At 72.2% G+C, this 57,671-nt stretch carries 45 protein-coding genes and 2 tRNA genes (2 of these 47 cut by a window edge); 23 read left to right on the top strand and 24 right to left on the bottom strand.

Annotation, left to right across the window (positions count from 1 at the left end; translation table 11 throughout):
• The 7 genes from ML340_RS06760 to yeiP all read left to right on the top strand — a co-directional run.
• Nucleotides 1-1,169 carry the 3' portion of an acetyl/propionyl/methylcrotonyl-CoA carboxylase subunit alpha gene (locus tag ML340_RS06760; RefSeq protein ID WP_240098000.1) on the top strand. The gene continues 826 nt to the left of window position 1, outside the view, so 1,169 of the gene's 1,995 nt are visible here — the last part of the coding sequence; its start codon lies beyond the left edge, outside the window; the stop codon is at nt 1,167-1,169.
• Between the two features lie 4 nt (nt 1,170-1,173).
• On the top strand, nt 1,174-2,070 hold the full coding sequence (locus tag ML340_RS06755; protein WP_425608291.1) for a hydroxymethylglutaryl-CoA lyase: 897 nt from the start codon (nt 1,174-1,176) through the stop codon (nt 2,068-2,070).
• On the top strand, nt 2,067-4,622 hold the full coding sequence (locus ML340_RS06750; protein ID WP_240097998.1) for a sensor domain-containing protein: 2,556 nt from the start codon (nt 2,067-2,069) through the stop codon (nt 4,620-4,622). Before ML340_RS06755 ends, ML340_RS06750 begins: the two co-directional genes overlap by 4 nt.
• Nucleotides 4,623-4,634: 12 nt before the next feature.
• Complete coding sequence (locus ML340_RS06745; protein ID WP_240097996.1) at nt 4,635-5,132, top strand: GNAT family N-acetyltransferase; 498 nt, start codon at nt 4,635-4,637, stop codon at nt 5,130-5,132.
• A 164-nt stretch (nt 5,133-5,296) separates the two neighbouring features.
• On the top strand, nt 5,297-6,067 hold the full coding sequence (locus ML340_RS06740) for an SDR family NAD(P)-dependent oxidoreductase (RefSeq protein WP_240097994.1): 771 nt from the start codon (nt 5,297-5,299) through the stop codon (nt 6,065-6,067).
• Nucleotides 6,064-6,366 carry a hypothetical protein gene (locus tag ML340_RS06735; protein WP_240097992.1) on the top strand — a complete coding sequence of 101 codons (303 nt, stop codon included), beginning with the start codon at nt 6,064-6,066 and terminating at the stop codon, nt 6,364-6,366. The genes ML340_RS06740 and ML340_RS06735 overlap by 4 nt, the downstream gene beginning before the upstream one ends.
• Nucleotides 6,363-6,929: an elongation factor P-like protein YeiP gene (yeiP, locus tag ML340_RS06730; protein ID WP_240097991.1), complete on the top strand. Its 567-nt coding sequence runs from the start codon at nt 6,363-6,365 to the stop codon at nt 6,927-6,929. The genes ML340_RS06735 and yeiP overlap by 4 nt, the downstream gene beginning before the upstream one ends.
• Before the next feature lie 39 nt (nt 6,930-6,968).
• On the opposite strand, the gene ML340_RS06725 is transcribed toward yeiP, so the two are convergent.
• The 10 genes from ML340_RS06725 to ML340_RS06680 form a co-directional block, all read right to left on the bottom strand.
• Nucleotides 6,969-7,346 (bottom strand): YidH family protein, encoded by a 378-nt coding sequence (locus ML340_RS06725; protein ID WP_240097989.1) that lies wholly within the window; start codon nt 7,344-7,346, stop codon nt 6,969-6,971.
• A 183-nt stretch (nt 7,347-7,529) separates the two neighbouring features.
• On the bottom strand, nt 7,530-9,626 hold the full coding sequence (pnp, locus tag ML340_RS06720; RefSeq protein ID WP_240097987.1) for a polyribonucleotide nucleotidyltransferase: 2,097 nt from the start codon (nt 9,624-9,626) through the stop codon (nt 7,530-7,532).
• Between the two features lie 161 nt (nt 9,627-9,787).
• Nucleotides 9,788-10,048 carry a 30S ribosomal protein S15 gene (rpsO, locus tag ML340_RS06715; protein WP_240097985.1) on the bottom strand — a complete coding sequence of 87 codons (261 nt, stop codon included), beginning with the start codon at nt 10,046-10,048 and terminating at the stop codon, nt 9,788-9,790.
• A gap of 193 nt (nt 10,049-10,241) precedes the next feature.
• Nucleotides 10,242-11,222 (bottom strand): tRNA pseudouridine(55) synthase TruB, encoded by a 981-nt coding sequence (gene truB / locus ML340_RS06710; protein WP_240097983.1) that lies wholly within the window; start codon nt 11,220-11,222, stop codon nt 10,242-10,244.
• Nucleotides 11,206-11,577 (bottom strand): 30S ribosome-binding factor RbfA, encoded by a 372-nt coding sequence (gene rbfA, locus ML340_RS06705; protein ID WP_240097980.1) that lies wholly within the window; start codon nt 11,575-11,577, stop codon nt 11,206-11,208. The genes truB and rbfA overlap by 17 nt, the downstream gene beginning before the upstream one ends.
• Before the next feature lie 16 nt (nt 11,578-11,593).
• The gene (gene infB, locus ML340_RS06700) at nt 11,594-14,203 is read right to left on the bottom strand and encodes a translation initiation factor IF-2 (protein ID WP_240097978.1); all 2,610 of its coding nucleotides are present in this window, start codon (nt 14,201-14,203) and stop codon (nt 11,594-11,596) included.
• A 79-nt stretch (nt 14,204-14,282) separates the two neighbouring features.
• Nucleotides 14,283-15,770, bottom strand: a complete 1,488-nt coding sequence (gene nusA, locus ML340_RS06695; RefSeq protein ID WP_240097976.1) for a transcription termination factor NusA — start codon at nt 15,768-15,770, stop codon at nt 14,283-14,285.
• A gap of 6 nt (nt 15,771-15,776) precedes the next feature.
• Nucleotides 15,777-16,385, bottom strand: coding sequence for a ribosome maturation factor RimP (gene rimP, locus ML340_RS06690; protein ID WP_240097974.1), 609 nt, complete (start codon nt 16,383-16,385; stop codon nt 15,777-15,779).
• Nucleotides 16,386-16,535: 150 nt separating this feature from the next.
• Nucleotides 16,536-16,612, bottom strand: a tRNA-Met gene (locus ML340_RS06685).
• A gap of 80 nt (nt 16,613-16,692) precedes the next feature.
• Nucleotides 16,693-18,090, bottom strand: coding sequence for an FAD-binding oxidoreductase (locus ML340_RS06680; RefSeq protein ID WP_240097972.1), 1,398 nt, complete (start codon nt 18,088-18,090; stop codon nt 16,693-16,695).
• 128 nt (nt 18,091-18,218) lie between these two features.
• On the opposite strand from ML340_RS06680, the gene serA reads away from it, so the two are divergent.
• The gene (gene serA / locus ML340_RS06675) at nt 18,219-19,463 is read left to right on the top strand and encodes a phosphoglycerate dehydrogenase (protein ID WP_240097969.1); all 1,245 of its coding nucleotides are present in this window, start codon (nt 18,219-18,221) and stop codon (nt 19,461-19,463) included.
• A 77-nt stretch (nt 19,464-19,540) separates the two neighbouring features.
• Here serA and ML340_RS06670 read toward each other — a convergent pair whose 3' ends face one another.
• A complete protein-coding gene (locus tag ML340_RS06670) occupies nt 19,541-20,092 on the bottom strand; it encodes an NUDIX hydrolase (RefSeq protein ID WP_240097967.1) in 552 nt (183 codons plus the stop codon).
• Nucleotides 20,093-20,241: 149 nt separating this feature from the next.
• On the opposite strand from ML340_RS06670, the gene ML340_RS06665 reads away from it, so the two are divergent.
• Complete coding sequence (locus tag ML340_RS06665) at nt 20,242-21,780, top strand: amino acid permease (RefSeq protein WP_240097965.1); 1,539 nt, start codon at nt 20,242-20,244, stop codon at nt 21,778-21,780.
• 105 nt (nt 21,781-21,885) lie between these two features.
• Here ML340_RS06665 and ML340_RS06660 read toward each other — a convergent pair whose 3' ends face one another.
• Entirely contained in the window at nt 21,886-22,209 is a 324-nt protein-coding gene (locus tag ML340_RS06660) for a high-potential iron-sulfur protein (RefSeq protein WP_240097963.1), read from the bottom strand.
• 159 nt (nt 22,210-22,368) lie between these two features.
• On the opposite strand from ML340_RS06660, the gene ML340_RS06655 reads away from it, so the two are divergent.
• The 4 genes from ML340_RS06655 to mtnC all read left to right on the top strand — a co-directional run bounded on the left by ML340_RS06655 (nt 22,369) and on the right by mtnC (nt 25,014).
• Nucleotides 22,369-23,028, top strand: a complete 660-nt coding sequence (locus tag ML340_RS06655; RefSeq protein WP_240097961.1) for a class II aldolase/adducin family protein — start codon at nt 22,369-22,371, stop codon at nt 23,026-23,028.
• A gap of 78 nt (nt 23,029-23,106) precedes the next feature.
• Nucleotides 23,107-23,745, top strand: coding sequence for a methylthioribulose 1-phosphate dehydratase (locus ML340_RS06650; RefSeq protein ID WP_240097959.1), 639 nt, complete (start codon nt 23,107-23,109; stop codon nt 23,743-23,745).
• A 19-nt stretch (nt 23,746-23,764) separates the two neighbouring features.
• Nucleotides 23,765-24,322, top strand: a complete 558-nt coding sequence (locus ML340_RS06645; protein ID WP_240097957.1) for a 1,2-dihydroxy-3-keto-5-methylthiopentene dioxygenase — start codon at nt 23,765-23,767, stop codon at nt 24,320-24,322.
• Complete coding sequence (gene mtnC, locus ML340_RS06640; protein WP_240097955.1) at nt 24,319-25,014, top strand: acireductone synthase; 696 nt, start codon at nt 24,319-24,321, stop codon at nt 25,012-25,014. The genes ML340_RS06645 and mtnC overlap by 4 nt, the downstream gene beginning before the upstream one ends.
• A 162-nt stretch (nt 25,015-25,176) precedes the next feature.
• Here the strand turns inward: mtnC and ML340_RS06635 are convergent, their stop codons facing one another.
• On the bottom strand, nt 25,177-26,538 hold the full coding sequence (locus ML340_RS06635) for a calcineurin-like phosphoesterase C-terminal domain-containing protein (RefSeq protein WP_240097953.1): 1,362 nt from the start codon (nt 26,536-26,538) through the stop codon (nt 25,177-25,179).
• A gap of 104 nt (nt 26,539-26,642) precedes the next feature.
• Here ML340_RS06635 and ML340_RS06630 point away from each other — a divergent pair, with 104 nt between their 5' ends.
• On the top strand, nt 26,643-28,478 hold the full coding sequence (locus ML340_RS06630; protein WP_240097951.1) for a sensor domain-containing diguanylate cyclase: 1,836 nt from the start codon (nt 26,643-26,645) through the stop codon (nt 28,476-28,478).
• 18 nt (nt 28,479-28,496) lie between these two features.
• Here ML340_RS06630 and ML340_RS06625 read toward each other — a convergent pair whose 3' ends face one another.
• Both ML340_RS06625 and hisS read right to left on the bottom strand, forming a co-directional pair.
• Nucleotides 28,497-30,395 carry an HAL/PAL/TAL family ammonia-lyase gene (locus ML340_RS06625; protein WP_240097949.1) on the bottom strand — a complete coding sequence of 633 codons (1,899 nt, stop codon included), beginning with the start codon at nt 30,393-30,395 and terminating at the stop codon, nt 28,497-28,499.
• Nucleotides 30,392-31,759: a histidine--tRNA ligase gene (gene hisS / locus ML340_RS06620; protein WP_240097947.1), complete on the bottom strand. Its 1,368-nt coding sequence runs from the start codon at nt 31,757-31,759 to the stop codon at nt 30,392-30,394. Before hisS ends, ML340_RS06625 begins: the two co-directional genes overlap by 4 nt.
• Before the next feature lie 110 nt (nt 31,760-31,869).
• Here hisS and ML340_RS06615 point away from each other — a divergent pair.
• The 3 genes from ML340_RS06615 to ML340_RS06605 all read left to right on the top strand — a co-directional run bounded on the left by ML340_RS06615 (nt 31,870) and on the right by ML340_RS06605 (nt 35,292).
• Nucleotides 31,870-31,946, top strand: a tRNA-Pro gene (locus ML340_RS06615).
• 181 nt (nt 31,947-32,127) lie between these two features.
• Nucleotides 32,128-33,675 (top strand): ATP-binding response regulator, encoded by a 1,548-nt coding sequence (locus ML340_RS06610; RefSeq protein WP_240097945.1) that lies wholly within the window; start codon nt 32,128-32,130, stop codon nt 33,673-33,675.
• A gap of 9 nt (nt 33,676-33,684) precedes the next feature.
• Entirely contained in the window at nt 33,685-35,292 is a 1,608-nt protein-coding gene (locus ML340_RS06605; RefSeq protein WP_240097943.1) for a class I SAM-dependent methyltransferase, read from the top strand.
• Here the strand turns inward: ML340_RS06605 and tssE are convergent.
• From tssE to ML340_RS06560, 9 genes are all read right to left on the bottom strand, one after another.
• A complete protein-coding gene (gene tssE, locus ML340_RS06600) occupies nt 35,277-35,717 on the bottom strand; it encodes a type VI secretion system baseplate subunit TssE (RefSeq protein ID WP_240097941.1) in 441 nt (146 codons plus the stop codon). The genes ML340_RS06605 and tssE overlap by 16 nt on opposite strands.
• A gap of 70 nt (nt 35,718-35,787) precedes the next feature.
• Entirely contained in the window at nt 35,788-36,279 is a 492-nt protein-coding gene (locus ML340_RS06595; RefSeq protein WP_240097939.1) for an Hcp family type VI secretion system effector, read from the bottom strand.
• A 49-nt stretch (nt 36,280-36,328) separates the two neighbouring features.
• Nucleotides 36,329-37,813, bottom strand: coding sequence for a type VI secretion system contractile sheath large subunit (tssC, locus tag ML340_RS06590; RefSeq protein ID WP_275672654.1), 1,485 nt, complete (start codon nt 37,811-37,813; stop codon nt 36,329-36,331).
• A gap of 67 nt (nt 37,814-37,880) precedes the next feature.
• Nucleotides 37,881-38,393, bottom strand: coding sequence for a type VI secretion system contractile sheath small subunit (tssB, locus tag ML340_RS06585; RefSeq protein ID WP_240097935.1), 513 nt, complete (start codon nt 38,391-38,393; stop codon nt 37,881-37,883).
• Nucleotides 38,394-38,525: 132 nt separating this feature from the next.
• Entirely contained in the window at nt 38,526-39,611 is a 1,086-nt protein-coding gene (gene tssA / locus ML340_RS06580) for a type VI secretion system protein TssA (protein ID WP_240097933.1), read from the bottom strand.
• Nucleotides 39,612-39,630: 19 nt separating this feature from the next.
• Nucleotides 39,631-43,218, bottom strand: a complete 3,588-nt coding sequence (locus ML340_RS06575) for a type VI secretion system protein (RefSeq protein WP_240097931.1) — start codon at nt 43,216-43,218, stop codon at nt 39,631-39,633.
• Nucleotides 43,215-44,624 carry a DotU family type IV/VI secretion system protein gene (locus ML340_RS06570; protein WP_240097929.1) on the bottom strand — a complete coding sequence of 470 codons (1,410 nt, stop codon included), beginning with the start codon at nt 44,622-44,624 and terminating at the stop codon, nt 43,215-43,217. Before ML340_RS06570 ends, ML340_RS06575 begins: the two co-directional genes overlap by 4 nt.
• Before the next feature lie 4 nt (nt 44,625-44,628).
• Entirely contained in the window at nt 44,629-46,047 is a 1,419-nt protein-coding gene (tssK, locus tag ML340_RS06565) for a type VI secretion system baseplate subunit TssK (protein ID WP_240097927.1), read from the bottom strand.
• A 30-nt stretch (nt 46,048-46,077) separates the two neighbouring features.
• The gene (locus ML340_RS06560; RefSeq protein WP_240097925.1) at nt 46,078-46,917 is read right to left on the bottom strand and encodes a TraB/GumN family protein; all 840 of its coding nucleotides are present in this window, start codon (nt 46,915-46,917) and stop codon (nt 46,078-46,080) included.
• A 538-nt stretch (nt 46,918-47,455) separates the two neighbouring features.
• Here ML340_RS06560 and ML340_RS06555 point away from each other — a divergent pair.
• From ML340_RS06555 to ML340_RS06530, 6 genes are all read left to right on the top strand, one after another.
• On the top strand, nt 47,456-48,163 hold the full coding sequence (locus ML340_RS06555) for a LuxR C-terminal-related transcriptional regulator (RefSeq protein WP_240097923.1): 708 nt from the start codon (nt 47,456-47,458) through the stop codon (nt 48,161-48,163).
• A gap of 122 nt (nt 48,164-48,285) precedes the next feature.
• Entirely contained in the window at nt 48,286-50,130 is a 1,845-nt protein-coding gene (locus ML340_RS06550; protein ID WP_240097921.1) for an MltA domain-containing protein, read from the top strand.
• A gap of 123 nt (nt 50,131-50,253) precedes the next feature.
• On the top strand, nt 50,254-52,089 hold the full coding sequence (tssF, locus tag ML340_RS06545) for a type VI secretion system baseplate subunit TssF (RefSeq protein ID WP_240097919.1): 1,836 nt from the start codon (nt 50,254-50,256) through the stop codon (nt 52,087-52,089).
• A complete protein-coding gene (tssG, locus tag ML340_RS06540; protein WP_240097917.1) occupies nt 52,086-53,183 on the top strand; it encodes a type VI secretion system baseplate subunit TssG in 1,098 nt (365 codons plus the stop codon). The genes tssF and tssG overlap by 4 nt, the downstream gene beginning before the upstream one ends.
• Complete coding sequence (tssH, locus tag ML340_RS06535; RefSeq protein WP_240097915.1) at nt 53,174-55,834, top strand: type VI secretion system ATPase TssH; 2,661 nt, start codon at nt 53,174-53,176, stop codon at nt 55,832-55,834. Before tssG ends, tssH begins: the two co-directional genes overlap by 10 nt.
• A gap of 123 nt (nt 55,835-55,957) precedes the next feature.
• Nucleotides 55,958-57,671: the 5' portion of a type VI secretion system Vgr family protein gene (locus ML340_RS06530; RefSeq protein ID WP_240097913.1), read on the top strand. It continues 413 nt past the right edge of the window; 1,714 of the gene's 2,127 nt are visible here — the first part of the coding sequence; it begins with the start codon at nt 55,958-55,960; its stop codon lies off the right edge, out of view.

Genomic DNA, 57,671 nt, shown 5'->3' with positions numbered 1-57,671 from the left:
TCATCGTGGCGCCGTCGGGCGAGTTCTTCTTCATGGAGATCAACACCCGCCTGCAGGTGGAACACCCGGTCACCGAGCTGGTCACCGGGCTGGACCTGGTGGAATGGCAGCTGCGGATCGCCGCCGGCGAGCCGCTGCCGCTGGCGCAGGAGGCCATCGCCCAGCGCGGCCATGCGATCGAGGTGCGGCTGTACGCGGAAGACCCGGAGGCCGGCTTCCTGCCCGGCTCCGGCACCCTCAAGACGCTGCGCCTGCCGCCGCCGTCGCGGCACGTGCGGATCGACGCGGGCGTGGTGGAAGGCGACACCGTCACCATCTTCTACGACCCGATGATCGCCAAGCTGATCGTGTGGGACGAGGACCGCCCGCGCGCGCTGGCGCGCCTGCGCGAGGCGCTGGCGCAGTGCCGGATCGCCGGCCCGAAGTCGAACGTGGCCTTCCTCGAGCGGCTGGTGCGGCACCCGGCGGTGGTGGAGGCGCGGATCGACACCGGCTACCTCGACCGCCATCTCGACGAATTCCTCGCCCCCGCGACCCCGGAGCCGTCCGCGGTGCTGGCCGCCGCCTGCGCCTGCCTGCTGGCGCAGGAAACGGCGGCAGGCGCGGCGGCCGCGGCCTCGCCCGACCCGACCTCGCCGTGGGCGCTGGCCGACGGCTGGCGCCTGGGCCATGCCGGCGCGCGCCGGCTGCACCTGCTGCACGGCGAGGCCCGGATCGAACTGCGCGCGCACGGCCACGGCGGCCACTACCGCCTGCTGCGCGACGGCCAGACGCATGCCATCGACGGCGCGCGCTGGCAGGACGGCGTGCTCAGCCTGCGCATCGACGGCGCGATGCGGCGCTTCCGCGCCGACCTCGACGGCGACGTGGTGCAGGTGCATGATGGCCGCGCCCGGCTGGCGCTGCGGATCGACCGCGGGGCGCGCGGCAGCGGCGGCGACGAAGGCGGCGGCGACCACCGCATCCGCGCACCGATGCCCGGCCGCGTGGTGCTGGTGCCGGGCCGTCCCGGGCAGGCGGTCAAGGCCGGCGAGGTGGTGCTGGTGCTGGAGGCGATGAAGATGGAGCTGGCCCTGAAGGCCCCGCGCGACGGCGTGCTGGCCGAGGTGCGCGCCGCGCCCGGCGACTTCGTGGATGCCGACACCGTGCTCGCCGTGCTGGAGGCGTGAGCCCATGTCCCTGCCGCTCCGCGTGCGCATCGTCGAGGTCGGCCCGCGCGACGGGCTGCAGAACGAGCCGGTCGACATCGGCACCGCGCACAAGATCGCGCTGATCGACCGCCTGTCGCAGACCGGCCTGCGCAGCATCGAGGCCACCGCCTTCGTCAGCCCGAAGTGGGTGCCGCAGATGGCCGACGCCGCCGAGGTGCTGGCCGGGATCGCGCGCGCGCCCGGCGTGTCCTACCCGGTGCTGGTGCCGAACCTGCAGGGCTACGAACGCGCGCGCGCCGCCGGCGCGCAGGAGGTGGCGGTGTTCACCGCGGCCTCGGAGGCGTTCAACCGCAGGAACACCAACGCCGGGATCGCAGAATCCCTGCAGCGCTTCGCGCCGGTGCTGGAACGCGCGCGCGCCGACGGCGTGCCGGTGCGCGGCTACGTCTCCACCGTGCTCGGCTGTCCCTACCAGGGTGAGGTACCGCTGGCCGACGTGGTGCGGGTCGCACGCGCGCTGCATGCGATGGGCTGCTACGAGATCTCGCTGGGCGACACCATCGGCGTGGGCACCCCGGGCAAGGCGCGCGCGATGCTGCGCGCGGTCGCCGGCGAGGTGCCGATGGCCGCGCTGGCGATCCATTTCCACGACACCTACGGGCAGGCGCTGGCGAACGTGCTGGCCTGCCTGGAGGAAGGCGTGGCGGTGGTGGACAGCGCGGTGGCCGGCGCCGGCGGCTGCCCGTACGCGCAGGGTGCCAGCGGCAACCTCGCCAGCGAGGACCTCGTCTACATGCTGCACGGGCTGGGCATTGAAACCGGGGTGGACCTGGCGCGACTGGCCGCGACCGGGCGCTGGCTGGCCGGCCTGCTCGGGCGCGAGACCGGCAGCAAGGCCGGGCGGGCGCTGCCCGCGTGAGCACGCCCGATCCCGCGCCCGGACACGCGGCGGTCGCACGGATCGAACAGACCCTGCGCACGCTGGACGCGGCCGCCTGCGACCCCGAACTGCCCCGCCACTGCCAGGCCATGCTCGGCGAGGTGCGGCAGGCGCTGGAGGAGGCGCGCGCGGCGATCCAGGCCGAGCACGGCAAGTACCGCGCGCTGTTCGATGCGGTACCGGACCCGGTCAGCATCATCGCCCGCGACGGCACCGTGCTCGATCTCAACCAGGCCGGGATTCGCGCCTACCGCCGGCCGCGCGCGGAGATCGTCGGCCGTTCGATCGAGGTGCTCAACCCCGACCTGCCGCGCGACCACATGGCCCCGGTGCTGGAGGCGCTCGACCGCGGCGAGAGCTACGTGATCGAGGTCACCAACATGCGGGCCGACGGCAGCCGCTTCCCGGTCGAGGTGCACTCGGCCAACTTCACCCACCACGGCCAGCCGGCGCTGGTCGCGGTGGCGCGCGACCTGAGCCAACGCCGGGAGGCGGAGATCCGCTACCGCCAGCTGATGGAGTCGATCGACAAGGGCATCGTCATCCAGGATGCCGACGGCCGCTACCTGTACGGCAACCCGGCCGCGCTGCGCATCCTCGGCGTCGGCGAGGGCCAGTCGCTGGCGGCGGCGATGGCCGAGGGCGACTGGAAGGTGCTGCACGAGAGCGGCCACGAGATGGCCTACGAGGACTTCCCGGCGGTGCGGGCCCTGCGCAGCGGGCGGATGGTCGAGAGCACCGTGATCGGCATGTACCACCTGCGCCGGCGCCAGTTGCTGTGGCTGGCGGTCACCGCGCTGCCCCAGTACGCCGCCGGCGAGGACCAGCCGCGCCAGATCCTGTCGATGTTCAGCGACGTCACCGAGCTCAAGCGCGACGGCGTGTGGTTCGAGCGCGCGCAGGCGCTGGCGCGGATCGGCGGCTGGCAGTGGGACCGCGGCAGCGACGAGTTCTTCCTGACCGACGAGGCCGCGCGCATCCTCGGCGCGCGCCATCCCCCGGCCCGGCTGCAGGACTTCCTGGCCTGCCTGGAGCCTGGCGAACGCCCGCGCCTGCACCGCCTGCTGGCCGGTGCGCGCGGCGGCACCGGCTTCGACATCGAGCTGCAGGGCCGCCAGCACGACGGCGCGGCGTTCTGGATCCGCCTGATCGGGGAATCCGAATCCGGCGGCCCGGCCGCGGACCTGCTGACCGGCACCCTGCAGGACATCACCGAGCGCAAGCAGGCCGAGGAATCGCTGCGCACCCGCGCGCGCACCGACGCCCTGACCGGGCTGCTCAACCGCGACGCCGCGCTCGCCCTGCTGCAGGAGCGCCTGGCGCAGCCGGAGCCCGCACGCCTGGCCCTGCTCTACCTCGACCTCGACCGCTTCAAGCTGGTCAACGACGTGCTCGGTCACGCCGCCGGCGACCAGGTCCTGGTGGAGGCCGCCGGGCGCATGCGCGCCGCGCTCGGCGATGAGGCCGAGCTGGCGCGCCTCGGCGGCGACGAATTCCTGGTGGTGTGCGCCACCGGCGACGACCCGCAGCGCCCGCAGGCGCTGGCCGCGCGCCTGCAGCAGGCATTCGCGCCGGCGTTCCGGATCGACGGCCAGGACTTCCACGTCACCGCCAGCATCGGCATCGCGCGCGCGCCGGAGGACGGCCGCGACGCCCAGCAACTGCTGCTCAGCGCGGACGCGGCGATGTACGACAGCAAGCGCCGCCACCGCAATGGCTGGCAGGCGTTCTCGCCGGAGCTGGCGGCGCGCAAGCAGGAGCGCGTGCAGACCGAGACCCAACTGCGGCGCGCGCTCGACAACGGCGAGTTCCACCTGGTCTACCAGCCGCAGGTCGACCTGCGCAGCGGCCGCATCCTGCAGGCGGAGGCGCTGGTGCGCTGGCACAATCCGCAGCTCGGCCAGATGCACCCGGACCGCTTCATCGAGCTGGCCGAGAGCACCGGCGACATCGTCCGCATCGGACCCTGGGTGTTGCAGGAGGCCTGCACACAGATGCGGCGCTGGCGCGAACAGGGGCTGCCGCTGCAGCGGATCGCGGTCAACGTGTCCTACCGCCAGTTCACCGGCGGCAACTTCGCCGCCTGCGTGGAGGAGGCGCTGGCCGCGGCCGCCCTGCCCGGCGCCGCGCTGGAGCTGGAGCTGACCGAGCGCGTGCTGGTCGAGGACACCCCGGACACCCTGCAGGTGTTCGAGCAGTTGACCCGGCTGGGCGTGCAGCTGTCGATCGACGATTTCGGCGAGGGCTACAGCGCGCTGAATTACCTGCGCCGGCTGCCGATCCATGCGCTCAAGCTCAGCCACGGCTTCCTGCGCGGCGTGCCTGGCAATGCCTCCGATGTGGCGATCTGCCAGGCGGTCGCCGGGATCGCGCGCAGCCTCGGCCTCGGGATCGTGGCCGAAGGCGTGGAAACCGAAGCCCAGCGCGACTTCCTGCTGCGGCTGGGGGTGCGCGTCGGCCAGGGTTTCCTGTATGCCCCCGGCCTGCTGCCCGGGGAGTTCGCGCGGCGCCTGGCCGCCCAGACCGCCTGATCCCGCATGCTTATGCCCGCCGATTTCACGATCCGCCCGATCCAGCCCGCCGACGATGCCGCGATCGCCGCCATCATTCGCACCGTGATGCCCGAGTTCGGCGCGGTCGGCAGCGGCTTTGCCATCGCCGACCCCGAGGTCGACTGGATGAGCCGCGCCTACGCCGCGCCGCGGCATGCCTATTTCGTGCTCGAACGCGACGGCCGGGTGCTGGGCGGCGCCGGGGTGGCGCCGCTGGCCGGCGGCGATCCCGAGACCTGCGAGCTGCGCAAGATGTACTTCCTGCCCGAGGCCCGTGGGCTGGGGGCCGGCACGGCGATGATGGAGCGCTGCCTGGCCGCCGCGCGCGGCTTCGGTTTCGCCCGCTGCTACCTGGAGACCCTGACCGGCATGGACGCGGCGATGCGCCTGTACGAGCGCAGCGGCTTCCGCCGCATCGACGCCCCGCTGGGCGCCACCGGGCACGGCGGCTGCAACCGCTTCTACCTGCTGGAGCTCGCTTCGGCATAGCCCGCGTCGGGTCCGCCGCGGGAGGGCGCGCAAGCCGCCCGGTGCGAACATCGCCTCCGCCACCGGCCTGCGCCCGGACATGCGCCTGGCCGGCGGCGCCGCGCACGAGCCCGGCGCGCAGCGGCATTGGCTAAAATCGCGTCTCCCCGTCCGCAGGATTCCCCATGCAACTGGCTTCCGTTCGCGCCGTGGTCACCGGCGGCGTCTCCGGCCTCGGCCTGGCCGTGGCCCGGCACCTGGTCGCCCACGGCGGCAAGGTCGCCCTGTTCGACCTCAATGACGAGAAGGGCGCGGCCGCGGTCGCCGAGCTCGGCGAGGCCCAGGCCCGCTACTTCACCACCAACGTCACCGACGAAGCCCAGGTCGATGCCAACGTCGGCGCCGCGCAGGCCTTCCTCGGCGGGTTGAACGCCTGCATCAACTGCGCCGGCGTGCTCGGCCCGGGCCGGGTGCTGGGCAAGACCGGCCCGATGCCGCTGGCGCAGTTCCAGGGCACCGTGATGGTCAACCTGGTCGGCAGCTTCAACGTGGCCAAGGCCTGCGCCGAACGCATGCAGCACAACGCCGCCGGGGAGGACGGCGAGCGCGGCGTCATCGTCAACACCGCCTCGGTGGCCGCCTACGAGGGCCAGATCGGCCAGGCCGCCTACTCCGCCAGCAAGGCCGGCGTGATCGGCATGACCCTGCCGATGGCGCGCGAGCTGGCGCGCTTCGGCATCCGCGTGATGACCATCGCCCCGGGCGTGTTCTGGACCCCGATGGTGGACGGCATGCCGGAGGACGTGCAGAAGTCGCTGGCGGCGACCATCCCGTTCCCGGCGCGGCTGGGCAAGCCGGAGGAGTTCGCGGCGCTGGTCGGCCACGTGCTCTGCAACGGCTATCTCAACGGCGAGACCATCCGCCTGGACGGCGCCACCCGCCTGGCGCCGAAGTGACCGACCCCGGCGCGCGCACCGGACGTTGGGTGGCCCGCCGCTGGCCGGCCATCCGCACCCGCGGCAGGTGGCGCTGCGTGCGGGTGCGCGGGCTCGCGCTCTGGAGCGGGGGGATGTGCCTGGCGATGCTGGCGATGACCGGGCTGCGGCTCGGCCCCGCCTCCCCGCGCGACCCGCGGCTGGCCGCCATCGCTCTGCCGCTGTGCGCCAGCGGCGGGCTCGCCTGGGGCCTGCCCTCCTGGTTCCTCAACGAGCGCCTCCACCGCGCGCTCCAACAACAACGCAGGCACATTCCATGAAGGCTTACGACATCAAGAAGGGCAACGTCGTCGAACACAACGGCGGCGTGTACCAGATCCGCGACATCGAGCGCAGCAGCCCGCAGGGCCGCGGCGGCAACGTGCGCTACCGCTTCACCATGTACGCCATCCCCGGCGGCCACAAACTGGACGCTAGCTTCGATGCCGACGACGAGCTGCGCGAGGTGGACATGACCCGCCGCCAGTGCACCTATTCCTACAGGGACGGCGATGCGTTCGTGTTCCTCGACGACGAGGACTACACCCCGTACACCCTGGATGCCGACGCGGTGGGCGACGCCGCCGGCTACATCGTGGACGGCCTCACCGGCATCTACGTGCAGCTGATCGAGGACGCCCCGGTGGCGATCCAGCTGCCGCAGTCGGTGGCGATCGAGGTGGTGGACACCCCGCCGGAGCTGAAGGGCGGCACCGCCACCAAGCGCCCGAAGCCGGCCAAGCTGGCCACCGGCATCGAGATCATGGTGCCGGAGTACATCGGCAACGGCGAGAAGGTGTGGGTGAACACCACCACCGGCGAGTTCGCCGGCCGCGCCGATTGAGGCGCCCGGCCCGCGCGCGCTGCGCGCGGGCCCGCGGGCTCACGGCGGGGTCACCGCCAGATAGGCCGCCAGTGCCGCGCTGGCCAGCGCCAGCAGCACCCCGAACCAGAACGCCCACGCCCGCGGGTAGTGGCGCGGGTCGTCCTCCTCCGGCAGGCGCGCGACGTAGTGCGCGTGCTGGAACGCGGCCACCCCCATGCTGAGCGCGCCGAGCGCGACCAGCACCAGGCCGATGTAGTGCGAGAACGGCGGGCCGACCTGCACGTGCCCGCCGGACTCGGTGCCGAGGATGCGCAGGAACAGGCCGAAGCGCGACACCACGAAGCCCAGCCCGACGATCGCGATGCCGGTGCGCAGCCAGGCCAGCAGGGTGCGTTCGGAGGCGAAGAAGATGCGCGGATCGGTGCTGGGCGGCATGCGGCGTGCCTGCGGCGGCTCGGAGGACGGCGGCGCCGCACGATGCGGCCCGGCCAGTATGCCGCGCGCGCCGCGTCCCCGGCAGGGGCCGCAAACGCGTGCGGCGGGCACCAGGCCCGCCGCACGGATGTTGCTGCGATCGCATCCCTGCCGGGCCGTCCGCCCGGCAGGGCCGTGGGGCCGTCAGCCCTCGCCGTCGGCGACCGCCTTCATCGACAGCCGGATGCGGCCCTGCTTGTCCACTTCCAGCACCTTGACCTGCACCAGGTCGCCTTCCTTGAGCTTGTCGGACACCTTCTCCACCCGCTCGCTGGAGATCTGCGAGACGTGCACCAGGCCGTCCTTGCCCGGGGCGATGGTGACGAACGCGCCGAAGTCCATGATCTTGGCGACCTTGCCCTCGTAGATCCGGCCCGGCTCCACGTCCGACGTGATCTGCTCGATGCGCGCCTTGGCGGCCTGGCCGGCGGCGGCGTTGACCGAGGCGATGGTGATGGTGCCGTCGTCCTGGATGTCGATCTGAGTGCCGGTTTCCTTGGTGATCGCCTGGATCACCGAGCCGCCCTTGCCGATCACCTCGCGGATCTTGTCCGGGTGGATCTTCAGGGTGATCAGGCGCGGCGCGTAGTCCGACAGCTCCGGGCGCGGCGCGGTGATGGCCTTGGCCATCTCGCCGAGGATGTGCAGGCGGCCCTGCCGGGCCTGCGCCAGCGCGACCTGCATGATCTCCTCGGTGATCCCCTGGATCTTGATGTCCATCTGCAGCGCGGTCACGCCGCGCTCGCTGCCGGCCACCTTGAAGTCCATGTCGCCGAGGTGGTCCTCGTCGCCGAGGATGTCGCTGAGCACGGCATAGCGCTCGCCCTCCTTGACCAGGCCCATGGCGATGCCGGCCACCGCGCGCTTGATCGGCACGCCGGCGTCCATCAGCGCCAGCGAGGAGCCGCACACCGAGGCCATCGACGAGGACCCGTTCGACTCGGTGATCTCCGACACCACGCGCACCGTGTACGGGAACGCCTCGATGCCCGGCATCATCGCCAGCACGCCGCGCTTGGCCAGGCGGCCGTGGCCGATCTCGCGGCGCTTGGGCGCGCCGAAACGGCCGGTCTCGCCGACGCAGTACGGCGGGAAGTTGTAGTGGAACAGGAAGTGTTCCTTCCACTCGCCGGCGACGTCGTCCATGATCTGGCCGTCGCGCGCGGTGCCGAGGGTGGTGACCACCAGCGCCTGGGTCTCGCCGCGGGTGAACAGCGCCGAGCCGTGCACGCGCGGCAGCACCCCGACCTTGCAGCTGATCGGGCGCACCTCGTCCAGCTTGCGGCCGTCGATCCGGATCTGGGTGTCGAGCACGGCGTCGCGCAGGGTGCGGTACTCCAGCTCGCCGAACTCGCGCGCCATCTCGCCCAGGTCCCAGCCCTCGGCCTCGGCGCGCGCGGCGAGCGCGGCGAAGGCATCCTTGCGGATGGCGGCGATCGCCTCGCGCCGCTGCAGCTTGTCGCGCACCTGGAAAGCCTGCGCCAGCTGATCGCCGACGACCTCCTTGAGCGCGGCGATCAGGGCTTGGTTCTTCTGCGGCGGCTGCCAGGTCGAAACCGGGGCGCCGGCCTCGACCGCCAGCTCGTTGATGGCGTTGATCGCCACCTGCATGGCGCGGTGGCCGAACATCACGGCGCCGAGCATGACCTCCTCGGACAGCTCCTTGGCTTCCGACTCCACCATCAGCACGGCGTTGGACGTGCCGGCTACCACCAGCTCGAGGTCGCTGGCCTTGAGCTCGGAGACCGACGGGTTGAGCACGTACTGGCCGTTGACGTAGCCGACCTTGGCGGCGCCGATCGGGCCCTGGAACGGGGTGCCGCACAGCGCCAGCGCGGCGGAGGCGCCGATCAGCGCCGGGATGTCGCCCTCGACCTCCGGATTGAGCGACAGCAGCTGGGCGATGATCTGCACCTCGTTGCGGTATTCCTCCGGGAACAGCGGCCGGATCGGACGGTCGATCAGGCGGCTGATCAGCGTCTCCTTCTCGGTCGGGCGCCCTTCGCGCTTGAAGAAGCCGCCGGGGATGCGGCCGCCGGCATAGAACTTCTCCTGGTAGTCGACCGTCAGCGGGAAGAAGTCCTGGCCTTCGCGCGCGGACTTGGCCGCGACCGCGGTCACCAGCACCTCGGTGCCGTCGACCTTCACCAGCACCGCGCCGCCGGCCTGGCGCGCGATCTCGCCGGTCTCGAGGGTGACCTGGCGGCTGCCGTACTGGAATGTCTTGCTGATTTTCGCCACGTGGGGATCCTTGGGTTCGGGTTCGTCTGTCGCATCACCGCCGCGGGGCCCCGCCCCGGGCGCTGCGCCGCCTCGGGCGCTGGCCGGCACCAGGGCCGGCAGGGAATTGCCAACTGCCAAAACGAACCGCGGCGCATCGCTGCGCCGCGGCCGGGGTGTCTTCAGCGACGCAGACCCAGCTTCTGGATCAGCGCCTTGTAACGCTCGGCATCCTTGCGGTGCAGGTAGTCGAGCAGGCTGCGCCGGCGGTTGACCAGCATCAGCAGGCCGCGCCGGCTGTGGTGGTCCTGCTTGTGCACCTTGAAGTGCTCGGTGAGCTGCTCGATGCGGGCACTCAGCAGCGCGACCTGGACCTCCGGCGAACCGGTGTCGTTGGCACCGCGCTGGTGCTCGCTGATGATCTTCTGGGTATCGATGGACATGGCTGCCTCGTAGTCGCGTGACCGGCAGGAACGGGCCTTGAGCCCGCACCGCGCGATCCGTCATGGATGGGGGTATGTGGATGCCGCGCGCTGGCACAGCGGCGGAAGTATAGCCTGCGCTGTCATCGCGCGGCAACGTGTTGCACTGCCGCAAGCCCGCAGCGTGCGCGGCGCCTGCCCGTGCCGCGCAGGTTCATTGCGCTGGCGGCGACGCCACGGCACGCCGGAACAGGCGCAGCGGGCGCAGGCCGCCATCCGCGCCGACCTCGCCCAGCCCGAGCCCGCGCCCGGCCTCATCCACCAGCGCGACCTGCCCGGGCGGCCGGAACGGGCCGCGCAGGCCCTGGCCGTGGCCGAGCCGGCGCGCCTGCGCGGCGCTGACCCGCACCTGCGGCCACGAGGCCATCCCGGCCTCGACCGGCAGCAGGCACGACTCCAGCACGTGCTCGCCGGCGTGCGCGCGCAGCTGCTCCAGCCCCTCCAGCGTCCACATCCGCGGGTCGCGGAACGGATCCACCCACAGCCGGCGCAGCTCGGCCACGTGCGCCCCGCAGCCGAGCAATTCGCCAAGGTCGCGCACCAGGCTGCGCACGTAGGTGCCGGAACCGCACTCCACGTGCAGGCGCAGCAGCGGCTCGCCGCCGTCGAGCAGGTCGGCCGCGCTGACCAGGTCGAAGGCATGCACCTCGACCTCGCGCTCCTCCACCGCGATCGTTTCCCCGCGGCGGGCCTTGGCATACAGCGGCTCGCCGCCGCGCTTGAGGGCGGAATAGATCGGCGGGCGCTGGCGGATGCGCCCGGTCAGGGCGCGCAGGGCGGCGTCGATGGTGGCGATCGTGAGCACCGGCACCGGCCGCTCGCGCAGCGGCTGGCCCTCGGCGTCGTCGCTGTCGGTGGTGATGCCCAGGCGGGCGACGGTCTCGTAGGCCTTGCGCGCTCCGAGCAGGCCGCCGGCGATCTTGGTGGCCTCGCCGAAGCAGACCGGCAGCAGGCCGGTGGCCAGCGGATCCAGGCTGCCGGTGTGGCCGGCCTTCTCGGCGCGGAACAGGTGGCGCACCCGCTGCAGGGCCTGGTTGGAGGACAGGCCGCGCGGCTTGTCCAGCAGCAGGATGCCGTCGAGGGCGCGGAAGACGGTGCGCGGGCGCGACGCGCGCGGGTCAGCCGGCGTCGTCACTGCGGCGGGCGTCGGACAGGTCGCGCAGCAGCGCGTCGATGCGTTCGCCGCGGTCGACCGACTCGTCGTAGTGGAAGTGCAGTTCGGGCACGTGCCGCATCCGCACCGCGCGCGCCAGCGCGCGGCGCAGCTCCGGGGCCAGCGCCTTGAGCGCGGCGATCGCCTCCGCCGCGCGCTCCGGCTGCAGCACGGTGACGAACACCTTGGCATGCGCCAGGTCGCGGCTCACCTCCACGTCGGACACGCTGGCCGCCGGCAGCGCGTGTTCGCGCGCCGCCGCATGCACCAGGCTGCCCAGCTCGCGGCGGAGCTGGGCGGAGACGCGGTCGGTGCGGTGGAAGGACTTCTGCGCCATGGCGGGGACGCACGCCTCACAGCTTGCGCTGCACCTCGATCCGCTCGAAGCACTCGATCTGGTCGCCCGGCCGGACGTCGTTGTAGGCCTTCACGCCGATGCCGCACTCGGTGCCCTGGCGGACCTCCTCCACGTTGTCCTTGAAGCGGCGCAGCGATTCCAGCTCGCCCTCGAAGATGACCGTGTTGTCGCGCAGCACGCGGATCGGCTTGGCCTTCTTGACCACGCCCTCGACCACCATGCAGCCGGCGATCGCGCCGAACTTGGAGCTGCGGAACACTTCGCGGACCTCGGCGATGCCGATGATCTCCTCGCGGATCTCCTTGCCGAGCACGTTGGAGGCGACTTGCTTCACCTGGTCGATCACGTCGTAGATGATCGAGAAGTAGCGCAGGTCGATGCCGTTGTTCTCGATCACCTTGCGCGCGGAGGCGTCGGCGCGCACGTTGAAGCCGATGATGGTGGCCTTGGAGGTGGCCGCCAGCTGGGCGTCGGACTCGGTGATGCCGCCCACGCCGGAACCGATCACGTTGATCCGGATCTGGTCGTTGGACAGCCCGGTCAGGGCCTCGCGCAGCGCCTGCATGGTGCCGTGCACGTCGGCCTTGACCACCAGGTTGAGGGTCTGCTGGGTGGCGCCCTCGCCCATCTGCGCCATGATGTCCTCCATGCGGTTGCCCGCAGAGGCCACCAGCCGCAGCTCGCGCCGCTTGGCGTCGCGCTGCTGGGCCACGTCCTTGGCCAGGCGCTCGTCGGCCACCACCACGAAGTCGTCGCCGGCCTCCGGCACCCCGGACAGGCCGAGGATCTGCACCGGGATCGACGGGGTCGCCTCCTGCACCTGGGCGCCGGTCTCGTCGAACAGCGCGCGCACGCGGCCGTACTGGATGCCGCACACCAGGTAGTCGCCCTTGCGCAGGGTGCCCTGCTGCACCAGCACGGTGGCGACCGGGCCGCGGCCCTTGTCGAGCGCGGACTCGATCACCACGCCGGTGGCGCGGCCGTCGCGGACCGCGCGCAGGTCGAGCACCTCGGCCTGCAGGCTGATCGCGTCCAGCAGGTCGTCCACGCCGAGGCCGGTCTTGGCCGACAGCTCGACCATCTGCACGTCGCCGCCGAACTCCTCGGCGACCACGTCGTGCGCGAGCAAGTCGTTCTTGACCCGCGCCGGGTCGGCGTCGGACTTGTCGATCTTGTTGATGGCCACGATCAGCGGCACCTTGGCCGCCTTGGCGTGCTGGATCGCCTCGATGGTCTGCGGCATCACGCCGTCGTCCGCCGCGACCACCAGCACCACGATGTCGGTGAGCTTGGCGCCGCGCTGGCGCATCTGGGTGAACGCCGCGTGGCCCGGGGTGTCGAGGAAGCTGATCACGCCCTTCGGGGTGGTGACGTGGTAGGCGCCGATGTGCTGGGTGATGCCGCCGGCCTCGCCCGCGGCGACCTTGGTGCGGCGGATGTAGTCCAGCAGCGAGGTCTTGCCGTGGTCGACGTGGCCCATGATGGTGACCACCGGCGGGCGCGGCAGCTTCTCGCCCTGCACCTCCTCGGCATGCGCCAGCAGCTCGGACTCGGCGTCGTTGCTGGCCGCGGTCACCGCCTTGTGGCCGAGCTCCTCGGTCACCAACACGGCGGTGTCGTGGTCGATGGTCTGGTTGATGGTGGCCATCACGCCCATCTTGAACAGCGCCTTGACCACGTCGCCGCCCTTGAGCGCCAGCTTCTGCGCGAGGTCGGCCACGGTGATCGCCTCGCCGATCGCGACTTCGCGCACGATCGGCGCGGTCGGTCGGTTGAAGCCGGAGCCGGTGCGCGCCGGATCCGGGCCGCGCTTGGGCTGCGGGCGGCCCGGCTTGGCGCGCGCGCCGCTGCGGCGGGCGCGCTCGGAATCGGACAGGTGCAGCTGGCCGGCGAAGCGCGCGGTGGTCTCGTCGTCCTCCACCCCGCTGACCATGGCGTGCGAGCCGCGGTGCGGCTTGGGCTTGTGCGCCGCGCCCTTCTCGGGCTCGCGCGCGGGGGCCGGACGGGCGTGGCCATGGCCGGCGCTGCGGGTCGGGCGCTCCTCGACCTCGGGCACCACCGCAGCCGCCGCAGCCGCGGCGGCGGCCTCGGCGGCGCGCCGCTCGGCCTCCTCCTGCTCGCGCTTGCGCTGCGCCTCCAGCTCGAGCTGGCGCTGGCGGTCCTTCTCGGCCAGCGCCTGCTGCTCGGCGAGGTTGCGCCGGCGGGATTCCTCCAGCTTGCGCAGGGCGTCCAGGCGCTCGGCCTCGATCCGCTCGGCCTCGCTCTGGGTCGCGGCGACCGTCGGCTTGAGGGTGATCTTCTTGCGGGTCACCACCTCGACCGTGCTGGTGCCGCCGCGCCCGCCCTTGCCGGCGTTGACGGTGATCTCCTGCTTGCGGCTGCGGCTGAGCGTGATCCGGCTCGGCGCCACCGCTTCGCGCGCGGCCTGTTCGCTCTTGCCGTGCGAGCGCTTGAGGAACTCCAGCAACTTCGTCTTCTGCAGGCTGGTGACGACCTGGTCGGGGCCGCTGAACGGCATGCCGGCCTCGGCCAGCTGTTCCAGCAGCTTCTCGACCGGGGTGTTCACCAGCTCGGCCAGCTTGCGGATGGTGATTTGCTGCGTCATTCGGATTCCGTTGCTGGCCCGGGGCGTGCCCGGGCATGGGGTGGCGAGTTTATCGCGTCGGCGGGGGCGCCCGCGCGGCTCACTCGAACCAGTGGCGGCGCGCTTCCATGATCAGCGCGGCGGCGCGCTCGGCGCCCATGCCCTCGATGTCGGCGATCTCGTCGGTGGCGGCCTCGGCCAGCTCCTCGCGGGTGCGGATGCCGCGCTCGGCCAGGGCATACGCGGTGGCCTCGTCCATGCCTTCCAGCGCGAGCAGGTCCTCGGCCGGCTGGTGCTCCTCCAGGCTCTCCTCCACCGCGAGCGCCTCGTTGAGCAGGGCGTCGCGGGCGCGCGAGCGCAGCTCCTCGACGATGTCCTCGTCGAAGCCCTCGATCGCCAGCAGCTCGGCGACCGGCACGTAGGCGATCTCCTCGACGGTCGAGAAGCCCTCGCCGACCAGGATCCCGGCGATCTCCTCGTCCACCTCGAGCTTGTCCATGAACAGCTGGCGGGCGGCGGCCTGCTCGGCCTCCGACTTGGCGCGCACCTGGTCGGCGGTCATCACGTTGAGCTGCCAGCCGGTCAGGCGGCTGGCCAGGCGCACGTTCTGGCCGCCGCGGCCGATCGCCTGCGCCAGCTTGTCCTCGGCCACCGCCAGGTCCATCGAGTGCTTGTCCTCGTCGACGATGATCGACTGCACCTCGGCCGGGGCCATGGCGTTGATCACGAACTGCGCCGGGTTGTCGCTCCACAGGATGATGTCGACCCGCTCGCCGTTGAGCTCGTTGGTCACCGCCTGCACGCGCGAGCCGCGCATGCCGATGCAGGCGCCGATCGGATCGGTGCGGTTGTCGTGCGCCAGCACCGCGATCTTGGCGCGGTCGCCCGGGTCGCGCGCGCAGGCCTTGATCGAGACCAGGCCCTGGCCGACCTCCGGCACCTCAAGCTTGAACAGTTCGATCATGAACTCCGGCGCGGCGCGGCTGATGAACAGCTGCGGCCCGCGCGGCTCGTTGCGCACGTCGTACAGGTAGCCGCGCACGCGGTCGCCCGGGCGCATCACGTCGCGCGGGATGCCCTTGTCCTTGGGGATGATGGCCTCGGCGTTGCCGCCGAGGTCGACGTACACGTTGCCGCGCTCCACGCGCTTGACCACGCCGGTCACCAGCTCGCCCACGCGGTCCTTCCACGCGTCCACCACCTGCTGGCGCTCGGCCTCGCGCACGCGCTGCACGATCACCTGCTTGGCGGCCTGCGCGGCGATGCGGCCGAACTCGGGGTTCTCGATCTGCTCCTCGATGTAGTCGCCGACCTCGACCCCCTCGGCCTCCTCGATGGCGTCCATCAGGCGGATCTGGCGGTCGGGCGACTCCATCACCACGTCGTCCGGCACCACCTCCCAGCGGCGGAAGGTCTGGTAGCTGCCGTCCTTGGGGTCGATCTGGACCCGCACCAGCACGTCCTGGTCCGGGTAGCGCTTCTTCGCGGCGGAGGCCAGCGCGGCCTCGATCGCCTCGAAGATCACCGCTTCCGGCACCCCTTTCTCGGCCGCCACCGCATCGACGACCAGCAACAGTTCCTTGCTCATCTGCGCTTACTCCGCATCGGACGGCGCGCTGGCCGCCGGCTTGTTGGTTGGATCCACCGCGGCCGCCGCGGCCGCCTTCCTCTGCTTGCCCGGGCGCCGGTCGCGCCCGGACTTGTCCTGCGCCGGGGCCAGCCCCAGCGCCGCCCAGTCCGGCACCAGCCGGGCCTTGTCGATGTTGTCCAGCGCGACCGTGCATTCGCCGCCGTCCAGCGCGAACACCACCGCCTCGCCCGCGACCCGCAGGATGGTGCCCTGCAGCCGCCGGCGGCCGTCCTGCGGCAGCTTGAGCGCGACCTTGGCCGCCTGCCCGGCGAAGCGCGCGAACTGCGCGGCGTCGAACAGCGGGCGGTCGAGGCCCGGCGAGGATACTTCCAGCGTGTAGTGCCCGCTGATCGGATCCTCCACGTCCAGCACCGCGGACACCTCGCGGCTGACCGCCTCGCAATCGTCGATCCCGACCGCGCGCATTTCGGCCTCGGCCGCCGGCACGTCGATGTACAGCCGCAGCACGCCGCCGCCGGGCGCCGGCAGGTACTCCACGCCGAGCAGGTCCAGCCCCAGCGCGGCCACGGTGGGTGACAGCAGGGCGGCGATCTGGCGGGCCTTGTCGGACAAGACGGGACTCCTGGGCAGGCAGCGGTGGCAGAAACGACAAAGGGCCCGGCGGGCCCTTTGTCCGATGACGCTGGATGCAGGATCCGGTAGCAGGCGGATCCTGCGAGCCCGAGCCCCGCGGCGCGCCCTTACGGACGCACCGCCGAAACTTGGTAGCGGGGGCAGGATTTGAACCTGCGACCTTCGGGTTATGAGCCCGACGAGCTGCCAGACTGCTCCACCCCGCAGCAGAGATGGAAAGTATAGGCAGCCGCGCTGCCACGTGCAAGCCCATGCACCGGCGCGACCGGATGCATGCGGGCGGCGTTCAGTCCGCCGCCGCGTCCGGCGCGGGCAGCAGCTTGCCCGGGTTCATCACCCCGTCCGGATCCAGCACCGCCTTGATCCCGCGCATGGCCGCGATCTCCGCCGGGCTGCGGCTGCTGGCGAGGAACGGGCGCTTGGCCAGGCCGATGCCGTGCTCGGCCGAGATGGTGCCGCCGTGCCGCTGCAGCAGCGCCGCCAGCCGCGCGGTCACCCGCCCGCACTCGGCGACGAAGGCGTCCTGCGCCAGGGCCTCGGGCTTGAGGATGTTGATATGCAGGTTGCCGTCGCCGATATGGCCGAACCACACCACCTCGAACTGCGGATAGGCCTGCGCCAGCAGCGCGCCGGCCTCCTCCAGGAAGGCGGGCAGGGCCGCGATCGGCACCGCGATGTCGTTCTTGTAGGGCAGATGGCGGGCCAGGCTCTCGCTGATGCCCTCGCGCAGGCGCCACAGCTGCGCCGCCTGGGCCTCGCTGGCGGCCTGCACGCCGTCCTCGATCCAGCCGGCCTGCGCGCAGTGCTCGAACACCGCCAGCGCCTGCGCCTCGGCCTGCGCCGGGTACTCGGTGACCACGTAGTAGGCATGCCGCTGCGCGAACGGCGCCTGCCCGCCGTGCGCGAGCACGTGGGCCAGGGCCAGGTCGGTGAAGAATTCGAAGGCCTCCAGCGCCAGCCGCGCGCGGAACGCGGCATAGACCTGCATCAGCGCGGCGAAGTCCGGCAGCGCCAGCAGCATGACCCGGGTCGGCGGCGGCGGGTCGGCCAGCCGCAGCAGCGCCTCGGCGACGATCCCGAGCGTGCCTTCGGCACCGATGAACAGCTGGCGCAGGTCGTAGCCGCTGGAATCCTTGACCAACCCGCGCCCGAGCTCGAGCAGCTCGCCGCGGCCGTCGACCACGGTCAGCCCGGCGATCCAGTCGCGGGTGGTGCCGTAGCGCAACACCCGGATCCCGCCGGCATTGGTGGCGATGCTGCCGCCGATGCTGGCCGAACCGCGCGCGGCGAAGTCCACCGGGTACTGCAGCCCGTGCGCGCGCGCCGCCTCCTGCACCACCTGCAGCGGGGTGCCGGCCTGCACGCGCAGCAGGCGCCCGACCGGATCGAACCCCAGCACCCGCGCCATCCGCGCCAGGCTGACCACCAGCTCGCCGTGTGCGGCCACCGCGCCGCCGGACAACCCGGTGCGGCCACCGGAGGGCACCAGCGCGACCCGCTGCGCGCGCGCCCAGCGCACGATCGCCTGCAGTTGCGCCACGTCCTCGGGGAAGGCGATCGCCAGCGGCGCCGGCTCCCAGCGCCGGGTCCAGTCGCGCCCGTAGTGGACGAGGTCGCCGGCATCGGTGGACAGGCGCAGGTTCGGGACGGCGTCGGCCAGGACCGACAGGCGGGGGTCGGGCATCGCGGCGATCCAGCGGGGTTGGGGCGAGCCTGCCACCGCCGCCGGCAGGCGTCCAGTGCGGCAGCGCAGCAACACGCGGCCGGAAACTGGCACACTCGCGCTACCCCGCCCCGTATCAGCCCCTGCCCATGGCGACCCCCCGCAGGACCTCCTACCCCAAGCAGGACATCCGCATCCTGCTGCTCGAAGGCATCAGCCGCAGCGCCGTGGAGACGTTCCAGGCGGCCGGCTACAGCAATGTCGTCAGCCATCCCAAGGCGCTGCCGGAGGCCGAGCTGCGGCGCGCGATCGCCGACGCCCACTTCATCGGCATCCGCTCGCGCACCCAGCTCAGTGCCGACGTGCTGGCGGAGGCGCGCCGGCTGCTGGCGATCGGCTGCTTCTGCATCGGCACCAACCAGGTCGACCTGCAGGCGGCGGAGCTGGCCGGCATCCCGGTGTTCAACGCGCCCTACTCCAACACCCGCTCGGTCGCCGAGCTGGTGGTGGCCGAAGCGGTGATGCTGCTGCGCGGGATCCCGCAGAAGTCGGCGCAGTGCCATGCCGGCGGCTGGAACAAGAGCGCCGCCGGCAGCCATGAGGCGCGCGGCAAGGTGCTCGGCATCGTCGGCTACGGCCACATCGGCACCCAGGTCGGGGTGCTGGCCGAGGCGCTCGGCATGCAGGTGCTGTTCCACGACATCCAGACCAAGCTCGCGCTCGGCAACGCACGCCCGGCGCGCGACCTCGACGACCTGCTGGCGCAGGCGGACGTGGTGACCCTGCATGTCCCGGAGACCGCGGCGACCCGCTGGATGATCGGCGCCGCACAGCTGGCGCGGATGAAGCCCGGCGCGCACCTGATCAACGCCGCGCGCGGCACTGTGGTGGACGTCGAGGCGCTCGCCGACGCCCTGCGCCGCGGCCATCTCGGCGGCGCCGCGGTGGACGTGTTCCCGCACGAACCGCAGGGCAACGACGAGGCCTTCCAGTCCCCGCTGCGCGGGCTCGACAACGTGATCCTGACCCCGCACGTGGGCGGCAGCACGCTGGAGGCGCAGGACAACATCGGGATCGAGGTCGCCGCCAAGCTGGTGCGCTACAGCGACAACGGCAGCACGCTGACCGCGGTCAACTTCCCGGAGGTCACCCTGCCCGAGCACGCCGGCAGCCACCGCCTGCTGCACATCCACCGCAACGTGCCGGGCGTGCTGTCGCGCATCAACGAGGTGTTCGGGGCGCGCGGCATCAACATCGACGGCCAGTTCCTGCGCACCGACCCGCAGGTGGGCTACGTGGTGATCGACGTCAGCGCCGACGACGCCCAGGCCAGCGAGCTGCGCGCGGCGCTGGCGGCCATCCCCGGCACCCTGCGCACCCGCGTGCTCTACTGAGGGGAAGCCTTGGCCCCCCCTGTGCGGGGGGGCGTCCGCCAGGATCCGCGCGCCGCTCGCCCTTCGCCCTGCGCGTCTCACCGCGTTGCGTGCAGCGCCAGCCACTTGCCCGCCATCCGCCGCAGCGAGGCGTCGGCCTGCGGATCGCCGGCGAGCGCGGCGATCGGCCGCCAGGCCAGGTCCAGCGATTCCGGGCTGACCACGTAGCGCTCCTCCGCACCGGCGCGCACGACATAGCGCACGTCGTAGTGCCAGTGCGCGGGCACGCCCTTGTGCTCCGGGATCCAGTGGCGGTCGAGGTCGAAGATGCCAGGCACGAGGCGCAGCCCGGGCAGGCCGGATTCCTCCTCGGCCTCGCGCAGCGCCGCGCGAGCGAGGTCGCGCTCGCCATCCGCATGTCCACCCAGCTGCAGCCAGGCACCGAGCTTGCGGTGGTGGGTGAGCAGCACCCGGGTGCCGACGCGATCGACCAGCCAGCACGAGGCGGTGAAATGCCCGGCCAGGCGCTCGCGGCGGAACGGATCCTGCGGATCGGCGAGCAGGGCCTCAAACAGCGCCACGGTCGCGCGCTCGTCCGGATGGCGGCGGGCGTAGTCCTCGAACTCGGCGGCGAGCGCGGCGGCATCCATGGTGCAATGCAAGACGGTGGCGGAAAGGGCGCCGATTATCGCCGGGCGGCCAGCGGGTGCTTGTGCCGGCCGCGGCCGGCGTTTAAGGTCGGCCCCTTGCGGCCCGCGCCCGCGGCGCCGTCCACGCACCACTCGATGGGGAGACTCGGATGCTGTTCCAGCGCGTCAAGCCGCTCGACAAGATCCTCGAGACGGCCGAGAAGAAATCGCTCAAGCGCCAGCTCGGCGCGTTCCAGCTCACATTGCTGGGCATCGGCGCGATCATCGGCACCGGCATCTTCGTGCTGACCGCCGAGGCCGGGCAGAAGGCCGGCCCGGCGATGATGATCGCGTTCGTGATCGCCGCCGTGGTGTGCGCGCTGGCGGCGCTGGCCTATTCCGAGCTGGCGGCGATGGTGCCGGTCTCCGGTTCGGCCTACACCTACACCTATGGCGTGATGGGCGAGGCGCTGGCGTGGATCGTCGGCTGGGCGCTGGTGCTGGAATACGCGGTCGCGGCCGGTGCAGTCTCGGTCGGCTGGTCGGGCTACATGAACGGGCTGCTGACCAGCGCCGGGCTGGAACTGCCGGCGGCGCTCAAGGCCGGGCCGATGGACGGCGGTGCGTTCAACCTGCTCGCATTCCTGATCGCGCTGGTGGTGACCGGGTTGCTGGTGATCGGCACCTCCAAATCGGCCAAGGTCAACGCCATCCTGGTGCTGGTCAAGGTCGCCGCGCTGACCGCCTTCATCGTGATCGCGGTGCCGGCCGCCAAGGACAGCAATTTCCACCCATTCTTCCCGACCGGCTGGGGCAGCCCGCTGGGCGGCATCGGCGTGCTCGGGGCCGCCGCCTCGATCTTCTTCGCCTATGTGGGCTTCGACGCCGTCTCCACCGCGGCCGAGGAGACCGAGAACCCCAACCGCAACATCCCGATCGGCCTGATCGGCTCGCTGCTGGTGTGCACCGTGTTCTACCTGCTGGTCGGCTACGGCGCGGTCGGCGCGATCGGCGCGCAGCCGATGTTCAATGCCCAGGGCGTCGCCTACCATCCGGGCACCCCGGAACTGGCCGCTGCCTGCGCCGGATCCGATGCGCTGGTGTGCAGCAAGGAGCCGCTGGCGCACGTGCTCAAGGTGCTCGGCTTCCCCGGCTGGGGCAACGCGATCGGGCTGGCGGCCGCGCTCGCCCTGCCCTCGGTCATCCTGATGATGATCTACGGCCAGACCCGGATCTTCTTCACCATGTCGCGCGACGGGCTGCTGCCCGAATTCCTGTCGCGGGTGCACCCGAAGTTCCACACCCCGCACGTGGTGACCCTGATCACCGGCATCTTCGTGGCGCTGTTCGCCGCGATGTTCCCGGTCGGCATCCTCGCCGACATCTCCAACTCCGGCACCCTGTTCGCCTTCATGGCGGTGGCCGCGGGCGTGATGATCCTGCGGGTCAAGGATCCGCACCGCCACCGTCCGTTCCGCACCCCGCTGGTGTGGGTGGTCGGCCCGCTGGCGATCGCCGGCTGCCTGCTGCTGTTCCTCAACCTGTCGCTGTACACCCTGGCCATGTTCTTCGGTTGGGCGGTGATCGGGTTGGCGGTGTATGCCCTGTACGGCTACCGCCACAGCGAGCTGGCGCGCGGCCATCTGGCCGCCCAGGGCGGGCCGCGGATCGACCCGGAACCGCCGTTCCACGAGGGCCCGCAGGCCTGAGCGGCGCCTCCGCCGCTGTCAACGCAAAAGCCCGGCCAAGGCCGGGCTTTTGCATTCGCGGGAACGGCCGGCACGCGTGCGGCGCGGCCGGCCTCGGCGCGCAGGTCAGGCCTTCTTGGCCCAGGCGCTGCACCAGCCCTTGGACGCCACACTGTTCTTCGGGAACAGCTGGCAGGGGCCGTAGGCGGAACCGGCGGCGCCCTTGTAGAAGTTGCAGTTGCCGCAGTCGCTGCCCGGCTTGTGCGCGGGGTTCTTCACCGTGCTGGCGTCCTCGGTGTAGGACAGCGCCTTGGCGGCGGTGTCGGTGGGCGACAGCTTGGGCAGCTGCGCGGCCTGCGCCTGCGCGGGGGCCGAACGCAGCGCCAGCGGGGCGGCGGCGGTGGCGACCGCGGCGAGGGTCATGAAGCGGCGGCGGGTCAGATCAGTCATGGCAAACCTCGGCGGGTGACTGGGTGGAGGGCTCGGCACGCGGGCCAGCATACCCTATGGGGCATCCATGGCGCTGCGGCGCCATCCTGCCGCGGCCCCGGCGGGCCCGGCTGAACGGCGCTCGACTATCCTACGCCACCCGCCCCGCCCCGGACCGCCATGCAGGACCACGAACGCGCCGCCCGCCAGTCCCTGATCGACCACTGCCGGGCGATGAACGCCAGCGGGCTGTCGCTGCACAAGTCCGGCAATGCCAGCCTGCGCTGGCGTGGCGGCCTGCTGATCACCCCGACCGGGCGCGCCTACGACCGCCTGCAGCCGGAGGACATCGTATGGCTGGAGGCCGATGGCCGCTGCCCGCCGGGGCAACTGATCCCGTCCAGCGAATGGCGCTTCCACGTCGACATCCTGAACGCCTTCCCGGACATGCACGCGGTGGTGCACGCGCACTCTCCGCACGCCACCGCGCTGGCCTGCCTGGGGCTGGAGATCCCGCCGTTCCACTACATGGTCGCGGTCGCGGGCGGCGACCGCATCCCGTGCGCGGCCTATGCCACCTTCGGTACCCCGGAGCTGTCGGCCAACGTCATGGCGGCGCTGGGCGGCGGCGTGCGCGCCTGCCTGATGGCCAACCACGGCCAGGTGGCGGTCGGCCGCACCCTGGCCGAGGCCTATGCGCTGGCCGAGGAGGTCGAGAGCCTGGCCCGCCAGTACCTGCTGGCGCGCAGCGTCGGCCCCACCCGCGACCTGCCGCCGGAGGAGATGCAGCGGGTGCTGGAGAAGTTCCGCCACTACGGCCAGCAGCGCAGCGACGACTGATCCACGCCCGCCTGCACGCGCAGGCGCGCATGAGGCATCGTCATATCGGCACCGCGCCGCGGCCGCTATAGTGGGCGCATGCAGACCCCCGCCTTCGACCACACCCTGTTCGCCGGCTGCGCCGCGCAGATCATCCAGCACACCCGCGAGCTGGCGGCCAAGGGCTGGACCCCCGCCACCGCCGGCAACTTCTCGATCCGGATGAGCCCGGAGCACGCGGCGATCACCATCTCCGGCAAGGACAAGGGGCGCCTGACCGAAGCCGACATCATGGTGGTGGACATGGCCAACAATCCGGTCGCCACCCACCACCGGCCGTCCGCCGAGGCCGCGCTGCACACCCACCTGTACCGCCGCTTCCCGGAGGTCGGGGCGGTGCTGCATACCCACTCCCCGAACCAGACCATCGCCGGGCTGCTGTATGCCGACGCCGGCCGGGTGCGGCTGCGCGGCTACGAGCTGTTCAAGGCCCTGCGCGGGCATACCACCCACGAGGCCGAGGTGGACCTGCCGGTGGTGCCGAACGCGCAGGACATGGACGTGCTGACCGCCAGCGTGGATGCGGTGCTCGAGCATCCGCACACCTGGGGCTACCTGATCGCCGGCCACGGCCTGTACGCCTGGGGCCGCGACATCAACGAAGCGCGCCGGCACCTGGACGCGTTCGAATTCATGCTCGGCTGTGAGTTGGACATGCGCCGCCTGGGCGCGCGCTGACGTTGCCGGGAGGATCGCCATGAGCCGTTTGCGCATCTTCGACGACCAGGCGCCGGAAACCCCGCGCCTGAGCACCCACGACTTCCCCACGATGGCGGCCGAGCTGGCGGGCATCGGCGTCCACCTGGAACGCTGGCAACCGGCGCATCCGGTCCGGCCGGGCGACGCCCCAGAGGCGATCCTGGCCGCCTACCGCGCCGACATCGACCGCCTGGTGGCCGCGCACGGCTTCAAGAGCGTGGACGTGGTCAGCATCGCGCCCGACAACCCCAACCGCGAGGCGCTGCGCGCCAAGTTCCTCGACGAGCACTTCCACAAGGAAGACGAAGTGCGCTTCTTCGTGGCCGGCAGCGGGCTGTTCACGCTGCACGTGGGCGGCAAGGTATACGAGGTGCTGTGCGAGGCCGGCGACCTGATCTCGGTGCCGGACGGGATGACCCACTGGTTCGACATGGGCCCGGCACCCAGCTTCGTGGCGATCCGCTTCTTCACCACCCCGGACGGCTGGGTCGGCCACTTCACCGGCACCGACATCGCGCAGCGCTTCCCGCGCTACGAGCCGGGCCAGGCCGCGTGAGCCGCACGGTCCTGACCGACATCGAGGGCACCACCTCGCCGATCGCATTCGTGCGCGAGGTGCTCTTCCCCTACGCGCGCGCGCGCCTGCCGGGCTTCATCCGCGCGCACGGGCAGGAACCTGCCGTGCGCCGCTGGCTGGACGCGGTGGCCATCGAGATCGCCGCCGGTACCTGCGACGACGCGGTGATCGCCGAGACCCTGCAGGGCTGGATCGACGAGGACCGCAAGCACACTGCGCTGAAGGCGCTGCAGGGCCTGGTGTGGGAGGCCGGCTACCGCGAGGGCGACTTCACCGCCCCGCTCTATCCCGACGTGCTGCCGGCGCTGCAGGGCTGGCGTGCGGCCGGGCACCGGCTGGCGGTGTATTCCTCCGGCTCGGTGCCGGCGCAGAAGCTGCTGTTCTCGCACACCGAGGCCGGCGACCTGACCCCGCTGTTCGCCGGGTTCTTCGACACCGAGGTCGGCGGCAAGCGCGAGGCCGCCAGCTACCGTGCGATCGCCGCGCGCCTCGGGCAGGCGCCGGAGACGGTGCTGTTCCTGTCCGACGTGGTGGAGGAACTGGACGCCGCGCGCGCCGCCGGGATGCGCACCACCCTGCTCGACCGCGCGCAGGACTATCCGCAGCCGCGGCTGGGCGAGGCCGCCCACGGCCACCCGCGCGCGGAATCGTTCGCGCAGATCGCGCCCTGAGGCAGACGGCCGGTATCCCCGGGCCGTTCCCGTTCGCGGCTTGCCTCTCCGTTCGCGACCCGCACCCCCGCTCGTGGCCGCACCACCGTTCGTGCTGCGCCTGTCGAACCACGGACGGGGGGAGCAGACCCCCGGCGCGCACGGCCGGGCCGTGCGCACGGGTCAGGGCGTGGCCTCCTCCAGCCGGTAGCGGGTGTGGGCGCTGACCGGGCCGCCCCACGGCAGCCAGGCGCGCACCTCGACCTGGTGCTCGCCCGCGGCAAGTGTGGTCGGCAGCGCAGCGCGCCACAGATGCGGCGAGACCTCCGCCTCCGGCGAGCGGTCGTAGCCGCGCAGCGCCGCCGCCTCGTCGTCGCGGGCGTTCTCCGCCAGCAGGCGCGGATCCGGGCGCAGCACCTTCTGCATCGGCCGCCACTCGCCGCCATCCACCCGGTATTCGACCCGGGTGTCGGCATCGCCCATGTACACGTTGGCATACACACCCCACGCGGGATAGGCGCCGCGCCGCAGCACCTTCGGCGCCCATAGGCCGATCTGCGCATCGTCCGGATCGCGCGCGGCGTGCCAGGCCAGGGCGTAGTCGCCGCCCGGCTTGACCGTCAGCACCGCATAACCGTTCGGGGTGCCGTCGGCCATGGTGGCGTCCGGGATGCCGGCGGCGTCCTTGACCCCGGACCAGTACGCGCCGCTGGCGGCACCGACGTTGAATTCCGGCAGCGGCGCCGCGCCCGACCAGCCGGACTCGGCGGCATGCGCGGTGCGGCGCAGGGTGTGGGTATGCCCGCTGAGCACCAGCACGTGCGGGAACGGCGCCAGCAGCGCGAACAGGCGCGCGCGGTCGGCGTCGCGGAAGCTGTCGCGGCTGGGCTCCTCGAACAGCGGGATGTGCAGCGCCACCACCAGCAGGCGATCCTTCGGCAGCAGTGGCAGCAGGTGTTCGAGGAAGGCGAACTGGTCCGCGCGCAGGCCGCCGGTGTAGGCCGGGGTGTGCCCGGGCTGGGCGATCACGTCGTCCAGCCCGATGATGCTGGCCTGCGGCGCCAGCCAAGCGAAGGTGTCCGGGCCCAGTTCGTGCTGGAAGTGCGTCAGCGACCCGGCATCTTCGCGCGCGCCGGGGTCGATGTCGTGGTTGCCCGGCACGTACAGCCAGCGCAGGCCCAGCCCGTCGAGCACCCCGCGCACCGCCGGATACAGGTCCGGGCGATCGTCGACGACGTCGCCGAGCACCAGCCCGAGCGCAGCGCCGTGGCGGCCCTGCAGCGGGGCGACGATGTCGCGCCGCAGGTAGTCCATGTCCTGCGCGGATTTCGGCTGCGGATCGGCCAAGAGCAGGATGCGCGGCTGCGCGGACTGTCCCAGCGCGGCCGGCACCCGCTGCGGGGCCAGGCAGCCGGGGCCGGCGTCCGCGCGCACCCGCGGAAGCGGCAGCCCGGCCTCCACGTAGACCGGCACGCAGGCGGCCGCGGCCGAGCCGCAGGCGAGCCAGGCCAGGGCGAGCGCGAGCCAGCGGCGGATCCGGGCCATTGCGTGCACTCCATCGAGGTTTCGGACGGGCGGTGGATTATGCCGGCGCCGACGGGTCGCATCTGCCATAGAATCGGGCCGACAGGGGGTGGGGGAGTTCGCGCGTGCAGGGACGGCATGTCCGCGGGTGGGCGGTGTGGGGGCTGCTGGCGCTATGGCTGGCATGCTGGCCGGTGCGCGCGGAAATCGTCGCCCCGCTGGTCCTGGAGCCTGGCCTGGAGGCGCAGGCGCTGGCGCCGCGTCTGGGCTACTACCACGACCTCAATGCCAGCGACAGCGTGGCGCAGGCCTTCGCGCGCGCACACGCCGGGCAGTTCAAACCGCTGCCGGAAGGCAGCCCGACCTTCGGCTTCCAGGACGGGGCGTACTGGTTCTACCTGCCGATCGTCAACCGCGACCCGGACGAGCCGCGCTGGCTGCTGGCGCAGGAATACCCGCTGAGCGACTTCGTGGACGTGTACCTGCGCTATCCGGACGGGCGCCTGGTGCACCAGCGCAGCGGCGACCATGCGCCGTTCGCCAGCCGCTTCATCCGCTACCGCTTCCCCAACTTCCGGCTCGACCTGCCGACCGGGCAGCCGGTGGAACTGCTGGTGCGGGTGCGCAGCGAGAGCTCGATGCAGGTGCCGCTGGTGCTGTACACCCCGCGCGCGTTCGCCGAGCTGATGCGCGACGCGCAGTTCTCGACCGGGCTGTACTACGGGATCGTGATCGCGCTGCTGTTCTACAACTTCGTGCTGTGGCTGATGCTGCGCGACGCCGGCTACTTCTGGTACCTGTTCCACGTCGCCGCGTTCGGGCTGGTGCTGTTCACCCTCAACGGCTACGGCTTCGAGTACTTCTGGCCGGACTGGCCGTGGCTGGCGGACGCGGCGGTGCCGCTGTCGATCTGCCTGGCGCTGATCGGCATGCAGCAGTTCGCGCGCAACTTCCTCGAGCTGCGCCAGCGCTGGCCGCTCGGCAACCGCATCAGCCTGGCGTTCGTGGCCTTCTTCGTGCTGCTGGGGCTGGCCAGCCTGCGCCTGCCCTACAGCGTCTCCACCCCGCTCGCCTCGCGCATGGTTCTGCTCGGGGTGGTGTGGATCATCATCGCCACCGTGGTCATGCTGCGCCGCGGCTACCGCCCGGCGCGCCTGTTCCTGCTGGCGTGGTCGCTGTTCCTGGCCGGCACCGCCGCGTTCACCCTGCTCGCGTTCGGCATCCTGCCGCGCAACTTCTGGACCCAGAACGGGGTGCAGATCGGCTCCGCGCTGGAGATGCTGCTGCTGTCGCTGGCGCTCGGCTCGCGCTACGCCAGCCTGCGCAACGAGAACATCCGCATCGTGCAGCAGGCCAACGAGCAGCTCGAGCGCAACGTGGTCGAGCGCACCCGCCAGCTGCGCACCGCGATGGCCCAGCTGGGCGAGGCCAACGTGCAGCTGCGCGAGTTCAGCCGGCGCGACCCGCTGACCGGGGTCTACAACCGCCGCCACTTCCGCGAGGCGTTCGCGCAGGCGCTGGCCGAGCGCCAGGGCAGCGGCCGGCCGATCGCGCTGCTGCTGCTCGACCTCGACCACTTCAAGCAGATCAACGACGGCCACGGGCACCTCGCCGGCGACGACTGCCTGACCCATGCCGCCGGCCTGATCCGCGAGGTCGCCGAGCCGCGCGGCGGGATCGTCGCCCGCTTCGGCGGCGAGGAGTTCGTGGTGGTCCTGCCGGACACCGGCCCGCAGCAGGCGCTGCAGGTGGCCGAGGCGATCCGCCTGCGCATCCACCAGGCGCCGATCGCCTGCGCCGGCCACCAGATCCGGCTGAGCGCCAGCATCGGCGTGCACGCGGTCGCGGGCGTGGGCGAAGGCGACACCCCGGAGGAGATCATCCGCCTGGCCGACGCCGCGCTGTACCGGGCCAAGGACGAGGGCCGCAACTGCGTGCGCCACGCGATGCACGTGGCCTGAGCCGCGCGCCGCGCGGGGTCAGGCCAGCGCCGCGCGCGCGGCGGCCAGGATCCGCCCGTCCTCCACCATCCGCACCATCCGCGCGACCTCGCCGTCCAGCGCGCGGTCGCGGTCGAGGAACGGCACCTCGGCGCGGATCGCCGCGTGCGCGGCCGCCACCGCCCGCCCCGGGCGGAACTCCGGCGCGGCGGCGAGCTCGGCGCGCAAGCCCTCGACCTCGGCGAGGAAACCGGCGTGCCCGTCGCCCCCCGGCCGCGGGCCGCCGGCGACCTTGGCCGCGAACGCGGCGGCGTCCACCCGCGCGGCCAGCGCGCGCGCGGCGTTGATCATGCCGCGCCGCAGGTCGAGCGCCTGCGCGGCGACGTACAGCTCCAGCGCCAGCACCTTGCCGAGGTCGGCCGCCATCGCCAGCACGTGGCGGGCCTCGTTGGCGCCCATCGAGACGTGATCCTCGGCATTGGCGCTGGTCGGGATCGAATACACCGCCGCCGGCATCGCGCGGCTGGCGAGATCGTTGACGATCGCCGCCGCGGTGTACTGCACGATCATGTGCCCGGACTCGGTGCCGTCCTCGTTGCCGATCAGGAACGCGGGCAGCCCGTCGTTGGTCGCCGGATCCACCAGCTTGTTGAGGCGGCGCTCGCTGATCGACGCCAGCACCGGGATGGCCGCCTTCAGCTGGCTCATCGCCAGTGCCAGCGGCATGCCGTGGAAATGCCCGGCCGAGATCACCTGCTGCTCGACGTGCTCGGCCTGCATGTCCGGGAACACCAGCGGGTTGTCGGTGACCGCGTTCAGCTCGATCTCCAGCACCCGCCGCGCATGCGCCAGCGCATCGCGCACCGCGCCGTGCACCTGCGGGATGCAGCGCAGCGAGTAGCTGTCCTGCGGCTGGTGCTTCTTGCCGCCGCGGAACGGGCGGAAGCGCTGGTAGAAGCGCTCGCGCCCATGGCGCTGGTCGAACGGCACCCAGTCCCAACCGATGTCGAAGCTGAGCGCACGCGCCGCCGGGGTGTCCCAGCTGTCCGGCCGCCACGGCCGGAACTTCGGCACCAGGTGGTAGGCGATGTCGGCCAGCGTCGAGCCTTCCAGCAGGCGCCGCACCCGCGCAGCAGTCGCCACCTGCCCGGGATGCGGGCGCAGCGCGTGCACCTCCGGCGCGAACGCCCCGAGCCGCCCGGCGAAGGCATCCAGGGTCATCGCCGCGGCGAGGTCGGCGGTCTCCAGCAGGTCCTCCAGCCGCGCCAGCGCCAGCACCCCGCAGGCCAGCATCTGCGCGGTGCCGTTGTTGAGCGCCAGGCCCTCCTTGTACGACAGGGTCGCCGGCGCCAGCCCGCGCCGCGCCAGCGCCTCGCCGCCGGGCATCCGCCGCCCGTCCACGAACGCCTCGCCGCCGCCGAGCAGCACGATCGCCAGGTGCGACAGCGGCGCGAGGTCGCCGGAGGCGCCGACCGAGCCCAGCTGCGGCACCACCGGTACGATCCCGGCGTTGAGCATGGCCGCCAGCGCCTGCAGGGTCTGCACGCGGATGCCGGAATGCCCGCGCAGCAGGGTGTTGATGCGGATGCACAGCATCGCGCGCACCACCTCCGGCGCGAACGGTTCGCCGACGCAGACCGCGTGGGTCAGGATCAGGTTGTCCTGCAGCTCGATGTGCGGCGAACGCCCGGACGGCGCCGCGCCCGGCAGCTCGTCGCGCAGTGGATGCGCGCCCAGCAGCTTGTCGGCATTGCTGCCGAAGCCGGTGGAGACGCCGTAGATCGGCTCCTGGCGGGCCACCTGCGCGGCGAGGAAGTCGGCCGCGTGCGCCACCTTCGCCAGCGCCTCCGGCGCCAGTGCGACCGGCGCCCCGTGCGCCACCGCGAGCAGCTGCGCGCAGCTCAGCGAGCGGCCGTCGAGCAGGACCGGCGCGCTCATGCCGCCGCCCCGCCGCGCAGGCGCGCGGGCAGGGCCTGCGCCAGCTCCGCCAGCGGCAGGTCGTACTGCTCGCCGCGGCGCAGGTCCTTGACCGCCACCACGCCGCGCGCGGCCTCCTCCGCGCCGCGCAGCAGCACGCAGCGGATGCCGGCCTTGTCGGCATACTCCAGCTGCTTCTTGAGCTTGCGCGGCTCCAGCTGGGTCTCCACGTTCAGCCCGGCCGCGCGCAGCTGCTGCGACAGCGCGAGCATGTCCGCCAGGTCGGCATCGTCCAGCAGCGCCACCAGCACGTCCACGCTGCTGTCGGCCGCGGCCAGCAGGCCGGCCTCGCGCAGCTGGTAGAACAGCCGGGTCAGGCCGATCGAGATGCCCACGCCCGGCAGCTTCGATTTGGTGTAGTGCCCGGCCAGGTTCTCGTAGCGGCCGCCCGAGCAGATCGAGCCGATCTGCGGGTAGGCGTCCAGAGTGGTCTCGTAGACCACGCCGGTGTAGTAGTCCAGCCCGCGCGCGATCGACAGGTTCAGCGCGTAGCGCGCGTCCGGCACCCCGAGCGCCGCCAGCTGCGCGAAGATCGCGCGCAGCTCGGCGCGGCCTTCCTCGAACAGCGGCGTGCCCGGGCCGAGCGCTTCCAACGCGGCCAGCGCGCCGGCCTGGCCGCGCGCGCGCACCTGCGAGAAGGCCATCAGCCGGTCGACCACCTCCGCGGACAGCCCGAAGCCCTCGCCGGCGAGGGTCGCGCGCACCGCCTCGCCGCCGCGCTTGTCCAGCTTGTCCAGCTCGCGCAGCACCAGCAGCTGCGCCTCGCCCGCGATCCCCAGGCCCTCGAACCAGCCGCGCAGCAGCTTGCGGTGGTTGAGCTGGATGGTGAACTCGCCGATCGCCAGCTGCCCGAACACCGCCGCGATCACCGCCGGGATCTCGGCATCGAAGCGCGGCGACAGGGTGTCCTTGCCGATCACGTCGATGTCGCACTGGTAGAACTCGCGGAAACGCCCGCGCTGGGCGCGCTCGCCGCGGTACACGCGCTGCATCTGGTAGCGCCGGAACGGGAATGCGAGCGCGTGCTCGTGCTCGGCGACGTAGCGCGCCAGCGGCACGGTCAGATCGAAGCGCAGTGCCAGCTCCGGCAGGCCGGCCGCCGGCTTCTCCAGCGCCCCGGTCGACTGCACGAAATAGACCTGGCGCTCGGTCTCGCCGCCGGACTTGGTCAGCAGTACCTCCGACAGCTCCATCACCGGCGTCTCCACCGGCAGGAAGCCGAACCGCTCGAAGGTCCGACGGATGGTGTCGAGCATGCGCTGGAAGGCGATCTGCTCGCGGGGCAACAGTTCCATGACCCCGGGCGGGGTGCGTGGCTTGATCAAGGCGGAAGGCTCCGGCGCGGGAAGCCGCCAGTGTACCCGGCAGGCGCGCGCGGCCCCATGCCCCCCTTGCTCGACGCCCGGCATGTGCCTAGAATGTGCGGCTCAGCCGTCGGGGTGTAGCTCAGCCTGGTAGAGCGCTACGTTCGGGACGTAGAAGTCGCAGGTTCAAATCCTGTCTCCCCGACCATCCTTCCCGCGAAGACCGCCCACCCGGGCGGTCTTCGTCGTTTCGCCCCCCGGCACACGCCCCGGGCTGGCCTGCGCGGCCCGCGGCCTGCGTAGTCCCGGGCATGCCTGCACAGCCCGGGGCCGAGGCGCCCCACTCCGCCCCGCGCGACCCGCTGCCACCCGCGCCGCCGGGCGCGACCATGCTGCGGCCACTGGTGCTGCGGCTGGTCCTGCCGCTGGCAGTGGTCGTGCTGGCGCTGTTCGCGCTGCTGGCCTGGCAAACCCTGACCCTGCAGCCAGCGGGTCCGGCGCGCAACGCGGAGCTGGCGCGGATCGCGCTGTTCCTGGGGGCCGGGCTGCTGCTGGTGCTGGCCTCCGGGCTGGTCATCGTGCAGCGCGCCACCCGCCCGCTGCAGCAGCTGGTGGCCGCGATCGAGCGCCTCGGTCGCGGCGAGGAAGTCCGCCTGCCGCTGGACCGCGCGCCGCTGCTGCGGCGCCTGCAGCAGGGCGTGAACCAGGCCTCGCAGGCGCTGGCCGACAGCCGCAACCGGATGGCGAGCGAACTCGGGCGCGCGCTGCTCGAGCTCGAGGACCGCAACGCGCGGCTGCAGGCCGCGCAGCAGGCGCGCGCGCGGTTCCTCGCCGCGGCCAGCCACGACCTGCGCCAGCCGCTGTACGCCCTGACCCTGTTCTCCTCCACCCTGCGCGCGGGCGAGACCGACCCGGCGCGGTTGGCACAGGTGCGCCGGGTCGAGGAGTGCGTGGCCGCGCTCGACCAGATGTTCGGTGAACTGCTGGACCTCTCGCGGCTGGAAGCCGGCGCATTGCAGCCGCAGCTGACGAACCTGCCCCTGGACGAGGTGTTCGCCGAGGTCAGCCGCACCTTCCGCGCCGTCGCCGAAGAGCGCGGCCTGCGCCTCAGCGTGCGCAAGACCGACGCCTGGGTGCGCTGCGACCGCACCATGCTGGCGCGCATGCTCAACAACCTGGTCAGCAATGCCCTGCGCTACACCGACGCCGGCGGCGTGTTGGTCGGAGCGCGCGCACGCGGCGCGCGGGTGCGGATCGACGTATGGGACACCGGCCGCGGCATCGCGCCCGAGCACCAGCAGCAGGTGTTCGAGGAGTTCTACCGGGTCGCCGCGCCGGTGGCAGGCGGCGAGCAGGCGCGCGGCCTGGGCCTGGGCCTGGCCACCGTGCGCCGGCTGGCGGCGCTGGTCGATGGCCGCCTGCGGCTGGCCTCGCGCCTCGGCCGCGGCACCTGCATCAGCCTGGAGCTGCCCGCGGCCGCGGCCGGCACGGCCGGTCCCGACGCCGGGGACGCCGCGCTGCCGCTGGACGTCAGCGGCCTGCGCGTGCTGGTGGTGGACGACGATCCGCACATCCTCGAAGGACTGCGCCTGCTGCTGCGGGACTGGGGCTGCCATACCGCGACTGCTGACGACGAGGCCGGCGCCCTGGCCGCGCTGCAGGCCTGGGAGCGGCCGCCGGACCTGGCGATCTGCGACCTGCGCCTGCGCGAGGGTCGCAGCGGCATCGACGTGCTGCGCGCGGTCGCCCGCCACTACCGCCAGGACCCGGCGCGGCCGCGCTTCGCGCGCCTGCTGGTCACCGGCGAGACCCGCCCGGACCGCCTCGCGGAGATCGCCGCGCAGCGCATCCCGGTGCTGTTTAAGCCGGTCTCACCGCAGAAGCTGCGCGAGGCCATGCTCGCCAGCCTGCTCGTGCACCGCCCGCCGCCGCGCTGAGCCCCCGCCATGACCGACTTCGCCTACGACCTGCTCGACTACCCGGCGCACGTGCATCCGCAGATGCACCCGGCGCGGCTGGCCGCGATCGCGCGCCTGCATGGGCTGCCGGCGGCCTCCCCGGCCGACTGCGACCTGCTCGAGGTCGGTTGCGGCGACGGCCTGCAGCTGCTGACGCTGGCGCTGGCCTATCCGCGCTCGCGCTTCACCGGGATCGACCTGTCGCAGGCGGCGATCGCCCGCGGCGAGGCGATGCGCCGGCGGCTCGGACTCGACAACCTGCGCCTGCTGGCCGCCGACTTCACCGCCTGGGCGCCGGATCCGCGCGGCTACGACTACATCACCGCGCACGGATTCTGGTCGTGGGTGCCCGAATCGGTGCGGCGCCACCTGCTGGCGACCTGCGCCGCCCACCTGCGCCCGCACGCGGTGGCCTACATCAGCTACAACGCCCTGCCCGGCTGCCACCTTCGGCGGATCTTGCGCGACCTGCTGCTGTACGGGACCCGCCACCTGGCGGACCCGCACGCGCGGCTGGCGCATGCCCAGGCGCTGCTGCGCTGGCTGGCGGAGGACGTGCTGCGCCAGCGCGAGGGCTATGCCGGGGTGGTGCTGCGCGAGGCGCACGACCTGCTGGCGCGCACCGATACAGCCGTCATCTTCCACGACGATCTGGCGGACACCAACGACCCGATCCAGTTCAGCGACTTCATGGCCCAGGCCGAGGCCCATGGCCTCGCCTTCCTCGCCGAGGCCGACTACCACGAGAGCGATCCGCGGATCCTGCCCGACCCGGCGGCGCGGACGCGGCTGCAAGCCCTGGCCGGCGGCGACCGCCTGCGCCGCGAGCAGTACCTCGATTTCCTCAAGGGCCGGCGCTTCCGGCAGACGCTGCTGTGCCACGCCGGCGCCGGCGCACGCGCCGAGCCCGATGCGGCGGCCCTGCTCGGGCTTCACGCTGTGGGCGAGCTACGGCTGGAGCCGCTGCAAGCGGAGGCCGATCCGCTGGCAGCGCAGGTGCCGCTGCGCGGGCTGGGGCCCGACGGTGCCGAGCTGGTGGTGGACCATCCGCTGACCAAGGCCGTGCTGCAGCAACTGGCCGCGGCCTGGCCGCAGCCGCGTCCGGTGGCCGACCTGCTGGCCACGGCGGCCGCGCGCCTGCACGTGCTGTCCACCGCCGACGACACTGCCGCTGCGCTGACGGCGCTGCTGGCCGGTTTCCAGACCGGGCTACTGCAGTTGCTATGCGATCCGCCGGCGTTCGCCACCACGCCCGGGGAACGCCCCTGCACCAGCCCGCTCGTGCGCCTGCAGCTGGAGGCCGGGGCGGACCTGGTGGCCAGCCTGCGCCCGGCGATGGTACGCCTGGACAGCCGCCTGACCTGCGAACTGCTGACGCTGTTGGACGGCCAGCGCGACCATGCCGCCCTGCTGCGCGACCTCGCCGCGCGCATGGCGGCCTTGCCCGCAGACACGCCCGATGCGCCACCGCCCGGCGACGTGGACGGTTGGCAGGCACGGCTGGCGCCGATCCTGGCCCAGGGCCTGCAGCAGGCGGCGCGGCTCGGGCTGCTGGTCGCCTGCCCCCCGGCGCCGGATCCTCAGCGCACCATGTAGGTCTGGGTGTTGAGCTGCAGGACCGCGTCGAACTGCACCTTCTCGCCCTGCGGCCCGAGCGTCATCAGCGCATCGATGCGGAAGCGCAGCGCGCGATCCAGCTCGCGCTGCGGCTCGAGGGTGACGCGCACCCGGGTCAGGCGCGGCTCGTGCAGGCCGATCGCCTGCTCCAGCGCGCGCCGGATGCGGTCGCGGTCATGCGGGCTGAGCAGGCTGTAGGAGGAAAAGTCGGGGATGCCGTAGGTCAGCGAGGAACCGCGGCATTCCTTGAACGCATCGGGGATCAGGCGCGCGCCCTCGGAGCGCGTGTTGAGCAGGGACTCGAGGTCGCGCGAGAGACCGGCGCGCACGTCCTGCAGCGAGATGCGGCGGCCGGCGTCCTCCGGCAGCGGCGCCTCCACCAGGCGGTCGATCAGGCTGCGCATGGGCGCGGATCCCGGATGCCCTCACGTGACCGGCCCGCCCGCGGCGCGGGCGGGCCGGCGTGCGCGGGACTCAGCTGGCCTTGTTGAGGGCGCGGTCGTACTGCGCCGCGACCGCGCCTTCCAGGCTGCCGTCGGCCTTCTGCGGGAAATACTCGTACTTGATCTTGGTGTAGTTGAGCGAGAATTGGTCCATCGGGATCGACGAGCTGCCGGCATTGCCGCCGGTCTGGTAGGAGCTGACCATCACGTCCTCGAGGGTGACCTTCAGGTATTCGACCTGGCCGCCCTTGCCCCCCGCTTTGCGCGCGGTGAGCACCGCCTTCTTGATGTGCTCGCCGGTGGCCGCGGCCTTGACCAGCAGCGGGCTGGACTTGTCGCACTGCTTGGTGAAGTGCAGGTCCTGGAAGTCCGCCTTGCCGGTGCCGCCGCCGCCGCCGCGGCCCATGCTGCCGGTATTGCTGCAGCCCCAAGAGAAGGACTCGATCTCGATCTTGTCCTTGTGCTTTTCGTCCTTGGACTCGCCCTTGATGCCGTCGATCTCGAGCAGGTAGTCGGTTGCCATCGTGAAGTCTCCTCAAGGTTGGGAAGGGAAAGGGGTCCGCGGCGCGCGCTCAGCGCGCCGACTTGGGCAGTTCGGCGACCAGCCGCAGCGAGACGCTCAGCTCGTCCAGTTGGTAGTGCGGGCGCAGGAAGGCGACCGACTTGTAGGCGCCCGGCTTGCCCGGCACCTCGGCGACCTCGATCCTGGCCTCGCGCAGCGGGTACTGGGCCTTGGCCTCCTGCGAGGCGTTGTCGTCCAGCAGCACGTACTGCGAGATCCAGTTGTTGAGGAACAGCTCGACGCTGGACTTGCTGGCGAAGCTGCCGATCTTGTCGCGCATCATCGACTTGAGGTAATGCGCGATCCGGCTGACCGCGAAGATGTACTGCAGCTGCGAGGACAGCCGCGCGTTCGCGTTGGCCGCGTCGGTGTTGTATTCCTTGGGCTTCTGCGCCGACTGGGTGGAGAAGAACGCCGCGTAGTCGGTGCCCTTGCAGTGCACCAGCGGGATCAGCCCGAGGTCGGCCAGCTCCTTCTCGCGGCGGTCGGTGATCGCGATCTCGGTCGGGCACTTGAGCGCCACCTCGCCATCGTCGGTGGCGAAGGTGTGGGTGGGCAGGCCCTCGACCAGGCCGCCGCCCTCCACCCCGCGGATCGCCGCGCACCAGCCGTACTTGGCGAATGCGTCGGTCACCCGCGCGCCGAGCGCGTAGGCCGCGTTCATCCACAGGTACTTGTTGTGCTCGGTCCCGTCGGTGCGCTCGGTGAAGTTGAAGGCCTCCACCGGCGCGGTGTCCGGGCCGTACGGCAGGCGCCCGAGCACGTGCGGCATGGTCAGGCCGACGTAGCGGGAGTCCTCCGACGCACGGAAGCTCTTCCATTTCGCGTACTCGACGGTGTCGAAGATCTTGGCCAGGTCGCGCGGACCGGACAACTCGGTGAAATCGTCGAAGCCGAGCAGCTCGGGCGAGGCCGCGCTCAGGAACGGCGCGTGCGCCGCGGCGCACACGTGCGAGATCTCCTCCAGCAGGTACATGTCCTCCGGGTGGCGGCCGAACTCGAAGTCGCCGATCAGGGTCGCGAACGGGGCGCCGCCGAAGGTGCCGTACTCCTCCTCGTAGAGCTTCTTGAACAGCGTGCTCTGGTCGAAGTCGGCCGCGTTCTTGAAGTCCTTGACCAGCTCCTTCTTGGTCGCGTTGAACACCTTGATCTTGAGCGTGGTGCTGGTCTCGGAGTTGTCCACCAGGTACTTCAGGCCGCGCCAGCTGCCCTCCAGCTGCTGGAACTCCGGTGCATGCATCACCGCCGACAGCTGATCGGACAGGATCCGGTCGATCTCGGCGATGCGCGCGTCGAGCGCGGTGATCGCGTCCTGGGACACGGTCATCGCGCCTTCGCTGACCTGGGCGACCAGTTCGGCGATCAGGTCGCGGGCACGGCTGCGCTCGCTGTCGGAGCGCGCGACCTTGCTCTGGGTCAGGATCTGGTCGAGCAGCCCGCCTTCGGCGGCCTCGGCGACGGCGGCACCCGCCGCCTGGGTCTGGGTATTGGCCATGGTCATTCGCTCGCTGGTGGTCTGGGCGGGCCGGCGCACGGCGGCGACGGCGGTCACTGCGCGGGGCTCACTCGTCGGACTTGGGGCCGATCTCGCGGCTGAGCTGCGCGATCTTGTCGGTGTTCTGCAGGACCTCGTTGAGCAGGTCCTCGAACTTGTCGTTGCCGGCGGCCTTGTTGCGCAGGTCGGCGAGCTTCTGGCGGGCCTCGAGCAGCTTGCGCAGCGGCTCGATCTGGTTCACCACGCGCTCGGGCGAGAAATCCTCCAGGCTGCGGAAATTGAGCTCGACCGCCAGCTTGGAGCCGTCGTCGGCGAGCTTGTTCTCCACCTGCATCTGCACCCGCGGCTTCATGCCCTTGAGCACGTCGTCGAAGTTGTCCTTGTCGACGTTGACGAACTTGCGGTCCTTCAGCTTGCCCAGCGGCTCGGCCGGCTGCCCGCTGAAGTTGCCGATCACCCCGGCGACGAACGGTAGCTCCTTCTTCTCGATGGCATCGCCGACCTCGACGTCGTAGGTGAGCTGCACGCGCGGGGCGCGCACGCGGTCGAGCTTGTGCTGGGTGCTTTCCTTCTTGGCCATGGCGGTCCCCGTCTGCGAGTGGCCGGGCGGCATGCCCGGGATGTGCCAGCGAGTCTAGGAAGCGCCCCGGGCGGGCAACATCCGTCGGACGGCCAGAGTTGGACATATGCCGTTCGACGGGCGGGGGCGCGCTCAGTAGTTCGGCGACAGCCCGACCCGCTCGCGGATCGACGACAGCGTGGTCTCGTCGCGCACCACCTCCGCCAGCCACTGCTCCAGCGGCATGTCGGCCCACGCCACCGCGCGCTCGAGCAGGTAGGCCACCGGGCTGTGCGGCTCAGTGCGGCGGAAGAACGCGGCGATCTGCCCGATCGCCGCCAGCGCGGCCTGCTTGGAGGCCAGCGCGCCGCCGCCGAGATCGAGCGCGAGGCCGCCTGCCGCCGCGGCGGCGACCGGCGCGCCCATGCCAGTGGCGACGGGCTCGCCCTCCACCGCCGCGGCGGCCGCGCCGCCGAGGCCCTTGGCCGCCGCCAGGCGCGCGTAGATCTGCTGGATCTTCTTCAGCGCCTCGTCCAGCGGCGCCAGGTTCGGCGCCTCGCGGCCCATGCGCGCGTCCGCGCCGGCGGCCAGCTGCGCCAGCGCGTCGCGCGCGGCCTGCGCCTGCTCCGCGCGCGCCTGCACCAGCGCGTCCGGGGTGCTCGCGGCCAGCTTGGCGTCGTAGGCCTCGCCGTTGATGCGGCCTTCGTCGAGCGCGGCCTGGTAGGCCTCGGCGTTCTGGCGGCCGAGGTTGTCCACCTCGCGCGAGTCGTTCCAGCCGGCCAGGGTCAGCGGGGCCTGCGGATCGTCGTTGAGCGGGATCTGCTGCAGCGCGCGGCTGCCCCAAGTCGCGAACCAGGCCAGCTTGCCGGCGCGCTCCTCGAGGTCGCCGTCCTCGGCGCGCGGATACAGGCCGTCCCAGTACCGCTCGAGCAGCCCGGCCAGCAGCCGGAAACCGTCGTGCGCCCCTTCCAGCCCGTGCCGGTGGATGGCCGCCTCGGCCAGCCACACCGCCGCCTGCAGGTCCTTGCTGGTGCGCGTCAGCACCTCCTCGGCCAGACGCTGCGCCTCGCGCCAGTCGGCGACCTTGGGCTCGGTCTGCCAGTCGCCCTGCGGCAGGTTGGGATCGTCCGCGCGGCGCGCCTCGCGGATGCGGTCGAACTGGTCGGAGAAGCTGGCATCGCTGCCGGCGGGGTCGCCGCCGGGGATCGGGGCGAGCAATTCGTCGAGGTCGATGGCCATGGCGGGCCTCCTGTGGCGGTCATTCGAGGATCTGGCTGGGCACCTCGGCGCGCGCGCCGCGCGCGCCGAGGAACTGTTGCAACTGGTCGGACGGAGCGACCTGCAGGAATACGCGCGCGCCGCGGAAGCCCATCTGCGCCAGCCGCGGGCGCAGCTCGGCCCATTGCGCCGGGCTGTAGCTGGCGCGGAAGTCCTCCAACGCGAAGGCATGCGCGCCGGAGGCGAAATCGGACACCAGCCGGGCGAAGCCGTCGGCGCCCTCGTAGATCGCGGTCAGCACCACCGGCGGCACCGCCGCGGCATGCATCTGGCTGGTGGCCGGATCGAACTCCTGTTCCGGCCCGCCCTCCGGCGCGGGCGGCGCGACCGCGATCCGGATCCGCGCCTGGGTGCAACTGGACGGCGACCAGAACACCTGCGCGGTGGCATCCGCCAGCGATTCGCCGGCGGAACTGGCGCGGAACACGCGCTCGCGGCAGTCCACCTCCAGCACGGTACCCGCCTCCGCCTCGTCCAGCGCGCCGAGATCACTCTTGCGGGTGAAGGTGAAGCTGCCGGCCGGGAACGGCGGGCCGTCGGCCAGCACCGGCAGGAACTTGCGCTCGGAGGCGACCATGCCCTGGTAGGCCGGGGTGAGCGGCATCGCCACCCCGGCGACCTTGACCGGCAGCCGCTCCTTCTCGGTGATGAAGGGCTTGAGCCAGTCGTTGACGAACGCGCCGAGCTTGCCCTGCGGCCCGTACAGCGCGGCCACCTGCTCCTGCGCCGGCAGTGCGGACAGCGGGCCGGCCACGCTCTCGCGCCAGCGCGCCTGGACGAATTCGCCGGCGCGGTGCACGGTCAGGAACAGCAGCAACCGTGCCGGCCCCTGCACGATCGACCATGCGGCCAGATCGTCGCCCTTGAACGCGGTGGCGTACTTCTCGTCCGGCTTGTCCACCGACTCCAGCAGCAGGGTGTAATCCGAGGCCGGCGGCTTGTCCGCCTTGCCCTTGCCGGCGAACAGCTCGGAGGCGAGCTGGTAGGCGTCCTCGCCGGAGCCTTCGGCCTGTAGTCGCAGGTAGGCACGCGCGAACACCGGCGCCTGCGGTGCCAGCACCCGTGCCTGGGTGTCGTGCATCGCCAGCAGCCAGGCCGGCGCCTGCAACTTTTCCCCGCCGAAGCGGACGCTGCCGGCCAGGAACCGCCCGAACGGGCGCCACGAGGCCAGCCAGCTCGCCTTCATCTCCGCCCAGGCCGCCGCCCAGCGCGACGCGAGCGGCCAGTCGATCGGCAGCTCGTACAGGTCGCGCCGGGCATCACGAAAAAAACGCGCGTACGGGTCCTCCGGCCCGTTGGCGCGCGCCAAGAGCTCCGGGTAGCGCCCGCGCCAGAGTCCGCGCCCGTCCTGGAAGCGCGCCTGGAAGCTCGCCCAGGCGCGGAAGTAGTCGCGGAAATAGCCCTCGCGCAGGGCCTCCACCCGCGCCTGCGCCGCCGGATCCGCGCCGCGCAGGCTCTCCAGCAGCGGTGCGACCACGCCCTCCCACTGCGCGCGGCTGTAGGCGGCCGGGATCCGCGCGGCACTGGCGGCATCGCCGCCCACCACCGCACCGGCCGGCAGCCAGTAGGTGCCCAAGTCGCGCCCGGGGCCGCGCGCGTCCGCCCATTTGCGCAGGTCCTCCGCGCTCGGGCGGTACTGCGCCAGCAGCCGGCTCAGCAGGCCCTCCAGGCGCGCCTGCTCGGCGTCAAGCACGTTTTTTTTTTGCCAGCGCAGGTAGCCCAGGTAGGTCGCGATCAGCGCCTCCGCGTTGTCACGGTCGCGGCGGGTGTCGTGGTCGGCGCTGGTGAACGGCGCGAACAGGCGCGAGCGCGCATCGAAGCTGACGTTGTTGGGCTGCTCGCGCTCGCGGCAGACCGGGGCATCGCTGCGGCAGTCGCGCAGCAGGCGCAGGCGCTGGGTGATCGCCAGCAGGTGTTCGATGCCGGCGCGGCGGCGCTCGATGTCGGTCGCCAGCATCTGGTCGGCCGGGGCCAGGATCAGGTTAGCGAAGTCGTCGGTCACCCGCTTCTGCAGCGCGGCGATGTCCGCGTCGGCGCGGCGGATGCCGAAGCTGAGCAGGGTCTGGCGCGCGGCGGCCTCCAGCTCGACGATGGTGCGCCCGCAGCTGGCCACCCAGGCCACCCGCCCGCTGGAGGTGCGGTCGGCGACTTCGGCGCAGGCGCTGCGGGTCTGCGCCAACAGCGCGCCGTCGTCGCGCCGCGCGGCCTTGAGGCCATAGGCCAGCGAGGCCGACAGCCCGAGCATCGCCAGCACCCCGAGCCCGGCGACCGCCAGCCGCCCGGCGCTGCCGCGCAGGCTGGCCCCGGCCAGCGGCTGGTCGCTCGGCAGGAAGCGGGTGAACAGGTCGGCCACGAACGCACCGCCGCGGTGCGCGGCATCCGCGCCGCCGACGAAATACAGCCCGCGCCAGCGCGGGGTGCGCTGGAAGGGGTTGTCCTCCAGCATCTGCGTGACCAACAGCGCCAGCCCGCCGCCGCAGCGGCGCAGCGACTCGAAGAACTCGAACACCGCACGCCGCTGTGCCGGCGCATGCTGGGCGCGCAGCGCGGTCATGCGCAGCGCATGCAAGCGCTCGGCGATCGGCTCGAACAGCTCGCCGACCCGGCCGCTGCTGGCCGCGCTCACCACTTCGTCGGCGGCCAGCCGGTGCCCCAGCGCCTGGGCGAACGCCTCCGCCGGCAGGGTCGCGCGCACCTGCGCATAACCGGGCAGGCGCTCCAGCCCGGTGATCAGAAAATACACGGGCATGCGCACCTGCAGGTGCTCCATCGCCTCGTCCACCAGCCGGCGCAGGCGGGTCGCGCTCGCCTTGAGCGCGTCCGCCGGCCCGAGCAGGGCCTGCACCGGCACTGCCACCACCACCCCGTTGACCGGCAGCTTCTCGCGCTCGTCGGCCAGCATCATCAGCGCCTGGTACCACAGCCCGCGGTCGAGCCGCGCGTTGGCATCGCACACCACCCGCGGATGCAGCTCGATCGCCAGCATCGACTTGAAGAACCACCAGCGCCAGACTTCGTCGGGCTCCATCGGGCCGGCGGCAGGCGGCGGGAACGGCGAGACCTCGGCACCGGCGCGCAGCACGCCGTCGAGCCCGGCATCCGCCTCGCCCAGGAACAGCAGCCACGGGATGCGGTACAGCGGGCTGCGCCCGCGCTCCATCTCCGGCGAGCGCGCGATGGTGCGCTTGGCCTCGGTGATCGCGGCGCGCATCTTCGCCACCGGCTCGCGCTCGTCCTCGGCGTTGCCGGGGCCGAGGTCGCCGATCCGCTTGCGCGTGCGCCCCTTCAGCGAGGCCTTGCGCTGGCCGGCGGCGAACCACCACAGCACCACCAGCGCCACCACGCACAGCCCGAGCACCTGCCAGAAGCGCATCGGCAGCAGCGGCAGCAGCGCCAGCGCGAGGTAGGCCAGCCCCGCCAGTACCAGCAGCAGCACCAGGGTGACCACGATCCAGCGCAGCCACGGCTTGCGCGCCGCGTCGGCGCCGCGCGCGTACAGGCTGCCGATGCGCGAGAACACCGAGCCGACGGAGGAGAACAGGCGTTCAACGAAGTCCAGCGGGTTCATGGGGTGGCCTCCGGCGCCGGCGCCGCGGGGGCGGAGCAGGCCTGCAGCGCGGCCTGCTTGCGCGCCGGGTCGCTTTCCGGCTCGGTCTGCATGAACAGGTAGGCGGCGACCAGCTTCGGATTGCCGCGCTGGGCCTCGAGCGTGCGCCGCAGCAGCGGCAGGTAGTCCTGCGCGGCCTGCACCTCCTCCGGCGCCTGCAGATCCAGCGGGGTCGGCGAGGCGATCACCGTGATCAGCTCCTGCCCGAACGGCGGGCAGACCGTCCAGGTGCGCTGGCTGGTGGCGCCGACCTCGAACTCCTCGCCGGCGCGCAGCACGCGCCCGCTGTTGGGCTCGCCGGCGTTGGGGTAGATGTGGGCGACATCGCCGTTGACGGTGAAGTAGTCCACGTACAGGTAGCCCTCGTAGCCGGCCTGGCGCAGCTTGACGATCACGTTCTCGCCCTCGATGAAGCGGTCGGAGTGGCCGGTGGTCGGGGTGATCGCCAGCCCAAAGCCGCCGTCTACGTTGCGCGCCTGGTAGGGCTCGAGCAGCTTGACCACCTCGCAATGCGGCCAGATCCGCAGCTGCACGTCGGCCTGCACCGCCTTCACGCCCTCCAGCGCGGACAGCTTCTGCTTGACCGCCGGCACGTCGTCGGCGCGCGAGACGTAGCCCGACACCCGCAGCCGGCCGGCGTCGTCGTCGACCGCATCGAGCTTGAGGTCGGCGCAGGGGAAGCCGGCCAGCACCTGCTGCGCCGGTACCCGCAGGTCCGGCCTGGGCGCCGCCAGCAGGATCCAGACGAGGTAGGCCAGCGGGATCAGCACCGCGACCAGCGCGCCGAGCGCCAGCAGCAGGCGGTCCCACTGGCGCGGCAGGCGCGGGCCGGGTGGATCCGGCACGGAATACGGCTGCGGGGTGATCTTCTCTTCGCGCAGGGTGTGGATCGGTGCCGGCGCGACCGGCAGCTGGCGGCCGTGCAGTTCCTTCAGCTTGCCCAACTCGCCGCTGTCGCCGGTCTCGTAGTAGTACTGGCCGACGAACCCGCACAGCAGCGCGTGGTAGTAGACCTCGCGCACCTCGTCCTGATCCTGGCGCAGCGCCGCCAGGTGGGTGAAGAACTCGTTACCGGCGTTGTTGGTGTTGAACAGCGTCACCTGCAGCGGCGGCGTGCCGGATACCAGCCAGCCCGGGTTGCGGGCCATGATCTCGTCGATCCAGGCGACCACCGCGAACGCGGCCGAATCGACCTGCTCCGGGCGCTTGCCGTCGGCCAGCGCGGCCGCCTTGGCGCGCTCGATCAGCTCGCGCGCGCGCGCCACCACCGCGGCGGCGGGCTCGCCGGGGTCCCCGGCCGCGACCTTCTCGTCCAGCGCCAGCCCGAACGAGAACACCGGAAGGAAGTGCTGCAGCAGGCGGGCCATGCGCTCAGTCCTGGGTGGCGACCGGGAACAGCTTGATCACGGTCGAGTCCGCCGGCAGGTCGCAGAACACCGCGATGTTGCGCGCGTTCCTGATCATCTGCCAGAACGGATGGGTGGTGTCGACGAGGAAGTAGGTGGTGTTCGGGCTCTTCTGCGGCAGTTCTTCCGGCGGCACCGGCAAGAGGTCGATCTTCAGCCCGAACAGCGCGGCCGACAGCAGCCGCGGCATCTCGTCCATGGAGGCGATCTTGCCGGTGCGCGACAGCCGCGCGAACAGGTCGGCGCCCTTCTGCTCGGATTCGAACGCGAGGTAGAAGCGGGTCTTGTCGCTCTCGAACAGGTTGGCCGGCAGGTCGGCGCGGTAGAACCGGCCGTCGTAGGCCAGGGTGATGCCGACCTCGGCGCCGACCGTGAGCGCCTTGATCAGCGCCTCGGCGCGGTCGAACGCGATCCGGAAGCAGCGCCGCAGGTCGTCGTGGTCATAGTCCGGCAGCTCGCTCTCGCGCGGGTTCGCGGCGAGCCCGCCGAAGTAGCCGATGTCCTCGGAGAACACCGAGAACTCCGCCACCAGACGGCGCAGATCCTGGTACATCGCGTAGGCACCCACCGTGCCCAGCCGCGCGTGCTCCTGGAACAGCGGGATGTAGCGCGCGAAGGTCTGCATCATCACCACCCGCATCACCTCCTGCGCGCTGGTGGAGGCGGCGCGGATGCCGCGCTGGCGCTTGACCGCGGCGAAGTCCTGCCCGCGCGAGACGAGCAGGTCGCGCAGGGCGCGGGTCCAGCGCGCGAGGTTGCCGGAGGCGGCGATCGCGGTGGTCGGCGGGATATAGTCCGGCGAGGGTTTGAACCGCCCCGGCCCGGCCGGCAGCACCTCGGCGAACTTGTAGCTGTCGCCGCCGCGCACGATCGCCTCGGCGTTCTCGTCCAGCCCGCTGACGATGCTGCCCTGGTACAGCAGGTAGTCGACCGCGGCCGCCGGCGCCTGCGGGTCGTAGGGGTCGGCGACCTCCTCGCTGGCCAGCAGGTGGCGTGCCGGCAGCCGCCCGCCGTCGCGCCCGCCGAGGCCCTGCACGCTGCGCTCGCGGTTGAACACCAGCCACAGCGGGATCGGATCGCTGCTGGTCACCGTGAGCTCGACGAGGTTGCGCGGCGCAACCCGCGCGTTGCCGGGCAGGGTGTCGAGGCTGCCGCCGAGCAGGCGCTCGCCTTCGCGGGTCACCAGCGCGAAACGCTCGACATCCACTACTCCGCTGGCCAGCGCATCCTCGCGCAGGCGCAGCTCCTCGAACCCCCACGGGTAGGGCGTCAGCCGCAGGTGCAGCGCATGCCGCCCGGCTTGCTGCCAGGCATCCTGCGCCTGCAGGTGCTGCGGGCTCAGGAACGCGCCCTGCCCCCAATGGACCTGCCGTTCGCCGCTCATCGCCGTCCTCTCCGCCTCATCTCTCGCTCCTTACAGCGGCACCGGTTCCACCCGGTAGCCATCGCGGCGCAGGCGTGCGATCAACCCGTCCGGGCCGACCAGGTGCACCGCGCCCACCGCCACCAGGCAGGGCCCGTCCTGGAACAGCGTCTGCAGCTGGCCGATCCAGCGCGCGTTGCGCTCCTCCAGCAGGCAATGACGTGCACGCAGTTCGCTGGCGCGGGCGGCCTCGCCGAGGCCGTCCATGCGCTCGATGTCGGCCAGCCACGGCTCCAGCGTGCGCGCGCGGTAGTAGGCCATCGCCTTGGCCGACTCGATCCGCAGCACCCACGATGCGCGCAGGCGGTCCTGCAGCACCTGCGCCTGCTCGGCGGCCGGCACGCAGTCGAGCGCCTGCAGCTGCTGCTCCAGCGTCTCCAGGTGCTGCACGCGCTTGCCGGCGGCGGCCGCCATCCGCTGCAGGCGCGCGTCCATGGTCGCCTCGCCGGCGCGCTCCCCGCGCGCCTCCAGCAGGGCCAGCACCGACCATGGCTTCATCCGCTCCAGCTCCGGCACCGGTACCGCCGGCAGCAGGGCGCGCGCGCGCGCGAAGTCCTCGCGCCCGAGCAGTTGCGACAGCGGCTGCTGCGGCGGCAGCCAGCGGTAGCCGTCGAACGCGGGCTGCCAGGCGCTGTCGATATCGGCCTCGTTGACGAAGGTCGCGACCTCGTCGAGGGTGCGGGCCAGGGCCGCGTAGTCGAGCCCCTGCTCCTCCGGGGTGCCGAAATGGATCGTGCCCAGCAGGTAGCTGACCGGCGGCGGCGGCGGTGTTGCAGGCGCTGTTGCAGGCGATCCCCCATGCGCGGGTGGCGCGCCCGCATCGGCTGCCACGGCTGTGTCGGCGGGGACATCCGCCTGCGCCGGGGGGATGACCCGGAACAGGATTCCGCGCAGCGGCGGGGACGCGGCCGCAGATGGCAGCGTGGGCGCGGCAGCCTGCGGGGCCTGCGCCGCCGCATCCGCATCGGCTGGCGCGGGGGCGGCTGGTGTGGCCTGCGGAGCCGGCGTGGCAGCGGGCGTGCCCGGTTTGGCGGGCTGCTCCTGCGCCGCTGCGCCCGGCGGCCGCATCTGCGCCGCGGCCAGGCCCGCGAACAGCCCGGTGCTGGCCAGCAGCATGATGGCCAGGCGCAGGGCGCGTGCGGGCGTAGAGACGGGCATCGGGTTCCAGCACGAAGCGCCGGTGGGCGCGATGGCCGGCATTCTTCGGCGTGGCCCGCACGCCAGCCATATGCCGGACGCAGTAGGCCGTTGGCAGTGCAGCCTCTGCCGTTGGCCGCTGGGCATACTGTCTGCCGTGCATCCGTTGAGATGCCGCGCGCTCGCATTCGCCGCACGGGACGGCCGTGGATGCAAGCGAGGGGCGGAACGGATGGCGGACCCGGAGGATGCCAGCGGAATGAAGGTGCTGATCGCCGACGACCATCGCCTGATCATCGAGGGCGTCAAGCTCAAGCTCGCCGAACTCGACCCCGCGGTGGAGACCGTGGTGGCGATGTCCCTGGCCGAACTGGAGCAGGCGGTGGCCGCGCACGCGGACTCGCTCGACCTGGCATTGGTGGACATTGCCATGCCTGGCACCCAGGGCCACCGGCACATCGCCCAGCTGCGCCAGACCGCGCCGGCGCTGCCGCTGGTCGTGCTGTCCGGCTCGGAGGACGTGGAGCTGATGCGCGCGCTGATCGACCTCGGCGTGCTTGGCTTCATCCCCAAGGCCTATTCGCCGGACGTGATGCTGTCGGCGATCCGGCTGGTGCTGGCCGGCGGGGTCTACATCCCGCCGCTGCTGCTGGCCAGCGCCCAGGCCGGCGGCTGGCAGCCGGCCGCGCCCACCGGCCCGCCCGCGCCCGGCACTGGCGGCGCGCCGGCCTCGCTGGACGGCCTGCGCAGCCTGCTGACCGAGCGCCAGATCGACGTGATGCGCCTGCTCTCGCAGGGCAGACCGAACAAGCTGATCGCGCGCGAGCTGGGAATCAGCGAGGGCACGGTGAAGATCCACCTCGCCGCGATCTTCCGCGCGCTCAACGTGCGCAACCGGGTCGAGGCGGTGGTCGCCTCGCGCCGCCTGCAGGGGCTGTGAGCGGCTGCCGGCGCGCACCGCCCCTGCGCCCGCCATAGAGCCTCCGCGGTATTGCCGCCGCCTGCGCGCGGGCGCAGCCTGCGCGGCGACGACGGCGGCCCAAGCGGCCGCGGAGGCCCACCATGGACCCGATCCACAGCCCCAGCCCGTTGCCTGGCCTGCGCGCCTGGCTGCTCGCCCTCGGCATCGCCTGCACCAGCCTGGCCGCGGCCCAGAGCGCGCCGGAGCTGCCGACCAACCCCGAGCTCGGGCCGGCGTTTGCCACCCGCAACGCCGCCTATGCGCCGGTGCTGTTCGAGGAAATCCCCGGCTGGGAGGAGGAAAGCCTGGCCGAGACCCGCGCCAGCTTCGCCACCAATTGCCGGGCGATGCAGAAGCGGCCGGCATGGGCGCCGATCTGCAGCCGGTTCGCGCGCCTGCCGCGCGACGACGAGGCCATGCGCAAGTTCCTGCGCGAGGAGTTCTACGCCTACCAGATGCTGACCCCGACCCGCAGCGCGACCGGCAAGCTCACCGGCTACTTCGAGCCGCTGATCGCCGGCTCGCTGCGACGCGAGGGCGCCTACCGCTACCCGGTGTACGGGATGCCCGCGGACATGTACCAGGTGGAGTCGCGCACCATCGCGGGCCTGGCCAGCCGCTGGCTGAAACCGGTGGACGGCCGCCTGCTCGGCGCCGAGCCGGGGGAGCCGGGCGCGCGCGAATACCGCATCGAGCTTGGCGGGATCGCCCCCAACCCGCGCGACAAGCGCTACCGCGTGCGGATCGACGGCGGCGCGATCCGGCCGTACTACACCCGCCAGCAGATCGACGCCAGCGCGCTCGACGCCCCGGTGCTGGCGTGGGTGGCCGATCCGTTCAAGCTGTATTCGATGCAGATCCAGGGCTCGGGCAAGATCCAGCTCAAGGACGGCGGGCTGATCCGGTTGGCCTATGCCGAGCAGAACGGGCATCCATTCCTGCCCAACGCCACCCGCGGCGATGCCGACGCCATGCTGCTGGCGATCAAGGCGCGCGCGCTGATGGAGCCGGAGCCGGTGGCGATCCCCGGCGGCACCCGCGGGGTCGGCGCCAGCCGCGGCGCGCGCAGCGCGGACGATGCCGAGGTCGCGCGGATCGTGGCCGCGCTCTCCGGCGGCTCCAGCAGCGCCGGCAGCGTCGCAGCGCGCCCGCAGGGCAAGCCCAAGCGGCCCGCGCGGCCGGGCGGCAAGCGTCCGCCGCCGCCCTCCGCGCCCGCGGGTGCCACCGCGGTGGCACCGATCCAGGTCGAATCGGCGGAGGTGGAGGCCATGATCCAGCTGTTGTTGCATGCTCCGGTCGTCGCGCCGGACGCCGGCGACGTGGCGGCCACGCCGGTCACCGTGGCCGCGGCTAGCGCCGCGCCGGCAGCCGCCGGCGCAGAGGCCACGCCACCGCCGCGCCCGGAGAAATCGGCGCCGCGGCCGGCCGCTGCCAAGCTCGACATGTCCGAGTTCGAGGGCAGGACCAGCAGCGTCGCCGCCGGCCAGGCCATCGGTCCCGGCGCGGCGGTGCCGGCCACCGGCATCAACGACCCGAGCTACGTGTTCTTCCGCCGCATCGGCGACGGCCCGGAGGGCCCGATCGGTGCGCTCGGCGTGCCGCTCAGCGCCGGCCGCTCGATGGCGGTGGATCCACGCGCGACCCCGCTCGGCGCGCCGGTGTTCATCGACGGCACCCAGCCCGGCGGCAGCGCCCCGATGCGGCGGCTGGTGTTCGCCCAGGACACCGGCGGCGCGATCCGCGGCAGCGTGCGCGGCGACTTCTTCTGGGGCTTCGGCGACAAGGCCGGGCGGATGGCGCTGGCGACCAACCAGCCGGTGCGGATGTGGCTGCTGCTGCCCAAGGCGGTCGCGGGCAGCGCGGCGTCCAGCGGCATCAAGACCCGCGGCGAGGGCGGCCTGCGCGACTGCGCGGTGCCCGACGAGGAATTCTGCGTCGAGGATTGATCTCGGCAACGTCCCGCCGGAGGGCATACGCCTTCCGGCGAATGGCCGCCAGCGCATGGCCTGCCTAGCCTGTCGCGCAGCCGGACGCGCCCGATCGCGCCCTGCCTCCGCCGCGGGGACGCCATGCTCGACGAGCTGCTGCCGTACTACGAGAACGAACTGACCTACCTGCGGCGGCTGTCGCGGGAATTCGCCGCCCGCTACCCCAAGATCGCCGCGCGCCTGCAGATGGACGGCGAGGTCTGCGAGGACCCGCACGTCGAGCGCATGATCGAGTCGTTCGCGTTCCTCACCGCGCGCATCCACAAGAAGCTCGACGACGAGTTCCCGCAGATCACCGAGGCCCTGCTGTCGGTGCTCTACCCGCACTTCCTGCGTCCGGTGCCGTCGATGTCGGTGGTGCAGCTGCAGCTGGCGCCCGGCGCGGAGATCACCGCGATGCAGGAGCTGCCGCGCCACAGCCTGCTGCTGAGCCGGCCGGTGCAGGGGCTGCCGGTCCGCTATCGCACCGGCTATCCGGTCGAGGTCTGGCCGGTGCGGATCGCGGACGCGCGCCTGGAGGCGGCCGAGCGCTCCGCGTTCGCGCTCACCCAGGGCGATACCGTCGCCACCCTGCGCCTGCGCATGGAGAGCACCGGCGCGCTGCCGCTGTCCAAGCTGCCACTGCGCCGGCTGCGCCTGTACCTGGACGGCGAAAGCCCGCTGGTGCATGCGCTGCACGAGCTGCTGCTCAACTCGGCCACCGGCCTGACCCTGCGCGCGCCGGACGACCAGCCGCAGGTGCCGCCGCTGCGGCTGCCGGCCTCGGCGCTGCGCCCGGTCGGGTTCGAGGAGGATGAGGGCCTGCTCGACTACGACCCGCGCTCGTTCCTGGGCTACCGCCTGATCCAGGAATACTTCGTGCTGCCCGAGAAGTTCCTGTTCGTGGACATCGACGGAATCGATACCGGCCGCTTCGGGCAGGCGCTGGAGATCGCGGTCGAGATTGGCGCGTTCGGCCGGCCCGAGCGCCTGGCGCGGCTGGAACAGGCGGTCGGCGCCGACACCTTCCGCCTGTTCTGCACCCCGGTGGTCAACCTGTTCAAGCAGCAGGCCGAGCCGATCCGGGTGTCGCAGGAGCGCCACGAATACCCGGTGGTGCCGGACGTGCGCCGGCCGCTCGGGCTCGAGGTCTACTCGGTGGACTGGGTGCGCAAGTCCAGCCGCAGCCCGGCCGGCACCGAGGTGGTCGAGTTCCACCCCGCCTATTCGGTGCGCCACGGCCTGCACGACGACGGCGATGGCCACTACTGGTACCTGCAGCGGCGGCCCTCGCCGCTGCCCAACGACGACGGCGCGGACGCGGTGATCAGCCTGGTCGACCGCGACATGAACCCGCGCGCGCCGGCGGTGGACACGCTCTCGCTCAGCCTGACCTGCACCAACCGCGACCTGCCCTCGCTGCTGCCGTTCGGCGGCGAGGACAGCCTGCTGCAGCCCGAGCAGGGCGGCGTGATCGCCAGCGCGCGCCTGCTCAAGAAGCCGAGCGCGACCTGGCGCGCGCCGATGCGGCTGGCCAACCAGTGGCGGCTGATCTCGCACCTGGCGCTGAATCACCTGTCGATCGTGGAGGGCGGGCGCGAGGCGCTGCTGGAGATCCTCAGCCTCTACAACTTCGCCGACTCGGCCACCGTACGCAAGCAGATCGCCGGCATCACCGACGTGCGCGGCGAGCCCTCGGTGACCCGGATCGGGCAGGCGCCGCGGCAGGCGTTCGTGCGCGGCACCGAGATCGTGCTCGAATTCGACGAGAACCAGTACGTCGGCTCCGGCGTGTACCTGCTCGCCTGCGTGCTGGATCGCTTCTTCGGCCTGTATTGCACCGCCAATTCCTACACCCGCCTGAGCGTGCGCACCCAGCAGCGCGAGGACTGGCTGGTGCGCTTCCCGCCGCGTGCCGGGAGCCTGCCGCTGGCATGAACGCCACCGCCGCCCGCAGCGACGCCACGCCGCTCCCGGATATCCCCGCCGGCGACCCGATGCAGCCGGCGCTGGTGCGCCTGCACGCGGAACCGGCCCGCTTCGGTTTCTTCCAGGCGGTGCGCCTGCTGTACCAGGCGCACGGCTTCGACGGCCGCGGCAGCGGTGCGCGCCCCGGCCCGCTGCGCTTCACCGTGCCGCCCTCGCTCGCGTTCCCGCCGGCCGAGCTGCATGCGCTGACAGAGGCCGATGGCGGGCTGCGGATGGCGGTCAACTTCATGGGCCTGACCGGCCCGTCCGGGGTGCTGCCGCGGCTGTACACCGAATGGCTGATCGCGCGCCAGGCGCAGCAGCGCGACCGCAGCGCGCAGGACTTCCTGGATCTGTTCAACCACCGCCTGGTGGCGCTGTTCTGGCTGGCCTGGGCCAAGCACCGGCCGGAGATCGGGCGCCAGTTCGGCTTCCACAACTCGGTGCTGCGCTACCTCGACTACCTGATCGGAATGGGCACGCCGGCCCTGCAGGCGCGCCTGCATCCGGGCCGGCGCGCGTCCGCCGGCAAGCGCCTGCCGGGCGCGGCGATGGCCTACTTCGCCGGGCTGATCGCGCAGCGTCCGCACGGCGAGCGCACCATCGCCCAGGTGGTGTCGGCGGTGGTGGACGCCCCGGTGCAGTCCACCGGCTGCCTCGGCACCTGGCAGCCGATCGCCCCGGCGGCGCGTACCCGGCTGGGGCAGGCCAACCACGCGCTCGGCGCCGGCGCGGTGCTCGGGCGCTGTTACTGGGACCGCCAGACCACCCTGCGCCTGACCATCGGGCCGCTCGACCGCCGCCGCTTCAACGCCCTGCTGCCGCGCGGCGCGCTGCTGGGCGACACCGTGGAACTGGCGCGCTTCCTCACCGGGCTCGCCCTGGACCTGCGCGTGCGGCTGTCGCTGCGCGCCGACCAGGTGCCGCCGCTGCGGCTGGGCGCACGCGACGGCGACCGTCCACAGTTGGGCTGGAACACCTGGCTGCGCGGCCGCCGCAGCCGCCAGCCGACCTTCGACACCGAATTCCGATTCTCTGCAATGGGAGGCCAGTCATGGCACTGAACCTGCGCGCACTGATCGCGCGATTGAACCCCACCGTACGCGGCGCGATGGAGAGCGCGGCCGGCCTGTGCATGTCGCGCGGGCAATACGAGGTCGAGGTCGAGCACCTGCTGCTCAAGCTGCTGGAGGTGGAGAACTCCGACCTGCGCCGGATCCTGCGCTACTTCGAGGTCGCGCCGGAGACGCTGGAGCGCGAGCTGGGCAAGGCGATCGACGGCTTCAAGACCGGCAACCAGCGCACCCCGGCGCTGTCCGCGCTGATCCCGCGGCTGTTCGAGGCCGCCTGGGGCTGGGCCTCGATCGAATACGGCGAGGCCCGCATCCGCAGCGGGCATGTGCTCGTCGCGCTGCTGGCGGACGCCGAGCTGCGCCGGCTGGTGGCCGCCAGCGCGCGCGCGCTGGAGAAGATCAACCTGGAGACCCTGAGCCACAACTTCCACGCCCTGTGCGACGGCTCCAGCGAGGCGCGCGAGGCGCGCGCGCTCGGCGATGCCGCCGCCCCGCCCGCCGGCGACGGCGGCGCGCCGGGGCAGGCCGGCGGCGGCGGCCGGCCGAGCAAGACCCCGAATCTCGACCAGTACTGCATCAACCTCACCCAGCGCGCGCGCGAGGGCAAGCTGGACCCGGTGCTGGGCCGCGATGCCGAGATCCGCCTGATGGTGGACGTACTCACCCGCCGCCGCCAGAACAACCCGATCCTCACCGGCGAGGCCGGGGTCGGCAAGACCGCGGTGGTCGAGGGCCTGGCGCTGCGGATCGCCGCCGACGACGTGCCGCCGCAGCTGAAGGGCGTGGAGCTGCTCTCGCTCGACCTCGGCCTGCTGCAGGCGGGCGCGAGCGTCAAGGGCGAGTTCGAGAACCGGCTCAAGGGCGTGATCGAGGAGGTCAAGTCCAGCCCGGTGCCGATCATCATGTTCATCGACGAGGCGCACACCCTGATCGGCGCCGGCGGCACCGCCGGCCAGAACGATGCCGCCAACCTGCTCAAGCCGGCGCTGGCGCGCGGCGAGATGCGCACGATCGCGGCCACCACCTGGAGCGAATACAAGAAATACTTCGAGAAGGACCCGGCGCTGACCCGCCGCTTCCAGGTGGTGAAGGTGGACGAGCCGGACGATGCCAAGGCGGTGGCGATGCTGCGCGGGGTCGGGCGCGCGATGGCGGCGCACCACAAGGTGCGCATCCTCGACGAGGCGATCGTGGAGGCGGTGAAGCTCAGCTCGCGCTTCATCCCCGGCCGCCAGCTGCCGGACAAGGCGGTGAGCGTGCTCGACACCGCCTGCGCCAAGGTCGCGATCGGCCAGAACGCCACCCCGGCGCGGATCGAGGATGCGCGCAAGCGGCTGGAGGTGCTGCGCACCGAGCAGGCGCAGCTGGAGCAGGAGCAGGCCGGCGGTGCCGACCACGGCAAGCGCCTGGCGGAGATCGCCGCCGACATCGAGGCGACCACGACCGCGCTGGCCGCCGACGAGGCGCGCTTCGCCAAGGAACAGGCGCTGGTGGCGCGCTACAACGCCGCGCTGGACCGGATCGAGGCACTGACCGCCGACGACCCCGCGCGCGCCGAGGTGCGCGCCGAGCTCGATGCCATCCGCGCCGAGCTCAAGGCCGTGCAGGGCTTCGAGCCGATGGTGCTGCCGGTGGTGGACGCCGCCGCGGTCGCGCAGATCATCGCCGGCTGGACCGGGATCCCGGTCGGGCGGATGGTGGCCGACGAGATCCAGACCGTGCTGCGCCTGAAGGAATCGCTGGAGGAACGGGTGATCGGCCAGAGCCACGCGCTGGAGGCGATCGCCCAGCGCGTGCGCACCTCGCGCGCCAACCTCGAGGATCCGGACAAGCCCAAGGGCGTGTTCCTGCTGGTGGGCACCTCCGGCGTGGGCAAGACCGAGACCGCGATCGCACTGGCCGATGCGCTGTACGGCGGCGAGCGCAGCATGATCACGATCAACATGAGCGAGTACCAGGAGGCGCACACCGTCTCCAGCCTCAAGGGCAGCCCGCCCGGCTACGTCGGCTACGGCGAGGGCGGCGTGCTGACCGAGGCGGTGCGCCGGCGCCCGTACTCGGTGGTGCTGCTGGACGAGATCGAGAAGGCGCATCCCGACGTGCTGGAGCTGTTCTTCCAGGTGTTCGACAAGGGCCGCATGGAGGACGGCGAGGGCCGCGAGATCGACTTCCGCAACACCCTGATCATCCTCACCTCGAACGCCGGTACCGACCTGGTGATGCAGGCCTGCCGCGACCGCGACCCACCGCCGACCGTCGAGGAACTGGACGGGCTGCTGCGCCCGGAGCTGAACCGGGTGTTCAAGCCGGCCTTCATCGGCCGCACCACGGTGATCCCCTACTACCCGCTCAAGGACGAGAACCTGCGCAAGATCGTGCGCTTGAAGCTGGACAAGATCGGCCGCCGCATCCGCGCCAACCACGGCGCCGCGTTCGAGTACGACGACGCGGTGGTGGACGCGATCGCCGCGCGCTGCACCGAGGTCGATTCCGGCGCCCGCAACATCGACCACATCCTCACCGGCACCGTGCTGCCGGAGGTGTCCGGGCACGTGCTGGAGCGGATGGCCGAGGGCGGTGCGATCAACGCGATCCGGATCGGCGCCGATGCCGGCGGCCGCTTCACCTACGCCGTGCACTGAACCGGGCCGCCTAGCCCGATCGCGCTAGCCCGCCGCCCGCCGCGGCCGCGGGCTAGCACTTCCGGGGAATGTCGCGCCCGCCGGCGGCGCGCCAGCATATCCGCAGCCGAAGGCGACGATGCCATGCCCGCCAGCCTGTCCACCCGCAACCGGATGTACTTCCTCACCCTGCACGAGTACGGGGAGGACGACCTGTTGATCGCGGACATGACCGGCCACGAAGCGCTCTCGCAGCTGTTCGAGTTCCGCCTGCGCCTGCTGTCCGCACGCGAGGACATCGACCCGGTGCGGATCATCGCCAAGCCCGCGATCCTGCGGGTGGAGACCTACGACAGCGCGCACATGGGCGGCGAGCGCCACTGGAACGGCGTTGTCTCCCGCTTCCAGCGCACCGGCCGCGCGGCCTCCGCCGAGGGCGAGGACCTGTACGCCTACGAGTGCGACATCGTGCCCTGGCTGTGGTTCCTGACCCAGCACGAGGACTGCCGGATCTTCCAGAACAAGGGCGTGCGCGAGATCGTCGAGACCATCTTCGAGGAGTTCGGCTACAGCGATTTCCGCTTCGACCTGCAGGAGGACCACCCGCCGCTGGAGTACTGCACCCAGTACCACGAGACCACCTTCGCCTTCCTCTCGCGCCTGCTCGAGCGCGAGGGCATCCACTACTACTTCCGCCACAACGAGGGCGAGGAAGCCCGCCACATCGTGGTGTTCACCGACCACAACCGTGGCTACCCGGCGCTGGAGCCGGCGACCCTGCCGTTCCACCACGAGGGCCACGCCGAGGACTTCGACGCCCTGCGCACCCTCGCGCTGGACCAGCAGATGCGCACGCGCAAGGTCACCCTCGGCGACTGGGACTTCGAGCGCACGCGGCTGCTGCGCGAGACCACCCCGACCGTGCTGGAGATCGGCGCCGACCGCGACCTCGAGCGCTACCGCTATCCCGGCGGGTTCGTGGACCCGGAGGTCGGCAAGTTCCGCGCGCGGGTGATCATGGAGGCCGAGGAGGCCAGCCACCTGCGCCTGCGCGGCGACAGCCAGGTGCGCACCCTCGCCCCGGGGCATACCTTCACCCTCGAGGGCCATCCGTTCGACGACTTCAACACCGAGTACGTGGTGCTCTCGGTCTGGCACCACGGGCGCAACAACCTCGGCGGCGAGGGCGATGGCGGCGGCGACTACGGCAACGAATTCACCCTGCAGCCGCGCGAGGCCGTCTGGCGCGCCCCGCTGAGCACCCCGCGCGGCTTCATCCGCGGCCCGCAGACCGCGCTGGTCACCGGCCCCAGCGGCGAGGAGATCCACGTCGACCGCCACGGGCGGATCAAGGTCCAGTTTCACTGGGACCGCCAGGGCCGCTACGACGAGCGCAGCTCGTGCTGGGTGCGGGTGGCGCAGCTGTGGGCCGGCAACGGCTACGGCACGATGTTCATCCCGCGGGTCGGGATGGAGGTGGTGGTCGACTTCCTCGAGGGCGACCCGGACCAGCCGCTGGTCACCGGCTGCGTCTACAACGGCATCAACAAGCCACCCTACGACCTGCCCGCGCACGCCACCCGCTCCACCCTCAAGACCCTGTCGAGCAAGGGCGGCGGCGGCACCAACGAACTGCGCTTCGAGGACAAGAAGGGCAGCGAGGAGGTGTTCCTGCAGGCGCAGAAGGCCCTCAACGTCCTGGTCAAGGCCAGCGAGCACCACCAGGTCGGCGGTGACCTCGACCTCAAGGTCGGGCACGACCGCAAGACCGGGGTCGGCGGCAACGAGCACCTGCACGTCAAGGGCGACCATGCCTGGGTGGTCGACGGCAAGCTCACCGCGGCCATCATGGACGGCC

It is taken from the genome of Thermomonas flagellata (assembly GCF_022419185.1).
GTDB classification, from domain to species: Bacteria; Pseudomonadota; Gammaproteobacteria; order Xanthomonadales; family Xanthomonadaceae; genus Thermomonas; species Thermomonas flagellata.
This window is presented reverse-complemented; position numbering and strand designations above follow the sequence as displayed.

What these genes read in the sequence shown, in the direction of transcription:
- tssE (WP_240097941.1), bottom strand. Translation starts at nt 35,717, where the DNA reads ATGCGCAGCCTGATCGACCGCCTGGTGGAGGCGCCGCTGCCGGAGGAC.
- ML340_RS06645 (WP_240097957.1), top strand. Translation starts at nt 23,765, where the DNA reads ATGAGCCGTTTGCGCATCTTCGACGACCAGGCGCCGGAAACCCCGCGC.
- ML340_RS06570 (WP_240097929.1), bottom strand. Translation starts at nt 44,624, where the DNA reads ATGGCCCGCCTGCTGCAGCACTTCCTTCCGGTGTTCTCGTTCGGGCTG.
- tssH (WP_240097915.1), top strand. Translation starts at nt 53,174, where the DNA reads ATGGCACTGAACCTGCGCGCACTGATCGCGCGATTGAACCCCACCGTA.
- tssF (WP_240097919.1), top strand. Translation starts at nt 50,254, where the DNA reads ATGCTCGACGAGCTGCTGCCGTACTACGAGAACGAACTGACCTACCTG.
- ML340_RS06680 (WP_240097972.1), bottom strand. Translation starts at nt 18,090, where the DNA reads ATGCCCGACCCCCGCCTGTCGGTCCTGGCCGACGCCGTCCCGAACCTG.
- ML340_RS06665 (WP_240097965.1), top strand. Translation starts at nt 20,242, where the DNA reads ATGCTGTTCCAGCGCGTCAAGCCGCTCGACAAGATCCTCGAGACGGCC.
- ML340_RS06660 (WP_240097963.1), bottom strand. Translation starts at nt 22,209, where the DNA reads ATGACTGATCTGACCCGCCGCCGCTTCATGACCCTCGCCGCGGTCGCC.
- yeiP (WP_240097991.1), top strand. Translation starts at nt 6,363, where the DNA reads ATGAAGGCTTACGACATCAAGAAGGGCAACGTCGTCGAACACAACGGC.
- tssC (WP_275672654.1), bottom strand. Translation starts at nt 37,813, where the DNA reads ATGGCCAATACCCAGACCCAGGCGGCGGGTGCCGCCGTCGCCGAGGCC.
- ML340_RS06670 (WP_240097967.1), bottom strand. Translation starts at nt 20,092, where the DNA reads ATGGATGCCGCCGCGCTCGCCGCCGAGTTCGAGGACTACGCCCGCCGC.
- ML340_RS06625 (WP_240097949.1), bottom strand. Translation starts at nt 30,395, where the DNA reads ATGAGCGCGCCGGTCCTGCTCGACGGCCGCTCGCTGAGCTGCGCGCAG.
- ML340_RS06755 (WP_425608291.1), top strand. Translation starts at nt 1,174, where the DNA reads ATGTCCCTGCCGCTCCGCGTGCGCATCGTCGAGGTCGGCCCGCGCGAC.
- rbfA (WP_240097980.1), bottom strand. Translation starts at nt 11,577, where the DNA reads ATGGCGCAGAAGTCCTTCCACCGCACCGACCGCGTCTCCGCCCAGCTC.
- rpsO (WP_240097985.1), bottom strand. Translation starts at nt 10,048, where the DNA reads ATGTCCATCGATACCCAGAAGATCATCAGCGAGCACCAGCGCGGTGCC.
- ML340_RS06595 (WP_240097939.1), bottom strand. Translation starts at nt 36,279, where the DNA reads ATGGCAACCGACTACCTGCTCGAGATCGACGGCATCAAGGGCGAGTCC.
- ML340_RS06650 (WP_240097959.1), top strand. Translation starts at nt 23,107, where the DNA reads ATGCAGACCCCCGCCTTCGACCACACCCTGTTCGCCGGCTGCGCCGCG.
- ML340_RS06555 (WP_240097923.1), top strand. Translation starts at nt 47,456, where the DNA reads ATGGCGGACCCGGAGGATGCCAGCGGAATGAAGGTGCTGATCGCCGAC.
- tssK (WP_240097927.1), bottom strand. Translation starts at nt 46,047, where the DNA reads ATGAGCGGCGAACGGCAGGTCCATTGGGGGCAGGGCGCGTTCCTGAGC.
- ML340_RS06635 (WP_240097953.1), bottom strand. Translation starts at nt 26,538, where the DNA reads ATGGCCCGGATCCGCCGCTGGCTCGCGCTCGCCCTGGCCTGGCTCGCC.
- ML340_RS06550 (WP_240097921.1), top strand. Translation starts at nt 48,286, where the DNA reads ATGGACCCGATCCACAGCCCCAGCCCGTTGCCTGGCCTGCGCGCCTGG.
- ML340_RS06605 (WP_240097943.1), top strand. Translation starts at nt 33,685, where the DNA reads ATGACCGACTTCGCCTACGACCTGCTCGACTACCCGGCGCACGTGCAT.
- infB (WP_240097978.1), bottom strand. Translation starts at nt 14,203, where the DNA reads ATGACGCAGCAAATCACCATCCGCAAGCTGGCCGAGCTGGTGAACACC.
- tssA (WP_240097933.1), bottom strand. Translation starts at nt 39,611, where the DNA reads ATGGCCATCGACCTCGACGAATTGCTCGCCCCGATCCCCGGCGGCGAC.
- tssG (WP_240097917.1), top strand. Translation starts at nt 52,086, where the DNA reads ATGAACGCCACCGCCGCCCGCAGCGACGCCACGCCGCTCCCGGATATC.
- tssB (WP_240097935.1), bottom strand. Translation starts at nt 38,393, where the DNA reads ATGGCCAAGAAGGAAAGCACCCAGCACAAGCTCGACCGCGTGCGCGCC.
- ML340_RS06610 (WP_240097945.1), top strand. Translation starts at nt 32,128, where the DNA reads ATGCTGCGGCCACTGGTGCTGCGGCTGGTCCTGCCGCTGGCAGTGGTC.
- ML340_RS06740 (WP_240097994.1), top strand. Translation starts at nt 5,297, where the DNA reads ATGCAACTGGCTTCCGTTCGCGCCGTGGTCACCGGCGGCGTCTCCGGC.
- ML340_RS06575 (WP_240097931.1), bottom strand. Translation starts at nt 43,218, where the DNA reads ATGAACCCGCTGGACTTCGTTGAACGCCTGTTCTCCTCCGTCGGCTCG.
- ML340_RS06655 (WP_240097961.1), top strand. Translation starts at nt 22,369, where the DNA reads ATGCAGGACCACGAACGCGCCGCCCGCCAGTCCCTGATCGACCACTGC.
- ML340_RS06725 (WP_240097989.1), bottom strand. Translation starts at nt 7,346, where the DNA reads ATGCCGCCCAGCACCGATCCGCGCATCTTCTTCGCCTCCGAACGCACC.
- ML340_RS06745 (WP_240097996.1), top strand. Translation starts at nt 4,635, where the DNA reads ATGCCCGCCGATTTCACGATCCGCCCGATCCAGCCCGCCGACGATGCC.
- serA (WP_240097969.1), top strand. Translation starts at nt 18,219, where the DNA reads ATGGCGACCCCCCGCAGGACCTCCTACCCCAAGCAGGACATCCGCATC.
- nusA (WP_240097976.1), bottom strand. Translation starts at nt 15,770, where the DNA reads ATGAGCAAGGAACTGTTGCTGGTCGTCGATGCGGTGGCGGCCGAGAAA.